Source organism: Echinicola sediminis (genome assembly GCF_054777495.1).
Window position 1 is genome coordinate 1 of sequence record NZ_BAAHAP010000036.1, and the last position, 57,671, is coordinate 57,671.

The following is a 57,671-nucleotide window of genomic DNA, read 5'->3' on the forward strand; positions in this document are numbered from 1 at the left end:
GGGCACTTTTATGGGGACCCAACTCCTCTTGCAAGGAGTCCAGCGCCCGATAGGCCAAGGCTCTGGCCGAACGTACTTTTATTCCCATGATCAGTGCAATATCCTTGTAGGGCAATCCTTCATAAAAGTACAATAAGATCACCTCTCTTTGATTTACCGGGAGTTTTTGAAGAGCCTGCTGTATAAGGGAAAGGTCAATTTCTTCATCATAGGGAGATAGGGACCGGCCTTCTTGTTCTACGTAAATAGAAAAACCCTCATTTTCATATTTTACCCTTTCCTCCTTTTTTATCCCTTTGAGTATTTTTCTTTTTAAGGATACGAAAAGATAGCCTTTGATCGATTCTACCTTGGACAGTTTCGAACGTCTTTCAATCAGTTCATAAAACAATTCCTGGATAGCATCTCTGATAAATTCCTGCCGAGGAGTAAACTGTCTACCATACCTAAACAAAGTATTGGCATAATTTCGATAAATATAAATCAAACAATCTTGATCTCCCTTGGTAAATCCTTCCCAAATGCTCTTTTCATTTTTTTTAGAAAGAGTAGTTAAACCGTCTTTTCCACCCTGATATTCCCCTAAGGAAAAACTAGCACTCTGGTTGTTCTTGTTTTTTGGTTCTTCTTTAACTACCATAATATCGAGGGCTATAAATCAAAAACATTTTGAAACATGAAATGTAACAAAAACAAAACAACAAATCAAAAAAAATAATCTTTTAAAAACTTTCTTTTAACTAACAAACCTATTACAATGATAGAAAAACGGTTAACTAAAAGAGGACAGTATAAAATAAAACTTGGATCTTTCTGGATTATTTTTTTTCAAATAAGGAGTATCCTTTTAGAACTCTTGGCGTCTACAGGATGTACTAAAAATGGAAGAAAGATGAACAATTGTAAATGTACCCATTGTGATTGCCAAAAATGCAACTGCGTTAATTGTGTGGAGAAGGATTGTCCCTGTGAACAATGCGATTGCCAAAAATGCAGCTGCTGTAACGCTTAACCGGTAAGGCCCATGGCCTTACCTTAAATTAGTTGATATGGAAATAACCTCCCAAACAATAGTGGAAAGGTATGGAGAGCAACTCTTTTTCTTTATCCTAAGGAAGGTAAAGGACAAGGATGTATCCAATGATATTTTCCAGGATACCCTTTTAAAAATCCATACGAATATTGATCAGGTCAATAATCCTGAGAAAATAAAGGCCTGGATTTTCCAAATCGCAAGGAATGAAACCATGGATCATTTCCGTAAGCGCACCCACCCTTCCGATGAGGATATCAGGATCTTATCAGCCACGCCCGCCACCGCCAATAAATTCTGCTGTTTTGACAGGTTCATTAAAGAACTTCCTGATACTTATAAAATCTGTATAGAAAAAGTGTATTTGGAAGGGATGAAACAGCAGGACGCGGCTGCCTTTTTAGGAATCTCCCTGGCCAACCTAAAAGCCAGGATCCGTAGATCGAAAAGCATCCTAAAACAGCGGTTCAGGGAATGCTGTAATTACCGATTGGACAAAAAAGGAATGCTGGTCGGTGAACCGGACTGCCCTTACTGTGCGGGTTAAATGATCGTACACTACAGGCTCCTTATTGCCTATGGTCATCAAAGATAAAAGGGCTGTCCCATAATAAGAAAATACGTACTCGATAGCCTGCCTGCGAAAGGCAGGCTTCTCCGCCCTTAGGGTCGGATCGCGATGAGGGTTTCCCATACGTCATAGCGAGAAGTCAACATTTTTCAAACATAAAGGAGTTGGATGACAGATATCAGTCCGCCTTCTTTCCCCCCTAACCCCTTATGCTTCGACAGGCTCAGCAACCAAAGGGAACTCCTCCACACGTTGAACACCCTGTCAATGGTAGGAGGTACGACGAAGCAATCTCATTTTAGAACAAGAGATTGCTTCACTTCGCTATAGCTCCGTTCGCAATGACGAGATTTTATGAGACAGCCTGCTTCTTTCTAAATTAATTTTCTTCTAAACCCTGATTCCAAGAATTGGAATTCAGGTTAAAGATGGAGTTTGAAGCCTCCATTGATCACAAAACCGTCCACGGGAGCATATATGTCCCTGAATTGGGGATCGTTAAGGTTTCCGGTATAAATGGTATCAAAACCTGTCTGGCGCGTATCCAACATATTTTCAAAATTCAGGAAGAGCGAAAAATGCTCCCCTAATTTTTTCTCAGACATGAGGCCCATGATCCAATAGGATTTTCCGGTACTTCCATCCGAAAGTTTTTGGGGGCTGAAATAGTAAGCTTCCAGTCCGATCCAGAAATTACCATGTTTTTCATACATCAAGACATTATTCAGCCGGTGCTTGGCAACCAAGGGGTACTCTGTGGTTTCATTGCCATAATGCTCATTGACATCTGCAAAGGTATACCCCACAAATAGTTTAAAATCATGGTAGCTCCATTTCATATTGGCTTCCACTCCCTGGGTATTGATATAGCCATTGGGCTGGGTAAATTCATACATCCCACCAGGGTTCCGCACCAATATCATGGGGTCATCGATCTGCGTATAAAACAGCAAGGCATTGGTGCTAAGACTAAGCTCTCCTGAAATGGGCCATTTATAATTAACATCCAGATTGATCCCGGTAGAACGTTCGGCCTTTGTCGCAGACACATCTATAGGCTGGACATTTCTGAAATGTAAACGCTCAGTATCTTCGGTAAATTGGGTGGGGGTTTTGTACCCCAATCCCCCACCTGTACGGAAGGTAATCCTGTCATTAGGCTCATACAACAATGAAAACCGGGGCAGTAGATAAGAACCATATTGGCTTTGATAGTCCCCCCGCAAGCCGGTTTCCAAGGTCCATTGAGTGGCCATGTTCCAGGTGTTTTGGACAAAAAGGCCCGTAGTGTAATTGGAAAAACCAAGATCCTGTTCGGGATCCCCCTGCTTTTGATCAAAATTTTCCGTCCATAAATTCGCTCCTACAATCCATTCCATCCGGTCACCGAAGGTAGCATAATTGAGTTCTGAAAAGGAAGAAACCTGCTTTCCCCCAAAGGTATAATCAGGAATGGCTATGGACCTGTCAAAAAAGCTGACACTGTTTTTCAACTGTAAGCGGGAATGATTGGAAAAGCGATGGGTAGCGTCAAACTGGGTGGATAATCGGTCCGTATTATTGGCCTCAAAATACCCCGTGTTGCTATCTCCTTCCACATAATCCATGCTGCCTCCCAACCTATCTTCGGTCACAAAATTGAACCCTAGGTTAATCTCCGTGCCCTCATCGAGGTAGAGAAAAAGACGAGGGTTAATGGTGTACCGTTCAAAATCAGGAATGGCCGTGAGCCCAATGTCAGCAGGGTCGTATGCGGTTCCCTTGTTATAAGAAGCAAATACCGTGGTCCCTATTTTGCCGTATTTTTCTGCATAAAAGCCACTGACATCCAGCCCCAAGGCCGAGGTACCATTGACCATAAAATTGAGTTCGCGGTCTTCCCCAGGGGTTCTGGAAACAAGGTTCACCAGTCCCGCAATGGCGCCGCCCCCATACAGGGTAGATGATGCCCCTTTGATCACTTCTACCTGCTTCAGGTCCAAAGGAGCGATCTGCATCAGGCTCAATCCTCCGGAATAGCCCGAATAAAGCGGAAGGCCATCCCTTAGCAACTGGGTATATTTGCCATCCAGCCCCTGGATCCGGATGCTGGAATTATAACTGGTTGCCGAAGTCTGTTGGGTCTGGATTCCTGTGCTTTCGTTCAGAAGCATGCGGATATCCCCGGGCTTCATGTTCCCTTTTTCTGCCAATTCTTCCCCTGCAATAAACTCTACCCGTGTAGGAATATCTTCTATGGTCCTGCTGCTTCTGGTGGAAGTGATGACGACCTCTTCCATCTCTTCATCTGCATGGGACATCAATAGGGTCAGTTCTTTTTCATCCGGGCCCATGGGAAAGGACTTTTCCAATTTTATCGATTGATAACCTAAATGCTGTACCATCAAGGTGTAGGTCCCATCCGGAATCCCCTCAATGTTTACTTTCCCCTGGATATCAGTGGCACCGCCTTTTTCCAATTGAGGAATGAAGACTGACACGCCCAATAAGGGTTCCTTGGATTCCCTGTCCTTGATCGTTGCTGTAAAGGTGTTCTGTGCCATCGCCTTACCAAACAGGCAAAGCAATAACACTCCTGTGATAATATGTTTCACGGTAATTTTTTATAGTTATTTGACTGTAAAATATAGAAGAGGCTGCCCCAAAATAAGAGAAATCGTCCCCGATATTTATCGGAATGGTAATGACGTGGATCTATGAGACAGCATCACAAAGTAAAAAAATCAGCCCTGTGGGGGTTTGAAAAGTGACTTGGCCAGGGAAAAAGGGGTAAATTCCTGCTTATCGCCCAAAACCGCTTTGCTTATTTCTTTAAAGGGCAAAGGCGAAAACACCAATGCTTGTAATATAAAGCCCGGGCAACTACCACAAGTATAAAAAGGAGAACATATTCCCATACTGGGCACAGTACCCTGTTCAGGTTCGTCTTCACAAGCATGCTCTGTTTCATCCGGACAAGTGTCGAAGGTTGGGCAACATGGCAATAAAGATAAAGTAAGAACAAGGGGCAACATAAGGACTAAGGCCAGCCTTATGATATAAATATTCCTGTTGTTCTTTCTTTCCATGGTTCAGTTGCCAAAAGACCGGCAATGATCTTTGGCCTTAATTATCTTCCATGGCAAATTTATATATTCTACCTCATTTTAAAAAACTGGCAACTATATGCACTAATCCTAGTATAATGTTAAGCATGATCTGTCGATACTTTTCGAAGTCCCCTTCTTGTTTAATCGGTTACCGGCATGCAGGACTGATTGATTTTACATAACTAAACATGATTTTTCAGTTTAGCAGTAAAACCCGCTCTACCCGATATCTCGAAGAAAAGGATTTGACATGCTCAGTACTATTGTTGACGATTAACTTAACACTAGCATACTCTTAATAGGTATAATTCCAAATGAAAAGAAGCTGTCTCATAAGTAATTTTTACGGCTCAATGACCAAATTTTATTCTGAGATTAGAATAATAGTGATTTGATAATCGAAGTTTGATCGATGATACCGGAGTATCGAGTCGAATCCCAAATTAACCAATCCCGAATAACTGCTGACTGCTCATTGGACACAACTATTATTCTGCTGGCTTTTGGTAAAATTCTATTACGATACAGCCTCTTCTTTTTCAAAACTTATGTGTATCCGCAAAGACACCAGTAGCTCTAAGTTAGCAAACCATCTCTCACAACTTGTCCGCCGAGGCGGAGAATGCACAGAAACCCACAGAAAAGGTTTATTGATTCCGTGGAATTCTGTGGAATCTGTGAGAAATAAATTTATTGGTGTAATTCCGGATAATCGTATAAAACTTAATGTTTCCTTATTTAAATATTACATAGGCAAAATTCTGGAGCGGGTTAAATCAATTGTTCTTGTAAGCATTATGGTTCGATGACATACCAGGTATAGGAATTTGCCGGAATGGTCACTTCCAGTGTAATGGAGTAGTCCCGTGCCAGCTTATAAGTCCTGCTTGTCCCTTCTTTTTCCCTCACTTGAGCGGTCTCACTTAAGCCGGTATAGTACAAGGGCAATTTGATTTCCCTGGTAATTTCCCCATCAGTTGGGTTAAAGAACATGGCCAAGCCTTTTTCCTCCAATTCAGGATTGGCATGCATAAAACCGTCCCAATCTTTTCCTGAAGGCCTTCTCAAGTGAATAAGATCACTGTTCAAGACCCTGCGGTACTTCTTGTACCAACCGATCACCTCTTCCACCAATGCTTTGGTTTCCGGAGCATCATAGAGCCGTGGTCCCCGGTAGCAGGCCTGGACTCCCGAGCCATAGTTTTGCATCATGTGGTTTTCATAGTCCTTCAGGTGGTCCTTTAGGGGTTCCAAGGTGGCCGCGGCGCCTCCCCCATGGTATTGGGTCAAAGGAACAAAAGTCCAGCACATGCTTGGAATCCTGTCCCAAAGTCCATCATAGATATTCAGACGGCCATGCATCAAATGCCTTTCCCTTGGAAGTGACCAGTTCACCTCCCTATAGCCAATGCCTGTCTTATTGGTTCCGGAATTCACATAAAAATCAGGCACGTTCATATAGATCCCTTCTTCACGCATCCATTGGTACAGCCCTTGGATCTGGGCATATTGCTTCCACTGGCTATCTCCCAAACCATTGTGATGGGCGTGCGTCGTGGAAGCGCAGACATTCCCGGGATAGGATCCGTCATTCTCAAACACCTGCATACCGGTTTTGTCGAAGAACTTTTTGATCTTTCTGAAATAATCATAACCCCATTCGCTGCTCAGACAGGGGGAAGAGCCGAAAATCATCCCGCCGCGCTTACCTGTTTCGGGATTGATGACATCCACTTCCTCGCTGATCCATCGGCTGGAAAGCAGCGAGTAACCGCCCAACTCTATCCCTTTGGAATTGGCATATTCCCGGAGTTCTCTGAATTTCCGGTAGTTCTCCTCTGATTCGTCTTCCATGTTCAGCCCACTGCCAAAACTAAGGATGATCATTTCATAGCCCACTGCCGCACATTGGTCCACTGCTGTTTTGACCACCTCAGGATCTGTAGAGGTCAAATGAAGAAAAATGGGGTTTTCTGTGGTCCAGGGAGAAATGGTGCGGTACATTTTACGGATAAACAGACCGCTTCTTTCTTCGTCCCTGCTGTCCATGGGCAATTCCCAGACCCTGAAAGTGCTCAGGGTGTCTCCTACAGGAATGGCCGTCTCCGGTCCTAAAGGAGGCCTTACTTCCAGCATACACTCCAGGTTCAATGGGTAATTCGTTTGGGTAGTGTATCGGGGATCTTTTTCCCAAAAAACGGTTTCCTGGGAGGTCTTTTGTTGCATTCCCCCAAAGGCATAATCAGTCTGTACATGGATGTTGGGTTTTACCCAGTGCTCCGGTGTATCCACAAGGTTCTCCCCTTCCACCATCGCCAGCTGTTCCAGTTTAAAGCTGTTAAGCTGTACGATCAACTCACTTTCGTTGATCACTTCTATCCATTTGGATAAGGTAGGGATGCCATCATACATGGCATAGTGCACTTTTACTTTCACCCCATCTTTGGCCAAAGTAAAGACCAGCTCTTTACCGGTGGGCATTTTTTCATTCATCGCCCAGCGAACACGTTTCCAGCCCATCCTATCGGAAATTTCCTTCACATCAAAGTCCTGAATTTGGAAAGAATTTCCGGTGGCACTCAGCTCATCCACCCACTTCATCAGGGTATAGGCATACTCTGGTTGACTGCTCAGGCCTCCAATCTCATTGGACTTCCCATCTATGGTCAATACCCCCTCGTTGGAAACGGCCCGAAGCATGCTCTCCCCCGTCATCTGGTTGACATAATCAATGGTGGCCAGATTGGGGTTTACCTTAAACACCCTTGCTATCAAGCCATTGCTGAGTACGATATCATTGTCATCGTTCCGGTAAACCTTGGCCCTGGCTTTGGAATTATCAATCAACCAATCAAAATCCGGGCGGTCCAGCGGCATGGCTATTTCAGGCAATCCGGCCATCTTTTTGGTCAAATGCTCCTTAACTTCGCTGGACTGCTCCACCTTCTGGCCGACAAAATCACCCGGCTTGATCACCGGTGCAATCTCAAAATACTCAATCCTAGGTTCGGCCCATACCGCATGGTCTCCGCTGCCACCATCTCCGGCATCTTCCACCACCAGCTCCAATACCCCCCTGCTGATTTCCATGTCGATCACCTTGGCCGGATCCCCCTGCCTCATCTTCCCGCTGTTATAGACCTCTTGCCCATCGTGGATCAGTTTAAAGATCACGCTTCCCCGGTCCACAGCGCCATCCTCCCCTTCAATCCCAACGAATTGCTTCTCGGATTCAGTGACATGATAAAAGATCCTCTTCCCGTCCGTCAAAGGGATGGATTTTATTTTGTCCGACTGATAATCAATATCCGAATCATTGACGCCCACCTTGGCAAGAAAACGCCGGCCGTTATTCATTTTGATTTTGATCGTGGAATTGGAGTGTACCCCTATTCCCTTGGAAAACCCCTCTCCCGATATGGACAAGGCTTCCCCGGTCACTGACTTGTTCTTTACCGGAGCGGCATAGGTCTGCTCACTTAAGGAAATATCCAAATCCTGTAATTCGGTATAGGTCTGGGCATTTCCATAATGCACTGTTGAAAAAAACATCAACAGTGCCATACTTGCTAAATACGCTAATCTGTAAGACATTTTATATTGAAATTACTTGGTCATCATGTTCCAATGGAAGGCAAAATCATTTTTCCCCTCAAGAGCCCTTATGCTTGTTTGTCCCTTTTCAAGGGAAAGTTTGGTCAGGCTATAGTCCCCATTTTCATAGTCAAAGCTTTTCCCATCATCATCATAGAGTTGGAAACTGCCGTCCTTTTGACCATACACCCTTACTTCTACAGGCAGATCCGAGGTCCACTCAGAAGTTTGACGGATTTTTGGAATCATGGGGATAATCCCCCCATCGCGGACAAAAAGGGGTATTTGCTCCAAGCCCGGTTCTACTTCGATTACTTCACCATCCCCCACAAAGTTTCCTGTGTAGAAGTCGTACCATTTGCCTTTTGGCAAGATCACCTTCCTGCTTTTCTCCCCTTCAAACATGGGAGCTACAAGGAGATTGTCCCCCATCATGTATTGGTCTTTGACCTCACTTTTTACCGCCTCAGCGTAAGGGTTATCGGTAGCGTCTAAGGCCCCTTTGACTTCTTCAGCCTCTACCAGATATCCTTCAACCAGCTCCATCGCCCGGAAGGGAGGTTTTCCTTCAAAATAATACTGGGCAAAGGTGGAGTAGATATACGGTAACATCTGCATCCGCAGAAAAGCCACTTCCTGACAAGCTTCATAAACATCGGGAAAAGACCATGGCTTGGTACCATCGGCCCAGGCATTGAGCATGGCCATGGGAGAAAAACATACGGACTGCATTCTGCGCACCCATTCCTCGGAAGAATCACTGGCCCGAACTTCAGGAGTCCATAGCAAGCCGGAAAAACTCGAATTGATCAAAGCAGTGATAAAATCCTTATGGCTGTAATAGTCATTGTATATCACATAGGGATAGGAAACCGATCCGGCATTGGCGGCACGGATAAGGCCATAGGTACGCTCATTCTTTTGGCGGTATATTTCATCGGTCAATGTCATCAACTGCGTACCATAAGTTTGGCGCATCTGCTCACCATCATGCCCGGAAGGGAAGGTGGCGATATCGGGCCACAACCAGCTATCATAGCCATCCACCTCGTCTATTTTGAAACCACTCACCCCAATATCCAATTGGTGCTTGACAAGATGGTCTTTGAATACCTTTCGGGCACCTTCCATGGTATAATCAGGCACCGTTCCACACCATACGGTATGGGAACCGGTATACGCTTTCATTGCCTTATCCAGTTTGGAATCAGGCCACAAAAAAGGATTGCACCAAAGATTGACCCTGGTTCCTCTGTTGGCCATCTGCAGAACAAATGCCTCAGGATTGGGGTACCGGCCTTCATCCCACTCAAAAGTACAGGGATAAGCTTTGCTGTGCCAGCCCGGCTCCAGGCCGATGACATCCAACGGAAAATTCTTTTGGGCAAAGTTTTCTGATTCCTCCGTCACATCCGCATCAGAGTACAGTGTGGGCGTTCGTTGCCAAAATCCCAAGCCCCATTTTGGGGGAATAAAGCCACCGCCACAGTACAGGTTGAACCGCTGAACCACTTCCATCATGTCCTTTCCGGTAAACAGGATCATCTCTACTCCTTCTTCAGGAATGACAAATTCCAAATTGTCCGAATAAGGATTGGCCGACCACTGCGCATCCGTATTGCGGTCTCTCACAGCTGCAGGATGGGCACTTTCTTTGCTCACTCCCGAACCTGCATAAACATCAATATAACGTGCAGCATTGATCAATACCCCATATCCCTTGTCCGATACAAAAAAAGGCACCGGAGCATGGGTCCGGCCATTGTCACGGCCACCATAGTGGTCCATATGAAGCCGCATGATGCGCCCCCGCTGACGAACAGTTTTAAAATTTAATCCAAAACCGTATAACTCCTCGCCTTCCTCCAATGGGAAGCGAATATAAGTACGCCCATTTTTGGTAGACGCCTTGACTTCTCCCAGGTCTATTGGGATGGGCTGATCCCCCAGTTTTGTAATGGCCTCTGCCCTGGGCGCTTTCTTGGATTCGGATAACAGGTTAAAGGAAGGAGGATTATTCACCTCGGCCTTCCAAACACCAGAATGGGTCTGGTCCCATTGGGGAGAAAAACTCCCTGCTGCCTCCTTGTTTTCAGTACCTACTGTTTTACAAGACAACAGTAGCACCGATAACAAAAAGCAGCATAAGCTAAACTTGAATTTCATTTTGACTTGGATTATGAATGAACTATTAAAGACAAACCATTATCACCACCGAATCTTTCACACGCACCACACGACACAATACATTAATTCAATAACCACTGAATTAGTAATACAGGATTCTACAATGCTTGAATTTAATAAAAGAGAAAAAATCCTTTGTCAACTTGGTTAATATCCGAAATAAATACGTCCTTTTAATTAAAAGCACCTTTCAAAAGGTTAAAAATTCTGATTATCCGGATTGTTACCTCGAATAAAATTGGCTCTATATGATTTAGTATGGCTAAACTTGCTAAAACTTTCAATTACAGTTCTCCTCTGTTTAATTGATTGGAGGTAGATTTTCGGCAAGGCTTTTCAAGGTGGCAAAAGGCATTAGCGGAAAATGGTTGACATTATGAATAGTTTTGGCGGCTAATGCTTAGAGCGACTGTTGGCAAGGCCCCGGGCTGCGCCTCCTTTGTCGTCTTGCCTGCCTGGGCAGACAGGCCCGGGGTTAACCATATAGCACCCCTTCAGGGTGCTCCTGTGATTGTTTTTTAAATAATGGCTATAGCCCTGTATGGGCAAAACATTAATAACCCTGGGTGCCAACCCAGGGCCAGAAGTGTCTACGTTGTCCGCTTTCTTACCAAAAATAGCAAACGGTCACTGAGCTTGTCGAAGTGAGCTGATTTTCCTGTTAATTGTGAAAAAATCTTTTCCTACCGATAGCCATCGGTAAAGGGCCTCTTTGAACATCAAGTCATTTAGATCTCCTTAATAATTTAAATTTGTCTACCCATAGCAATCCATATAGAACCTTATTTTATTACTATTGATTGTTTGACTAAGGTGTTGACTTCGAGCACTAATCCATCTGTCTTCAAGTTTTTCAGGTCAATGACAAGGTTACATTGGACAGTGTTAAAATGTTAATTGAAAGTAAAAAAAATCTTTACATATATGAATATTTCTGATGGCGATCAGTTATATTTATAAGCATAGAATTAAGGGTTTCCTGATGTTATTTTTTACTCATATTCTGTTTTGGTGCAATTATCCAAATTTTTACTATGGTTAAATATTTTTTTAATATGTAAAAATTTTCATAATGTTTGTGTTTTGTGTATTAAGTTTCGGTTAATTTCGTATTTTAGCTTTATGCTTTGCAGGATATCAGATAGATTTGCTCTAAACTAAACGCGAGATGGACCAAGCATTACTAAAACAAGTATTTGATGAAAACTATACCAAGCTGGTGCTTTTTGCCAACCAATACATCTACCAGGAAGCGGAAGCGGAGGATATTGTTCAGGAAGCCTTTGTCAAGTTGTGGCACAAACGGGAGGACTTGAAGAATGATAAAGTGGAATCCCTCAGGTCCTATTTATACCAGACAGTGAGGAACAAAGCCCTGAATTATCTGAAGCATCATCAAGTAAAAGAAGCTTATCAGCACCAATTGGATCCAGCTGCCGTGCAATATTCCCTGATGAACACCATTTTACAAACAGAAGTTTTGGTGGAAATTCACAAGGCCATAGAGGAATTACCTGTTGAATGTCAAAAAGTAGCCAAGGAATTATTTATCCAAGGGAAAAAGTATACAGAAGTGGCCGAGGAACTTTCCATCTCTATCAATACGGTCAAATCGCAGCGAAAGCGGGCGCTGACGCTATTGAGGCCCCGTTTATCCGACGTGGCATTTAGTTGGTTGCTTTAATGTTTTACCTACGTTAAGTTTTGATGAATAATATTAATAAGAAATTAAGTTTGGAAATATCAGGGGGTGGAGACACCCTTTTTTACTTTTTAACTGTCTTACCCATAAACAAACTGAAACGTTGATACAGGAGAAGATATATTGGGAATACCTGGTCTTGATCAAAAGGGAAGCCATCCATGGACTGGATGAGGCAGAACAAAAAGAGTTTGATCAACTGTATGCCTCTGTGCCAGCTTTTCGGGAATTAGCGGATAGTTTGAAAGAAAGGCAGGCTTGGCACAGCCACTGGAAGACCTTGGAAAGAGTGGATGTTGATAAGGCTTGGTCAAACATTGCGGGAGCTACAAAATCAGGAGTTGCTTCCAGATTTAGGCTGATATCCTGGTTGCCTTATGCGGCAGTTCTGGTCATTTGTATTTTGCTCTATGTGCTTTCAAATGGTTTGTTTTGGGAAGAGGGTAAAGAGGTGGAGCATACGGCGATCACCATTCCTCCGGGACGGGATCAGGCCCTTTTGGTGCTGGGAAACGGGCAGGAGATCGATTTGTCCAATGAGTCGTCTACTGAGCTAATACAATCCCGTTCTGGCATAGCAATAGGTAATGAGCGGGTAAGTTACGGGCAAAAGGGGCAAGGAGAGGAGAAAAGTGAGATCAATCAGTTGATCACCCCTGTCGGAGGTCGCTTTCAGCTGGAATTGGAGGATGGCACCATAGTATGGCTTAACTCCAGTTCAAAAATATCATTTCCCACGCATTTTATAGGAAAAACCCGTGAAGTGCATGTTTGGGGAGAGGCCTATTTTGATGTGGCAAAAGATAGCCAAAGGCCATTTATAGTCAGTATCCATAAAGAGGATGCTGTTATCCCCGAATCGAGGGTAAAAGTACTGGGAACCGAGTTTAATATTTCAGCCTATAAAGACCAACATCAAACCGTAACTACCTTGATCGAGGGGGAAGTTGAGGTGGATTCGGACGATGAAAAAGTGGTTTTAAGTCCTGGGTATCAAGCAATCAGTGGAGCGGAAAATGCTTCAATAGAAGTAGTAAAGGCCAATATTCCATCTGTGATTGGATGGAAAGACAAAATGTTTGTTTTTGAGGATGAACCTTTGGAACAGATCATGAACAAAATCGGTCGCTGGTATGGTGTGGATATTCATTACCGATCGGATGTCAAGCAAAAGAAGTTTAGTGGCCAAATTTCACAGGACCGTGAAATAAAAGGCGTATTGGACCTTTTGGAAACGACGGAAGAAGTACGGTTTATCCTTCAATCAGAAGACACTATTATAGTTAAATGACAAAAGTGATGATTACAGTAAGCAAATAACCGGCCTATGAAAGCAGTATAGTACAGTTTTTCCCTATTCCCCCAATTTCCGGGAGTGTACCAATGTATGCACATTGGTGGGCTTCTAAATTCTAAAAGAAAATCAAACATTATAATCACCAAATATGAATCATTCACTATCCATTTGGAGCAGTGCCAGAAGGGCTGTGTCCAAAAAAAAGTGGCGTTACTCCAGGTTCGCCATTGTCCTTGCATTGATCACCTGTTTGCAGGTAAATGCTGGAGTGTATTCGCAGCGGTTAACGATTAAAAAAGAAAATGCTTCCCTAGTGGAAGTTTTTAAGGAGATCAAAGAAAAGACAGGGGTGCTGTTTTTGTATTCCACGGCTGCCTTGAAGGAGGCCAAGCCTATCAATATCAAAATGAAGGACGCCTCGCTATCAGCCATACTGGAAGCGTGTTTTGAAGGGCAGCCTTTGCAGTACGAGTTAAAAGAAAATACCATCGTGGTCAAACGAAAGGAAATCCCCGCTACTGAAAAAGTGGTTGAGGAGGCGCAGACCATCAAGGGAAATGTTTCTGATGCAGCGGACCAAAGTCCCATCGTTGGTGCTTCTGTGATGCTCAGGGATATCGGCAAGGGAACGGTTACTGATTTAGATGGCAATTTTTCACTTACTGTCCCTGGGTTGCCGGCGACTTTGGTGGTAAGCTATTTAGGCTATTTGGATAAAGAGGTAGAGGTGACGGACAGTGGGCTTGTAGGGATCAGCCTGGTCCAAAGTGCCGCAGACCTGGAAGAATTTGTGGTAACGGGATATGGCACCACCAAAAAGGAAAACCTCAGCGGTGCGGTAGACATGGTGGGATCGGAAAAGATAGAGAACAGGCAGGTAGCCAACCTGGGAGATGGCCTGCAAGGTTTGGTCCCTAACCTCAACATTACCCGAAACAGTGGTAGAGCAGGAGACGGTCCTTCTTTTAATATCCGGGGTTTTACCTCTCTGAACGGAGGCTCTCCACTGATCTTGGTGGACAATGTCCCCGTGACGGAATCGGAATTGGCCAATGTCAATCCTGCAGATATTGAAAGTGTATCGGTGCTGAAAGATGCCTCTTCCGCGGCCATTTATGGTGCCAGGGCAGCATTTGGGGTGGTTTTGGTCACTACCAAGGCAGCTAAATCTTCCAAGATGAAGGTCAGCGGCAATATGATTTATGGGGTGAGGACTTTGGGAGATATTCCTGATGTGGTTACCGATCCATATAGGGCAATGAAGTACAAGCACGAAGCTGCTTGGCCTCTGTACAATCTCTATCCCGAGGAGAGCAGAGCCTATGCCCAAGAAAGGTCAGCTGATCCAAGCCTTCCAGCGGTTATCCTCAATCCAAACAACCCGGATTTTTACCAGTACATTGGTCAGACCAATTGGATGGATGAAGTGTATAAGAACTCCAGTTCCAGTTATTCGGCCAACTTTTCTGTTTCAAAAAAGGAAAAGGACCTCAATTATTATTTCTCAGGAGGCTATTACCGCCAGGATGGTATGCTCAAGTATGGAAACGATACGTATGAGCGGTTTAACCTTCGGGCCAAAACAGATATGAAAATTACAGAATGGTTGACCTTGGGAAACAATACGGCTTATGCGAATAGCGAGTATGACCGGCCCTATTACAATGAGTGGCTGTTCTTTCATAATGTAAACCGTACCAACTCTCTGGATGTTCCAAGGAATCCTGATGGAAGCTGGACCTCTGCCGGCGCCGAAATATTGGGCAGGCTGCAGGAGGGGGGAAGGAATGTTTCTGCTTCCAATGACCTGATGACCAAATTTGACCTCAAAGCCAACCTTATCGGAGAGGTGCTACAGTTGAAGGCAGATGCGACTTTCAGAAGGATCAATACAGCAGGCTCCTCCTTTGATGTTTCGGTGCCCTACAAAAACGGACCGGATCAGCCCATACAATATCGCGGAGCCAATCCGAACTTTGCGCAGTCCAGTTCTTCTGAGGTCAAGCACAATATTTATAATGCCTACCTTGACTTTAACAAAACCTTCGGCGGGCGGCATGCCTTAAAAGGACTTTTGGGATATAACCAGGAAAGTAGGATTTTTAGTGATTTCTGGGTAAGCCGTAAGGAATTGGTGACCACCGGCCTCCCCACAGTTTCGTTGGCCACTGGGGATTGGAACGGAAACGAAGGCTATTCGGATTGGGCCGTAAGAGGAGCCTTTTACCGGTTGAATTATGTCTTCGATAACCGATATATTCTGGAGTTCAACGGTAGGTATGACGGCTCTTCCAGGTTCCCGAAAGAAGACCGGTTTGGCTTCTTCCCTTCAGCTTCCGCCGCTTGGGTGCTTTCTGAGGAAGCCTTTATGCAATCTTTTAACGAATCCCTCCATTTGGATTTCTTTAAAATCAGGGCCTCTTACGGTACCTTAGGAAACCAATCGGTGGCAGATTATGGATACATACCGGCCATGGGCTCCGGACAAATTGGGCAAATTTTGGGCGGTCAGCGACCACAGACGGTATCCCCTCCGGGCTTGGTGGCCAGTTCCCTGACCTGGGAAACGGTGCGCAGCAAGAACTTGGGAATTGACCTAAGCTTCTGGGAAGGAAAGTTCGGTGCCAGTGTGGACGTGTATTCCAGGACCACCAAGGACATGTTGGTCAAGGGTAAAACACTCCCCGCCGTGTTGGGGGCAAGTGAGCCTAAAATCAATGCCGGAGATTTGGTGACCCGTGGTTTTGAGTTGAGACTGGATTGGAGGGATGAAGTGCTTTTGGCGGGTGCTCCTTTGAATTATAGCATTGGACTGAACCTTAGCGATTATAAGTCGGAAATCCTTAAGTATGATAATCCTACCGGCTACATGGGAGACTATTATGTGGGCCAGCAAATTGGAGAAATTTGGGGATTGACCAACGATGGCTTTTTCCAGTCAGAGGATGAACTGGAGCAACTGGATCAGACGGCTGTAGGATCGGATGATCAGGGATATGTTTTCTATGTTGGTGATCTCAGGTTTGAGGACATCAATGGGGATGGAAAAATAGACCGAGGCGACTGGACCTTGGAAAATCACGGGGATTTCAAGAAAATCGGCAACACCACCCCTCGTTATTCTTACGGGCTGGACCTGTCGGGTAACTGGAAGGGCTTCGACCTCCGGGTCTTTGTCCAAGGGGTAGGTAAAAAAGACTGGTATCCTGAAGCTTCCAACCATTATTTCTGGGGTGTCTATGCTCAGCCTTGGACCAATGTACAGGCGCACAACCTGGACCATTGGACCCCTGACAACCCGGACGGTTATTTCCCACGAGTGAAATCATATATTGCTGAGGACCGCTCAGAGTTAGGGATTCCTCAAACCCGCTATTTGCAAAATGGAGCCTATATGCGCCTTAAAAACCTAACGCTTGGCTATTCGCTTCCTCAATCCCTGCTGAACAGGGCGAAGATCAACCACCTAAGGGTTTATTTCACGGCAGAAAACCTGTTGGAAATCTCCCACCTGAAGGCCAGGCTTGATCCAGAGGTCATTGGTTCCGGTGGAAGTAGCAATACGACTACTTATCCCTTCCAAAGAACATTCTCTCTTGGCGTGAATTTCACCTTATAAGCATTTCAACCTGACATTTTATGAAAAATAATATAATAAAATTGGTAGTTATGGGGGCCTTGGGTGCCTCCATAAGTTCCTGTAACGATGAGTTCCTACAGCGAGAGCCCCATGTTGACATTACTGCCGAGCAGTTTTTCAATACTCCCACCGACTTGGAAACCTATACCAATGGCCTTTATGGACAAATGAGGTATTCCTATGAGGACTTGGGTACGGATAATATTTCCCTCTATACCGGAAGTACTGAGACCGATCAATTGCTCATTGGCAGCCTTAACCCCGGTAATGTCGGCGGCTGGTCAGATTGGGCAGATTTGAGAAAAATCAATTACATGCTTTCCCGTACGGATAAAGTACAGGGCGATCCGGTGGAGATCAACCATTATATAGGAATAGCCCGGTTTTTCAGGGCCTGGTATTACTTCGAAAAAGTAAAACGCTATTCTGATGTGCCCTGGTATGACAGCGATTTAACAGATGCCGATGAAGCGCTCCTTTATAAGCCGCAGGATCCCAGGGAATTTGTGATGGACCAAGTGCTCGCGGACTTAAACTTTGCCGTGGAGCACATCAAATCCGGAGGTGACCGCACCAGGGTGACCCAGGAAGCGGCCTTATCACTGCTGAGCCGGGTGGCCCTGTATGAAGGCACCTTCAGAAAGTATCATCCAGAGGTCAATCTTCAGGGAAGTGAAAATGAATGGCTTACCATGGCCAAGGATGCAGCGGAACGCCTGATTGATAGCGGCAGTTTTGAAATTTATAGCACCGGGAATACCCAGGCAGATTATGCCAGTATTTTCAAAAGCGGGAATCTGTCCAATAATCCGGAAATGATCTGGTGGGCCGATATGGATCAGAAATTAGGAGTGGGGAATAATTCCCACGTAGTATTTAACTGGCAATGGTCCCTGAGTAAGGGCCTGGCGGATACTTATCTGATGAAAGATGGAACAGCCTTCAGCAGTACCCCTGATTGGAATGAGAAAGGCTTTGTGGAAATGTTCGAAAACAGGGACCCAAGGATGATGGCAACGATAGCCTATCCAGGGTTCAAGACCACTGCAGATGGTGATCCTGTGAGGACCAGCCCCAATTTTGGTGGCTACCTACAGGTGAAGTTTTATCCTGAAGAGGACTTGAGACTAGGTTGGAACAGGAATTATACCGACTTGCCTGTTTTCAGGTACGCCGAAGTCTTACTTAATTATGCTGAAGCAAAGGCCGAGTTAGGGGAGCTGACCCAAGCAGATTTAGACAGGAGTGTAAACATCCTCAGAGAGAGGGTAGGAATGCCGGCCATGCAAATCGGGTCGATAGCAATAGATCCGGTATTGGCTGCCCGTTATCCTCAAGTCGCCAGTAATGCAGCGCTGTTGGAGATCCGAAGGGAACGCAGGGTAGAATTGGCCTGTGAAGGATTAAGGTATCCGGATATTTTAAGATGGGCCGCAGGAGAGGTGTACAATGGAGGCCAACAGGGGATGTATGTTCCCCAGCTAGGGGCCATGGACGTGACAGGTGACGGGGTGGAAGATATCGCCATTCTTGAAGCACCAGGAAAAGAGGGACCTTTGCAGGGGCTACCTTCTGAAGTTAGAGAGGGGCTATCAATGTATTATCTGGTGGATGAAAATGGTTCTGCCCAGAGTTTTTATTTGACAGAGGGCGACCATGGTTTCATCTCTTTTACAAAGAATAAAAATAACGTACCAAGCTTTATGGGACCAAAGTATTATTACCGGCCTGTCCCACTACAGCAAATGGTCCTCAATCCCAATTTGATACAGAATGAATTCTGGAAATAAGTAAGCAAATGAACAGAAGGAAATTCTTAAGAAACAGTACAACTGCAGGGGCAACTTTGATTGCTCCTGCTGTTTCGTTTGCGGCCGAGGCAAGGAAGCCCCTATTGACCGTGGCACACATTACAGATGTTCATATCACTCCCGATAATGGGGTGCCCGAAAGGGCCATGGCATGTCTGCAGGAGGTGGTGAAGCACAGCCCGGACTTTTTCCTTAATGGAGGGGATTCCATCATGGATGCTTCATACGATGGGACCAGCAGGGAAAGGGTCTTGGCCCAATGGGAAACCTGGGACAAGTTTCGAAACAGCGTATCGGAATATGAGATGCATAGCTGTATCGGCAACCATGATCCTTGGTGGGATGTTGATGGCAAAGAGCAGGACAAGATGTTTGGTTTAGACTATGTTGCCAAACGCTTGGATATGCCCAACCGTTATTACAGCTTTTCGAAAAAAGGCTGGCACTTTATCATCCTGGATGGAAACCACAAGGGGGTGACCTTAGATGATGAGCAGTTTGCATGGTTGGAAAAGGAACTGGCTGATTTGGCCCCCAATACCCCTGTATTGCTGATGTCCCATTTTCCCATTTTGACCGTTACCGGCACCTGGGAAGGAGGACAGCACGGGGATCATGTGAAACTGCGGGATTTATTTTATCAGCATAAGGATAAAATCAAGGTGTGCTTAAGTGGCCACCAACATCTGCTCGATAGGGCCTGGTATAATGATGTCCAATATTATTGTAACGGCTCCATGAGCGGTTATTGGTGGGGAGAGGGAGATGAAAGGTCTGCATTGGCCTATTATTATCAGGAAACCCCTCCGGGCTATGCCATAATCAAGCTTTATGATGATGGAAGTTTGGAAAACACCTATCATTCGCTTTTGGATAAATAAAAGAAAATTATGAACAGAAAAGAATTTATGAAGGCGAGCGGGCTGGGACTCGCCTCCCTTTATTTTGCTCCAGCAGCCTTCTCCGCTGAAAACAAAGATGCCATATCGTTTGGGGTCATTACCGATCTGCACCATGACATCATGCATGACAGTATGGAACGGCTGGATGCCTTTGTCCGTGAGATGAACAGGGAAAGTCCTGATTTTATTATTCAATTGGGGGATTTCTGTGTCCCAAAGAAGGACAATAAATCCCTACTCGATACGTGGAACAAATTCGGGGGCAAGAAATTCCATGTCATTGGAAACCATGATACGGATGGGGGCTACAGCCGCGATCAGGTAGTGGAGTTTTGGGAGGCCCAGGGGAAGTACTATTCCTTTGACCAAAATGGCTTTCATTTTGTCGTATTGGACGGTAACGAACACAACGAAAGTCCAGACCGCCCAGCAGGATATGCGAGGTATATCTCTAAGGAACAACTGGATTGGTTGGCAAAAGACCTGGATGCCACAGAGCTGCCTACGGTGGTCTTCTGTCATCAGGGCCTGGACAATGACCTGGGCGGACTTGAAAATGGTACGACCACAAGGTATACCTTGGAACAGGCCAATGAAAGCGCCGGGTTCCAAAAGGTGGTTTTGGTATTGAGCGGCCACCACCATCAGGATTATTATAACCATATCAACGGGATCCATTATGTGCAGATCAACAGTGCTTCCTACCAATGGCTAGGGGACAATTATAAAACCATCCGTTATTCGGAAAAGGTAGATGAGTCCCACCCTTGGATCAAATATACTGTTCCGTACAAGGAACCGATCTGGGCATCGGTGAGACTCTCCACCAAGGGTAAAATTGAGATCAAGGGTAAATCCACCAAATTTGTGGGGCCCTCACCAAAGGAGCTAGGGGTGAATATGGCCGCTTATGCTTATCCTATTGTTCCCTATATTTCAGACCGTCAGCTTAAGTTTTAATGAAGAAAAATTACCTTATTTTATTAGTGGTAGGCTATCTGGCCTCAGTACAAGTTTCATCTGCCCAGATCAAAGGGAGCATATTTCTGGATGAAAATGAAAATGGCGTATTGGACCCTGGTGAGTCCGGAATTTCAGGTGCCGTAGTCAGTGAAGGTTTTCATGTCGTAAAGACCAATCAAGAGGGTAGCTTTGATCTGCCCGGCTGGGAAAAACAACGGTTTGTTACAGTCTATCCTGGCCCGGATCAAAAAGTCAATCAAAGGTACCAGAAAATAGAGGCTGGCAAAAAAGCGTATAATTTTCCGGTAATGGCCAAAGAGGCAAAGGCCAGCACCACTTTTTTGCAGATCTCCGATACGGAAACCTATGAATATGGCGATTGGGTGGATAACCTGAAAAAATATATTCGTGTACACCAGCCCGATTTTGTGGTCCATACCGGAGATATCTGTTATCAATCAGGGATCAAGTGGCATTCGGAACACTTGACGGAAAAAGAACTGGGAATCCCTGTGTACTACTGTCTTGGAAACCATGACCTGATCAAGGGGGATTATGGCGAACAGTATTTCGAAGAAAAGCTAGGTCCTGCCTGGTATGCATTTGAATCTGGAAATGGGCTGTATGTCATCACTCCGATGATGGGCGGGGACTATCCCCCAAGCTTTGATGCAGAGGATATCGGGGGCTGGTTGAAGAACCTGATGGCGGTATATGGAAAAGAAAAACCAAAGTTGTTTTTCAACCATGATCTGTTGAGCAATGACGACAGCTTCCGGTTCAAGATCAATGAAAATGAGCACATTGACCTGGAGGATTACGGTTTGAAAGCCTGGTTATACGGGCACTGGCATGTCAACATGGTGAAGACCCATGGGGAAAGCGGGGTGGTGTCCTACGGTACGGCCACCTTGGCGAAAGGAGGAATCGACCATTCTCCTTCCTGCTTCAGGGAGATTACCGTAGATGCCAAAGGCAATACCAAGAGCAGGCTCCGCTGGACACACCTGGAGCGGGAAATACAGATCGTATCCCCTTCTGGTGACGAAGTGTACAAAGATGCCGAGGGAAGTGTCAGGTTTTCGGTGAACGTTTATGACAGCGGTTCGGAAGTGGACAGCGTAAAAATAAGGGTATTCGGTGAGGAAGGTTTCAACTGGGTCTCCTCCCTGGACGATTCCAAATGGCAACACATGACAAAGGCTTCTGATTGGAACTGGGTAGGTGCTGTCCAAGACGATCTGGAAGAGAATATGGAAGTGGTGGTGGATGCCTACCTGAGAAGTGGAGAAGTGCTGCACAGGAAGAAGAAATTCCAGGTCAAGGGATACAAAAACGATCAAGTGACTGGCCTGGACTGGAACAACCTTGGAGGCAACAAGGAACATCACAGTGTAACGGATAAAGCACATTCTGGCGCTTATGCTCTCAAGTGGCTTGCCAACGTCGGATCGAATGTTTATATGAGTTCTCCGGTCCTGTTTGACAGTTATGCCTTGTCTGCTGGCTTTGATGATGGGAATGAAGAAAACAATTTCATTGTCTGCTGGGATGCCAATACGGGCAAAGAAAAGTGGAAAGTGACTACCGAAAACGGAGTAAAAAACCAAATGGTGGTGGCCAAAGGGAAGGTCATTGCTACCGACATGTTGGGTTTTACTTATGCCATAGACATAGCCACAGGCAAACAGCTGTGGAAAAGAGACCTGAAGTACCACCGTTTACCGGGATTTGTTACGGGAATCGTCACCGATGGCGATATCGTCTATACAGGTTTTGCGGAAAGGCTGACGGCATTGGATGTGGAAGATGGGAAAATTATTTGGCAAAATACCAAGCAGGGCGGTGGAGAAGGTAGTACTCCGACGATGACCATTGCAGGAGATGTATTGGTAACTGCCCGGCACTGGACTGCCATCGATGCTTACGATAGGCACACCGGGAAACTGCTTTGGTCAAAGAGCGATCATGGTTTGAGATTCAGGGATGGGGTTTTGTCTTTTAGTGAAGGGAGTCTTTGGGTGGCAGAGAGGGAGTCCTTTGATAAAGGGAAGCTGTTTGAATTGTCGCCAAAGACCGGAGAGGTACTGAGCAGTTTTTACACAGAGATGCAAAATACCGGGACTTCAGCCCCAATAGTGCTGAAGGATAAGATAATCGTGGCCGGTTCACATCCGGGAGTGGCGGCCTTTGACCGGAAAACCAACCAAAAGATATGGGAATTTGAAGTGGACGAGGCGTTGTTTTATACCCCATCCTATTTTGCCGACCAACAACAGAGTTTGGAGAGCACGCCCGTTTTGGTAGGGGATAAGCTGATCTTCGGTGCCATGGACGGAAAGGTCTACGTGCTGGATATTAATACCGGCAGGCTTCTTTGGAAGAAAAGCCTGGGAGCACCGGTCATCACTTCGGCAGCCATTTCCGATAACGGTTTTTATATCGCCGATTTTGCGGGAAATATCTATTGTTTTCAATCCATTAAATAAGAGTCAACATTAAATAAAGAGAAAGTGAAAAGAGTTGGAACCTTAGTAATACTGCTGTTGCTGTTGGCAGTCGATTTACATGCGCAGGTAAAAAAAGTAAAGCACGTGATCTTGGTCGGCTGTGACGGTCTGGGAGCTTATGCCATTCCCCAATCCGATATGCCGAACCTCAAAATGATAATGGAAAACGGAAGCTATACCCTAAAGGCCAGAACGGTATTGCCCTCTTCCAGTGCGGTCAACTGGGCCTCGATGCTGATGGGTTCAGGTCCTACCGCCCATGGATACACAGAATGGGGAAGTAAAACACCTGAAATCCCTTCCGCCCAGGTGAGTAAATATAACAACTATCCTTCCATATTCGGTTTGATCAGGGAGCAAAAACCTAAGTCAAAAACAGCGGCCATTTACAGCTGGGGCGGGATAGGCCCATTATTGGAAAAAAGTGCCATTGATCATATCATAGACGCTGAGGGGAATGATGAGTTTTGTGCCGAAAAAGCAGCTCAAATTATCAGAGAGGAAAAGCCGAATTTTCTTTTTGTCCACCTCAATGAGCCGGATGGAGTGGGGCATAATATCGGGCATGACACCCCGGAGTATTATGAAGAGTTGAAAAAAGTCGACCAAAGGATAGGCAAAATCCATCAGGCCATTAAAGAGGCCGGGATAGAGGAGGAAACTGTTTTTATGCTCTCCTCGGATCATGGGGGAATTGGAAAAGGGCACGGGGGCAAAAGCACCGAAGAGGTTTATATCCCATGGATAATACAGGGCAAAGGGATTAAAAAGAACCAGGAGATCAAAGACCTGGTAATGACCTATGATACCGCCGCGACCATTGCTTGGATTTTCGGTTTGGAAATGCCCCAGGTTTGGAGAGGAAAGCCTGCTTATAACAGTTTTCGATAAGTAGGCTTTTGGGCGGGTAGTCCCTCAAGCAGCAAGCAAGTAAAAAAATAGTGATGAGAAGCTGAGTAGGTTCAACCTTCATCCAATGCAAGGAGGGAGGAAGGTTGAACCAGGGCTTGGGCTTATTTTCATTGGAATTATTGTGGTAAACTCCAGTCAGCTCACGATCGGACTGGAGTTTACCTATGGTTCTTTTCTGGACTATGACCGGCAATAGTACCTGTAGCCGTCGGGTTCAGGGACAGTGCGAATGGTGCCCCTGTGGACCATTTGGTAAATAGATGATCAGTAGACAGCCTCCTTGCATCTAGAAGAAATGTTTGTAAGGAGTAAAGAAAGTACAGGGAAGTACAAGAAGTATGGATGTTATATAGCGCTGAGCCTATTGGTATTCTTTTTTTTCCCTTTAACCACAATTGGCCAAGGGGCGGAAGAACCGACTACCAGAAAGGAAATTTGGGCAGAGCTTTATCTGTTCAAGGAAATCTCTCCGAAATTCTCCGCTTTTGCGCTGTTTAATTCCCTGTTTCAGAATGGGGTAGGCTCTTATGATAATTTTGTGGAATTGGGTGTGAAAAGCACTTTTTCTCCCCATTTTTATCTGGAGGGCTATTACAGGCATGAAAGATACCGGGAAGAGGGGAAATGGTTGGTGGAGAACAGGCCCCAACTTCGGTTTGGAACTAAGTTTAAAATTGGAAACTGGTCGCTTAGAAACCGGCTACGCTTTGAATACCGGATGTTGCCGGCGGCAGTCCAAAAAATCCGCTACCGCACGGATTTTCGGTTCATTCCCCCGGAGCCAATCCGTATTTTGGGTTTCAGGCCCTTTTATACCACAGAAGTCTTTGTTTCCAAAGGCAAATTGGGAAGGACCAGAAACTACCTGGGTTTTTTCCGGGAGGGCCAAAGCCGGACAGAGCCCTGGATTTATGTCAGCCATCAAGGGGACCTGGAGGACGGAGGCTGGAAATCCACTCTTGTAGTAGGAGGTATGTTGTTGATCAATTTATAAGAACTGCTCCAAATGCCATTAGAGGGCCTTCAGTCATGTATTTCGTTGCTTTAGTATTAGGTATAAAATTCCCTTTAGTCAGAAAAATTCAATTAATATGTATCAAGAAGTTTATTACAATAAGTTAAAGCGTTCTTTTTTTTCGGTATTGTTCATTTGGTTATGCTTGTTGGGGGGCCATGACAAGGCCGCAGCACAAATAGCCGATATCAGAATAGATTTTGAAAAGGAATCCGCTTATTATCCAACGAAGCAAAGTAGTGTAAAGCCCGGCTCCCTATTGGATGCCCAGGTGAGCAGGTATGCAGAGGGCTTGGAGGGAAAGGCCCTGGACTTGACTTCGGATGCAGCCTTGCGGATGCCGGTGAAATTGTATGATTCCCTTGCCATGCCTTATGGTGCTTCGCAGTCTTTTGGGGCATCGCTATGGGTGAAAACCAAACCAGGAACCTTACAGGGGACTATATTAGCAGGAAACAAAAAGCAGGTGGGAAAAGAGGGGAAAGGATGGATGATCGAGGCCACCGAATATGGAGGCTGGGCTTTTCATATCAGTGATGGAAAACAGGAATACAGCTACCAGCCCACCTTAGCAAAGCAAAAAATCAATGACGGGAACTGGCATCAGATCGGCTTTTCGCTGGATAGGTCAGAGGGCAATCTGTATTTTTATTTCGATGGGCAGCAGAGAGGCATATATAATATAGACGGATTGGGCGGTTTGGATTCCGACTTGGCGACCAGCTTTGGAGGCTCGGCCGGTAATTGGGATTACTTGGGACAGTGGGAGGCCTTTAATGGATACCTGGATAATATTACTTTGGTAGCCAAGCATCTGGGCCAAGAGGAAATTGCTGCCGAGTACGGAAAGTATTATCCGCAGAAAAGGGAAAAGCCCTATTGGTCGGGTTCCGTCAAGCTTCTTTCCTGGAATATATGGCATGGCGGACACCGTTTTGGCAAGCAGGTGGGACTTGAACGCATCATCAATACCATCCAAGCCCACCAACCGGATGTGGTGACCTTGATTGAGACCTATGGATCTGTGGAGGAAATTGCCGATGCCTTGGGTTATCACTTTTACCTGGTCAGCTCCAATCTTTCCATCTTAAGTAGATTTCCTGTCAAGGAAACGATCAAAGCGTTCAGGCCTTTCAATTTTGGAGGCGTAGTGCTCCAGCTTCCCAATGAGGAGGAAATGGTGGTTTTCGATACATGGTTACACTATCTGCCCGACTACCAGAAAAGTTTGGTGAAGGAAAAACTCAGCCCTGAGGAATTGGTCAGGGCAGAAGGGGAGACCAGGCACAAAGAGATCAAGGAAATCCTCCGAGAAATCAAACCCGTTTTGGATCAAGCCGATAATATTCCTATTGTCATGGCCGGGGATTTTAATATTGAATCCCATCTGGATTGGACCAGTAAGACCAAAGATATTCACCATGGTTATACCGTTCCTTGGCCTGTTACGATGGAAATGGAAAAGGCCGGCTTTACCGACAGCTTCAGAGAGGCCTACCCCAACCCCTTGGAATCACCGGGCTTTACTTACTGGCCCTTTTACCGGGGGGATGGCAGTGATTATATCCGGCCAAGGATAGATTATATCTTTTATCAGGGAGAAAAGCTAAAGCTCGTGGACTCAAAAGTGATTGACCGGCATCCTATCATGTTTCCGTCAGATCATGCCGCCGTGATTTCCGAATTTGTGTTCAACTAGTTTTTAAAAAGCAAAATGAAAAAGTACTGGATCGTGGGCCTGGTGGGCATGCTTGCTTTGACCGCGGCAATTATTGCTGTTAAACCGAAATGGTTTAACCCGAAAGGCTCTATTCCTTTGCGGTATCAATTTCCCCAAGGGGTGGCTTCAGCCGATCCCCAACCAGGGGCCATTATGCTTTGGACACGGATAGTTCCTTCAGCGGATTCAGAAAAGGAGGTGGTGGAAGCCAACGTCCAAGTTTCCCTGAGCCGGTCCTTCGAGAAGCTGATTCATGAAGGAAGGGCCACAACGGGAAGGGATGCTGATTTTACCCTTCGGTATTTTGCAACAGGTCTCCCCAAGGGAAAAAAGGTTTTCTATCGGTTTATAGCGGGATCGGATACCTCCAGAACAGGAAGGACCTTTACCGCTCCTGCTGCAGAGAATCCGGCCAGCTTAAATTATGCTACCATTGCTTGCTCGAGTTACGAGCAGGGATTTTTTGGAACCCTTAAGACCATGATTGAAGAGGATAAAAGCCGGCCTGAAAAGGAACAGCTGCACATGGTCTTTCACTTGGGAGACTTTATCTATGAGGTGGTAGGGGATGATCCCCGTCAGGATAACCATCACCCCAATTGGTTGGTAGACCGCCAAGGTAAGGAGCGAAGTATTCCGCCTTTTCCAGACGGAAAGCAATGGCCGGATTCCGATCATTGGAAGTCCGGATCCTGGAGTCCGGTAACTTTAGCGGACTACCGGCATCTGTACAAAACCTATCTGTCTGATCCCATTATGCAGGAAGCAAGGGCCAGGTGGCCCTTTGTCTATACCTGGGATGACCATGAGTTTGCCGATGGTGGCCATCAGTCCAAGTCTTATATCGCCGATATGATAGGACTGCCAGGCATGCAGAAGGTAAAGGTCGCCGCCAACCAAGCTTGGTTTGAATACCTTCCTGCTGCCTTGAGTGATGCACAGAATCTGGAGGGAGTAAAAAATGAAGCCCATGATTTTATTCCCACAGCAGTGGAAAACCGCCCAATTCCGGATAAAACGGAGCAAGGGATCTATTCTGAACCCAATAATATAAAGGCCATTAATTCCATGGGAATGTACCGGGCATTTCAGTGGGGAAAAGATGTGCTGATTATCGTTACGGATAATAAAAGTTATCAACTGCCGGGAGTTTCGGTATTGGGGGTGAAGCAAAAGAAGTGGTTCAAAACCGTCCTTAAAAGCAGCAAGGCCAACTGGAAATTATGGGCCAATAGTGAGCCCTTTCAGGAAGTGTTGATGGATTTTGATAATGTACCTGAACTCCATATGGAAAGAAAACTCCTCTATAATGATTCATGGAAGGATTGTTCGGATGAAAGAGCAGAACTACTGTCCTTTATACAATCTGAAGCAATTTCTGGCCTGGTGAGTCTTTCCGCTGATTACCATATCCATATGGCCGGGCTGGTCGAGGGACTGTCCGGTAAGCCGGTAATGGCCGACCTCGCTGTAGGTGCATTGAGCTCCTTCCCTGATTTTTTCTGGCTGGCCAGGAGAGGGCAGGGGGCAGACAGCCCCCTGCTCGAAAAACTTTATGTTTATGCAGAGCATGGGAATGAAATCCCCAATATCAACAACACGGTTCTCTATGGGAGTCAATATGCCTTGGGGCTGGCTTCGGGCATGGAAGGTTCAGCCTTGGATCCGGACAGGACCATCAATCCCCATTTAATGTATTTTGATTGCCAATACAACGGTTATATGTTGGGGCAGGCGGCTTCCGAAGGAATTCGGTTGGATTTTGTGAATACGAGCTCTGCCAGGGTGGACCCCGGAGAAAAGGGAGCAGAACCCCTTTATCGGAAAAGAATGTACCTGAGATCTTGGGGAAAAAACGAGTTTCCAAAGATAGAATTACAATAGTGAAAGGTGGTGTTTTCGAAATATTGTGTTTTATTAATTAATTTTTACGTAAAGTTGTATGTCATGAACTGGGATTTACCAAGTTTATTTACAAACAAAACGGTAGTATACTAACTATAAAATGATGATAAGAATTGCCTTAAATACCCTTATGGCCTTGCTTTTAGTCAGTAAGAGCTTTGCCATGACCGAGCCCCAAGTGACCTTTGAGTATGTAGACCCTTTGGTCAAAGTATTCCCCGAAAGTTCTTATTTCAAGCCTACTGCTGCCCATGCAGATGTAGCCAGAGGGGAGCATGCCACTTTTCAGTTTGTAGTACGGGCCAATAGTTCGATGGAAGATGTCCAGGTACGCGTAGAGGCGCCTGCCATGGGAGCTTCGCTGCTTGGAGAAGCTAAAGTAGGTTTTGTGGATTTTGTGAAAGTCGGGCGGACCAATCCCGAACCAAGTAAAGACCTATTGTCCGCACCCTCTGGGTATTTCCCTGATCCTATTATCAGGGAAACGAGAAGGGATGTGCCCTTTGGAACCACCCAGCCGATATGGATTACCCTTCCCATACCAAAAGATGCACTTCCAGGCCAGTATAGCGGCCAGGTCAGCATAACAGGAAAAATTGAGGGGGAAATATTTGAGAAGAAGCATTCGATCTTTTTGGAGGTATTTGCTCCGGTAATTGATAAAACCTCTTTGATGGTGACCAATTGGTACTTTTTGGACCGTTTACACTATTTAAGTGAATCCGAGGAAATAGAGAAATACTCGCAGGAATACTGGGAGCTGACCCGTGTGATGGCCAGGACGCTGGCCGATTACCGTCAAAATGTGGCTTTGATATCCCCTTTGGACCATACTACGTTTAGCTATTCTGGAGGAAAGTGGGCGTTTGATTTCAGCAATTTCAACAAAATGGTACGCCTCTTTGAAGAGGAGGAGGTATTGGGAAGGATAGAAGGAGGGCACCTGGGTTCACGGATCAACGGCGACTGGGACGGTGAATTTGGCCTCAGGGTACCTGTATTGAAAGAAGGAGAATATAGTTTGGAGCTAAAGGATTTGGAAGAAGGGACGACCAAAGAATTCTACCAACAATTTTTGTCCGCTTTGTGGAAGAACATAGAAGATAATGGTTGGAAAGAACAGTACGTGCAACATATAGCGGACGAACCCATTGATGCGAATGCAGATTCTTATATTGCCATCGCCAGATTTGTCAAAGGGATCATTCCTGAGGTCTGTATCATTGAAGCATGCCATACTTCCAAACTGGCAGGATTCATAGATATATGGGTTCCACAGATGAATTTTCTTAATGAGGATCTGAGCTTTTATAAGGAAAGGCAGGAGTTGGGAGAGGAGGCCTGGTACTACACCTGTCTGTCTCCGAAAGGAGAGTATGCGAATAGGTTTATAGAGCAGCCCCTGATCAAAACCCGTCTCTTGCATTGGGTGAACCACAAATATGGGATTCCGGGCTATTTGCATTGGGGCTTTAACTTCTGGGGATCCAAGGAAGGGATCGTCACTGCTGATAACCCTTTTGACGATGCATCGGGAATGATTGTTTCTTCGGGGAATGTACTCCCGGGGGGAGATTGCTGGATTAGCTATCCAGGAAAGGGAGAAATTCTGCCCAGTATTCGACTGGAGGCCATGCGGGATGGGATAGTGGATTACGAGCTGTTGAAAATGTATGCCGAACATTTTCCTGATGAATCGAAGGAACTGGTAGGAACCACGGTTTATGGCTTTGAACACTATGATACGAATGTTTTGGAGTTTAGAAGGAAGAGGAAGCAGGTATTGGAGCAATTAAGCCAAGTCACTGAATAACCAAGTTTATGTTAGTCAGCCTACTAATCAAAGGAGGCTGCTTGTAAAAGGTCAGGTATCATTTGCCTGGCCTTTATTTTTTTTACCGGGCGTAGGCTTTTAAAATAGAATTATTGTTTGCCAAAGATTTAGGCAATTCCTGTTTATTTGGATGATTCATGGATTAGGAGCTGAAAGCAAAATTACCTGTTTATATTCTGAAATTATTTTCGTATTGCTTTGTATTTTAATTTTTTGTCAGTACATTTCATTTGTTAATCGATTAACTAAGTTAACATCTAATCCCAAATGCTATGAAAGAATTTTACAGCTCATATTTTCCTTGATTCCTTTAATCACCAATGATACCCGTTTTACTTTGGTTAAATCAATAAAAAATATATCCGCAAGACGGAATTATTTTTAATTAAATAGTTAAACGATTAACTAATTTAGATAAAACGAGGCATTTACTGATTAATTACAGGATTCGTAATCAGACTTAAAAAAAGGTATATGAAAAAGAATTTTATTACTAATTACATGGCGAAAACCAGTATGGGCCTCTTGGTGGCCTTTATGGTGGGATACCCATGTGAAACTTATGCCGGTGCAGAGGATACAGGCGTAACCAAAGAAACATTCCGTAAAGAAGTAAAAGGGGTCGTAAGTGGGCCTGATGGTATGGGGATTCCCGGTGCCCTGGTAAAAATCAAAGGAACCGGGGTGGGAACATCCGCCAATGTAGAAGGAGAGTTCAGTATTAATGTAGAAAAAGGGCAGGTGCTTGTTGTCTCCTCTTTGGGGTATATTACCAAAGAAATAGAGGTAGGCAATGAGTCGGTACTAAGCATTGTTTTGGAAGTGGATACCAAAACCTTGGAAGAAGTGGTGGTCATTGGTTACGGTACCAAGTCTAAGGAAACCTTGGCCGGAGCAGTGGAAGTGGTCGGAAGTGAATTGATCGAATCAAGACCGGCTCCAAACGTACTTTCTGCCCTTCAGGGGGCCATCCCAGGGGTGACCATTACCAGAGGTGGTGGACAGCCCGGAGGAGAAGGCTTCAATATCAATATTCGGGGCATTTCTTCGGTCAATGGAGGAAACTCCCCGCTTATATTGATCGATGGCAACCCTTCCTCGGACTTGAACCTTATCAACCCCCATGACATTGAAACGGTCACGGTGCTGAAAGATGCCTCTGCCGCCATCTATGGATCAAGGGCAGCCGGTGGGGTGATCCTGGTGACGACCAAGTCTGGAGGAAAAGGCAAGCCAACGCTGAGGTTTACCAGCAATGTGGCTTTTTCCCAGCCTTTGAACAAAGTACTTTATCCTAATTTGTACCAATACGCCCAGATGAGCAGGGAGGCTGATATCGCCAATGGTACCGCACCGTTTTGGGACGATGTGCGGATGCAGAAAATATTGGACGGGGCAGCACCTGAGCGTTTTCCCAATGCCAATGAGTTTCAGTTTTACCAAACCACCGATTGGTTTGACCAATTGTTCTCCCGAGGCATTCAGCAGGATTATAACCTTAGTTTGAATGGCGGAGGAGATCGCTCTACCTACTATTTTTCATTGGGATATAACCAGAACAATGGTATGGTGGCCAATGCTCCCGATAAGGCAGAGCGCCTGAACTTAAGGATGAACTATTCCTTTGACATCTTGGACAACCTGAAGCTATCCACCAGGGTAGGTTTTGATAGAATGGCAGTAAATGAAGTGTACAATTTAGGAAGGGCGATTGGAGCTGTTTCCCAGCAGCCTATCTTCTTTCCTGTAAAAACACCTGAAGGAAGATGGTTCAGCCAGTGGGGCTATGCCAACCCGGTGACGATTGCACAGGAAAGTGAGCCGTTGGAAAAGTGGACGACCCGGATATTGCCCAATTTCAAGTTGGACTGGGAGATCATCAAGGGACTGGTGGCCACCGGTCAGGCCAGCATGACCTTCGAAAATTATGATTCCAGACTGATCAGAAAGTCCATCCCTTATTATTTCTGGGACGAAAAGTTCGCCTATTATGAATACCAAACTTCGCCCAACAATGCCAACTATTCCTTTTCTAAAACCAATCAGCGTAACTATTCAGTAAGGTTACAATATGATAAAACCCTTGGTGAAGACCATAATATCAGTATCATGGGCGGTGGTGTTCATGAGGAGTACGATTATGATTATTTCAGTGCTTATCGTGACAATTTTGTTTCTGACGAGCTGTTTGCACTCAACCTGGGAGGAACGGACAATATGCAGAACTCAGGAGGAGGAAACCATTGGGCCTTGCAGTCCCTGATTTCAAGATTGGGCTATACCTATAAGGACAAGTACATCTTTGAAGCAAACATGAGGTATGATGGATCTTCCAGGTTTGCCGAAGAACAAAGGTGGAAACTCTTCAAAGGAGGAATGGTCGCCTGGAGACTTTCTGAAGAAGATTTTATCAAGGATTTCTCTTTTATAAACAACCTTAAACTAAGGGCTTCCTATGGCGAGATAGGTAACCAGTCCGGTATCGGCTTATATGATTACGTGCAGAATATCAATATCGGAGGACAGTATCCATTTGGAGATGTGCAGCGGGCACAGTCTGCCTCACTGGCCGGTATGGTATCCAATACACGTACCTGGGAAACCCTGATTTCCAAAAACGTGGGACTTGATGTAGGGGTGCTTAGCGGCAGGTTGAACGTATCCTATGACTATTATTTGAAAACCAATAAAAACATGTTGCTGGGGGTTACTGTACCGGCAGTATTGGGAGCAGCACCGCCAAAAAGCAATAATGGAGAATTGGATTCTTGGGGCTGGGAATTGAGCACGGCCTGGAATGATGAGGTCAATGAATTCAAATACGGTGTCAGACTGGTCCTAAGCAATGGCAAGAACAAAATCACCAATTTGGGCGGATTTGATAACTATGGCGTAGGATTTAACGGCTACAGAGAGGGATATCGTTCCAATTTGTATTACGGATATGATTTTGCCGGTATCATCCAGGATGAAGAAACGCTCAATGAGTACAAGCAATTAGGAGGTGTACCGTCCAATATAGGAATAGGAGATGCCATGTACACGGATTTGGACGGAAACGGCCGTATAGATGCCTACAGTGATGAAAGGGAAAACGGGGACCTGCTTGTGTTGGGAACCACCGATCCTCAATACAACTTCGGTGTGAACCTCAATGCTGAATGGAAAGGTTTTGATTTCAGCGCCTTCTTCCAGGGAGTGGCCAAAAGGACGGTGTTTAGAGAAGGTATTGCCCGTATTCCTTTCTTCTGGCCATGGTACCATCCGCCATTGTTGTACCATAACAACACCTGGGCACCTGATAGAACGGATGCTCAATACCCGAGACTTTCCCATAGTGATATCAGGTGGTGGAATTACCAACATTCCAACAATAACAAAGAAAACGGAGCTTATGTAAGATTGAAAAACGTGCAATTAGGCTATACCATGAAGTTCCCAAATGCTTTGATGAATATCAAGGCCATACAGAAGGCAAGGATTTACTTCAGTGGAAACGATCTTTGGGATTACCACAAAATGCGTGGAGGTTATGATCCCGAGGACAACTCCGGAGGAACAAACTATCCTTTCCCAAAAACTATTTCATTTGGACTTGATGTGACATTCTAAATTTTGAAATCATGAATAATAAGTTGAATATATATATGATTATGGGCTTCCTGCTTTTACTGGGAGCCTGTAATAAGGACCTTGATCTTTATCCCAAAGATCAGGTTTCCGATGGGTCTTTTTGGAAATCACCCAGGGACTTTGAAATGGCTGCCAATGCCTTTTATGGGGCATTGCCGGACCATTATGTACATGATGACAGCAGGGCCGAAACTACGTTTGGATCCGGGCCCAATTCGACCAGTAACGGTACTTACCTGGCCCCGGATGAATCCGGACTTTGGAACAATACCTATGGCGCGGTTAGGGGAATTAACTATCTCTTGGAGAAAGGCGCGGAGTATCCCAATCCTGCTGAAATTGACCGGTGGGTAGGTGAGGCTTATTTCTTTAGAGCATGGCAATATTTCGGTTTATTAAGGGAATTCGGCGGGGTACCCATCGTCACCAAGGTATTGGATATCGACAGTGAAGAACTGACGGCGCCACGTGATTCCCGTGCAGCAGTGGCTGATCTGATCATTGCTGATTTACAGAATGCCATTCAGAGATTGCCTTTGAAGAGTGACTTGTCTTCCGATCAGCTCGGAAAAGTCACCAAGGGAGCAGCCCAGGCTTTTTTGAGCAGGGTGGCACTTTATGAAGGCACTTGGGAAAAATATCATGGCCAAGGGGATGGAAGTGCACGCCTGACCGTTGCCGTAAAGGCCGCGGAGGATTTGATGGCGAGCGGAGAATATTCCCTGTTTGAACAGTATGGCCCTGAGCAAAGCTACCGTAAGTTGTTTACCGAGGCAGGAGAGGACGCCAATGAAGTCATTCTTTCCAGGCGATATGTAAGAGAGATCAATGGCACGCATAATTTCACCAGGTGGCTGGACCAAAACATCATCAACCCCACCAGGAAATTGGTGGATAGTTATTTGTGTCAGGACGGCCTTCCCATAGAGAAGTCGCCTTTGTTTGAGGGGTATGACCAAATGGATTCCGAATTCCATAACCGTGACCCACGATTGGCGCAGACTGTTTTTATGCCGGGTACAGAGTATGCCTGGTTTGATGGAACCAAGGTGTTTGAAAAACCTTCCTTGACCAGCCCAATTACCAGAACAGGGTATAGTCTCTATAAATATTTAGGGGAAACCCTAGAATCCTGGGAGGGAAGAAGTGAATACGACAATATTGTCATCCGCTATGGAGAGGTGCTGTTGAATTACGCGGAAGCGAAATTTGAACTGCAGGGAAGCATCACTGATGGTGAACTGGATAAGTCCATTAATCTTCTTCGTCAACGCGTAAACATGCCCGCCCTAAGCAACGCTTTTGTCTTGGTTAATGGATTGGATATGAAAACGGAATTGAGAAGAGAAAGAGGTGTGGAGCTAGCTTCTGAAGGATTTAGGTTTGATGATCTGATGCGGTGGAAAGCCGCTGAAAATGAAATGCCCATGGCCGTTAGAGGGATTAAGTTTGTAGGCACCGAGTATGAGACTGCTTTTCCGGACCTTAATCCTGGGGTACATTTCTTTGTGGACAATGAAGGTTATATCGTGGCAGAAAATGCTGCCAGCAGGAACTTTGATCCATCGAGACATTACCTAAGGCCTCTCCCCAAAAAGCAAATCAATTTGAATCCTAATTTGGACCAAAATCCAAATTGGCAATAAATTCCACAAGGATAGCATAGGGTTTATTTTTATATATAATTTAGTTTACGATTATCCGTAATTAGACCATTAAATTTATTTCTCACGGATTCCACAGATCTACCTGGCGTCAGACAGGATTACACGGAATTAAAAATCTTTTCTGCGGGTTTCTGTGTATTCTGTGAGAGATGGTTTGCTAATTTAGAGCTACTGGTGTCTTTGCGGATATACATAATTTAGTTTAAGGTTAAACGGGTCGGTTTTCAGAAATCGACCCGTTTTTTAATGCTTGAATTTGTATTGACGAATTTCAGTTTGTTGTTTTCTGAACAGTTTATCCGCTATTTTACCAGTTCCAAAATTTTATAATAATGGATAGCATTAATGGTTTTAAAAATTGACGTTCATGACATGGGGCAGGAATGACATGGGGCAGGAGAAGCCTGAAAGGCATGAACAAAAGTAAGCCCAAGTAGAGCCTGTCATTACTGGACAGGCTCTACCTGGGGGAAAACAGCACTACTCTCCCTGCAAGCCTGGAGGGGGTGAACGGCTAGGACGAATAAAAAAAGGATGCTCGTCGAATACGGCGTTCTCTTCACAGGAGGTGACATTATCATTTACATATTATGAAAAAAGAGGCTGTCTCATAAGTCATGATCGGAATCTGGTTACTTAATATTCTATGGGTATAGGATTTCTAACCGCTTGCGATGATGTAATCATAGACATTATCTTGGGTAGATTCCTTAATTGAAATCTACGGGTTTTGGCGGAAAGTTGTATGCTCTATTGCTATTAATCCGGCCAAAACCTGACCCTTATGTGGTACTTTTGCCTGGGGTTACCACCCCAGGCTATTATAAGTTCGCCCCTTTGGGGCGGGCCCTTTCTCCACTGACTGACAGTCTACAACAAAATATTATTTGTGTGAGAATCAGGGGAATCTACTTATGAGACAGGCCCTTGGTTTATAGGTTGGTTGATAGTTAAGCAATGATTACCTGGTTAGATCAATTCAATATTATCATTTTTGATTTAGTTGAGCTGTAACAACTCTTTTTTACTGGATTTTTCGATAAATTCTCCCAGCCTGAGATAGTCTTTATATTTATTAGCCAGCCGTTCGACGTTTTCGGGATGAGGTTGGTACACTTTAGCCATGCTGCTGCCCATTTTGTGGACGGCCGTGGCGAAATCAGGGTGAATCCCGGCCGCTGCCGCGGCACAGATGGCGGCGCCGAGTGCGGGAGCCTGGTCTTCTTCGGCCACCTGTATGGCCATGTCCAACGCATCGGCCAGGGTCTGCATGATCAGGGGTGATTTTTGGGCCACCCCGCCCAGTGCGATGACACTGTTGATGTGAAGCCCTTCCTCCTGAAAGCGGTCCACGATCTTCTTGGAGCCAAAGCAGATGGCTTCCACCAGTGAAAGGAACAGGCGGTAGGCATCGGTGCCCATGGTAAGGCCTTCGATCGCCCCCTTCAGGGACTGGTCGGCATCCGGGGTCCTCCTTCCGTTGATCCAGTCCAGGGCCAGCGGAGCGGTGTCTTCAGGGGCCAGCTGGGCGGCTTTCTCGGAAAGCAGCTTCAGCAAGTTGTCTTCCAGTTCTAAGAGGAACGCTTCCTTCTTTTCTGCGGTGAATTCATTGCTGTTCCGGATGATCTCCAGGGAGGGAGCCAGGAGCAGTTTTTTGAACCAGGCCAGCACATCGCCAAAGGCGGACTGTCCTGCTTCGAGTCCTATGGATCCGGGAATAATGGAGCCGTCCACCTGTCCGCAGATGCCCTTGATCTGTCTCTGGCCGATATCTTTGGATGGGGATACCAGCATGTCACAGGTGGATGTTCCCATTACCCTCACCAGGGTGTTTTCCTTGATCCCCACGCCAATAGCGCCGGCGTGGGCGTCGAGGGTGCCTACGGCCACCACGGTTTCAGTGCTGAGCCCCAGCCTTTGTGCCCATTCCTGACTCAGGCTGCCTGCTGGCTGGTCGGAGGTAAAGGTCTCAGCAGGAAGTCTTTTTCTCATTTCCCCCAAATAAGGGGAAAGCATATCTAGGAAGTCGGCAGGCGGAAAACCGCCCCAGCTTTCATGCCACATGGCCTTGTGGCCCGCGGCACACCGGCTTCTCTTGGCCGAAAGGGGATCCTCTGTCCCGCAAAGCCGGGCGGTGATGAAGTCACAGTGCTCCATCCAGGTATAGGCCGCCCCTGCCACCTTATCGTCCTGTCTTGAGATATGGAGGATCTTGGCCCAGAACCATTCGGAGGAATAGATGCCCCCGGAGTATTTGGTAAAGTCCTCGCCGCCCCAGTTTTTGGCCAGCCGGTTGATTTCCTCGGCCTCGCCGATGGCGGTATGGTCTTTCCAAAGGACCATCATGGCATCGGGGTTCTCGGCAAATTCCGGCAGCAGGGCCAGGGGGATGCCCTGCCGGTTGACCGGAAGCGGAGAGGAGCCGGTGGTATCCACACAGATGGCTTTTATTTGTCCAGGGAGGACGCCAGATTGACTGGTGACCTGATTTATGGTTTCTTCAAGCCCTTCGAGATGGTCTAGAGGGTGTTGACGGAATTGGTTTTTTGCGGGGTCACAGTATTGGCCTTCCTTCCATCGGGGGTATTCGAATACACTGGAGGCCAATGTGGTTCCGTCTTCTGTATTTACCAATATGGCCCTGACGGAATCGGATCCGTAATCAAGGCCGATTACATATTGCTTATTCATAGTTCAGCGATTTGTTCTTGGAGGTGTTGAAAAGGGAAAAGACAGCCACGACGATAAAGCAGACCAAAGGAACCGCAAAGGACAGCTTGATGTCACCGGTCAGGTCGGAAATCTGTCCCTGCAGACTGGTGATGACCGCCCCTCCCAAAATGGCCATGATGAGTCCTGCCTCACCGATTTTGGTGTCGCCGCCCAGGTCCTTGAGGCCGATGCCGTAAATGGTGGGGAACATCAGCGACATGAAAGCGGAAATGCCCACCAAAGCAAAGACGGCAGTGCTGCCCTCCATCAGGATGACGGCCAGCGTACAGGCCATGGCACCAAGGGCTGCCAGGAACAGGAGCCTGGCAGCCTGAACGTACTTCATAAGGTAGGTGAACACAAAGCGGAAAAAGGAAAACAGGATCAGTGCGGCCAGGTAATAGTTGCTGGCCAGGTCCTCGTTGACGTTGATTTCGGCCATGACCAGGCGGATGGTATAGGACCATACCCCGATCTGGGCACCGACATAGAGAAACTGGGCGATGACCGACCAGTAGTAGTGGGGCTTGGCCATAAGTCTTCGGATGCTGGAACCAAAGTCCAGCTGCTGTGAATTATCCCTTCCTTCAGGCATGGCGGTCATTTTAATGGCCAGCCAGAGTACCAAAAGGAAGATGGCCACGCCGACATAGGGCCCCATGACGGCAGTGAGTTCCTGGGACTGGATCTCGGCAAGTTCTTCCGGGGCAATGCCGGCCCTTTCCTCAGCGCTGAGCTGGTTGAGGTTGGAAAGGATGAACATCTTGCTGAGAAATACCCCGGTGATGGAGCCGATAGGGTTAAAGGCCTGGGCCATGTTCAGCCTTCTGGTGGCGGTTTCCGGAGATCCCATCGACATGATGTAGGGGTTGCAGGCGGTCTCGAGAATGGATAGTCCGCCGGCGAGCACAAAGAGGGCGGTAAGGAAGTGGCCATAGGCCATGGTAATGCTGGCAGGGTAAAAAAGAAGTGCCCCGAGGATAAACAGTCCGAGTCCGAGCAGTACGCCGGATTTATAGGTGTATTTTTTGATAATGATGGCGGCCGGTATGGCCAACAAAAAATAGGAGCCGTAAAAGGCAAGCTGAATCCAGGAAGTCTGGAAGTCGCTCATGCTCATGATACGCTTAAAGGCGGCCAGCAGGGTGTCGGTCATATTATTGGCCAGCCCCCACAGGAAAAAGAGGCTGGTAATCATGATGAAGGGCCCCAGTGTTTCTGGCCTAATAAGTTTTTTTTGGGATTTTGTCAGTACAGAAGGCATATTGTCAGCTTTGAATGTCCCCCACACCCAAAGGGGGCAGGGGACGGGTTGTTTTGGATGTGTGGTTGGTTATCTTAACTATTTATATAAAGGGCCGTAGGTCCTACAGGCCTGGTAATCTGACTGCTCCTTGTCCATGCCGAAGGAGTTCCATGCAGAGGGCCGGAATATCCTTTCCTGTTCCACATTGTGCATGCAGACGGGTATTCTAAGTATGGAGGCCAGGGTGATGAGTTCATCCCCTATATGGCCATAGGAAATGGCACCGTGGTTGGAGCCCCAGTTGAGCATGACCGAATAGACATCTTTGAAGGGGGCGTCCTCGGTGAGCTTGGGAACGAACCAGGTGGTCGGCCAGGAAGGATCTGTACGCTCGTTGAGGGTTTGGTGGACCTCTTCTGGAATGTCTATGGTCCATCCTTCTGCAATCTGCAGTACGGGCCCGAGTCCTTTGACCAGGTTGATCCTGCTCATGGTCACTTCCATGCCGCCTTCGGAAAGGAAGCAGGAAGAGAATCCCCCGCCCCTGAAGTAGCCCACATTGGCAGGGTGCCATTTGGTGGCCTCCAGCGAACTGTCCACCTCTTCCTGGGTGATTTCCCAGAAGGGCTTCAGGGCGGGCTTTCCGTCCTTACGCTGTTTTCCCGTGCCGTCTAGGGTACAGGAGCCTGAATTGATCAAATGGATAAAGCCGTTTTCGGCAAGTCCGCTGGGCTTCCAGCCTGATACCCTTTCGGTGGCCTCGGGGCTCCAGTAAGTACGGACATCGGCAAATATCTGGGCGGTATTGGTCAGGAGCTGTCCCATCAGCATGGACACTCCGTTGAGGGAGTCGTTTTCAGTGGCAACGGTATAGGGCTTTCTGATGCCGTTCCAGTCGAAGGAGGAGTTGAGGATGGCCTCGGGAAAATCCCCGTTGGGCAGGAAGTCGGTCCATTGGCGCTGCCCCTGGAAACCGGCCAGCAGGGCATAGTGTCCGTGGGCTTCTTCACCGTGGCCCAGCTCTTTGAGTTTATCGTTGCCCTCCATCAGGTCACGGATGATCAGGGTCATCTTAACCACAAATTCCCAGTCCTTTTCCTTTTGTTCGGCCGAGCGCTGTTTTTCTTCGGGGTTGTAGTCCTTGCCTTCCTTGCAGTTGGACTTTGTCCATTCCAGTGCTTTGCGGTATTCTTCCTGGTCAAAGATGTTCTTTTCTATGCGCCGCATGATCTCTGTGGAGTCGACGTTTTCCACGCGCATGCCCAGGAAGTTCTGGAAGAAATCGGCATCGACCATGGAACCGGCAATGCCCATGGACACCGAGCCGATGGACAGGTAGGTCTTTTCCCTCATGATGGCCGCCGCCATACCGGCCTTGGCAAACTTCAGGAGCTTTTCGCTGATGTCCTTGGGTATGGAGGTGTCGCCGATATCCTGTACATCCCTGCCATAGATGCCAAATGCGGGAAGCCCTTTTTGGTTGTGGCCTGCAAGTGCCGCAGCCAGGTAGACCGCGCCGGGCCTTTCGGTGCCGTTGAAGCCCCAGATGGCCTTGGGCAGGAAGGGGTTGGTGTCGATGGTCTCGGTACCATAGCACCAGCAGGGGGTGACCGATAGGGACACCCCTACATTTTCGGCCTCGAATTTTTTGCCGCATTCGATGGCTTCCCTGACCCCGCCGATGCAGGAATCAGCGATGACGCACTCAAAAGGGCTGCCGTCGGGATATTTTAGGGTAGACGAGAGCAGTGAGGCCACTGTCCTGGCCAGTTCCATGGTGGTCTCTTCCAGGGATTCGCGTACCCCGCCTAGTCTTCCGTCAATGATGGGCCGTATGCCGACCTTTGGATATGTCATAAATCTATTGTTTTGTTTATCGTTTAACTGTTCTGGTAAAGTTGTTTTCCATTTGTTAGGTAGCGGCTTAAAATACCTGGTTGATTTCTTCAATGGAAATCCCCAACAATTGCCGGGTGATGGCTTCCAGGGAAGCGGTGTCACCCGTGAAGTGGTATACATTATGGAAATGCTCCATGCCTTGGCCGGGAGAAAGAAAAGCCGCTGGGGAGACACTCTCCAGCTCGTAAAAAGGTCCCATCTGGCTTCCGTCCTCCAATGGTCCGTCATTATAGGCGTTGACGGCATCCCCTTTGAACGGATCTGTATCGGTATTCCACTCCTGGTTGAGGTAGGGCAGTTCCGGGGATAGGTTAAATGTGGTAATGGTCAGCACCTTGTGGGCAGGATCATAGCTGGCGGCCATAGGAAGGGCCCTTTCAGGGGATACGCCGACCTTACCCCTGCTCAGGCCGTCGGCTTGTAGGAAAAGGTATTGGTCGTTGATGGAAATTCTTTCCGAGGGAATTTCCCCGAAGTAGTCGGTGGTCAGTCCTTCTTTGGAACCGGTAGGTTTCAGCGGTAGGATAATGGTGGTTTCAGGACTGGGCCTGAACATATCCAAAACCCAGATGCAGGGAGCACCGGTTTCCGGCGTCCAGGGAAAGTCCCCGGTATTCTGAATGGAATTGACGGTTTCGTAGCCGATCATGTTGAGGGCGGAAATATCGGCTGTCAGGCGGGTTTTCTCCAGAATCTCTTCCTGCTCCAAAAGGATAACTTTCCGCTGTAATTTCAGTTGGAATTCGGTATCCTGATAGTTTTTGATGCTTGTGGATTTGGACATGGAAACTTCCCTGGCACTGGACTGTATCAATTCCCAGGGCTCATGGTCAATGGCCGCAGGGGTGTGCCAGTTTTCAAATTCCATTTGCTTTCCGGCCTGGAAATAGAGTGAGTAGGAATTCCCTTCCGGTCCTAGCCACATACGGCTTTCCCCTCCATAAGCATTCATATGAGGGTCTAACGGCCCGTCAAATGCTTTATAGTTGATCCATCCGAAGCTTTTTCCCTGCTCTCCTTCAGCCGTTGAGGTAAAGACTTTTCCCTGGTATTTGGGGGATACCAGCAACTGGGCCTTTCTGTCCGCTGTGCTCAGTACGACCAGATTTGGATCGTGTTTTTCCAGGAAGGTTTTGTCCTGTAAAAAATTATGGGGCTGCTCCCCGGAATCCTGGCTTTGCTGCTGTTTGTCGGAACAGGCATTGTTAAAGATTAAATTTGTGGTCATGGCTATAATGGCGAGGTGTTTTTTCATTTTGGGCTTATCCTTAATGCATTTAAATCACAATAATAAAGTTAAACGTTTAACATAGCAAATAAAAGGATTTTAAATTTATAATTCATTTGTTTTTTTAATTCGCTAGATAGATTCCTTTTGGTTTGAAATTCCTTGCACAGGAGTTGATGTAATGATGCTATCCATTCCCGAACTCTTTCTTTTGTGGCCTCTATTTGCAGGAGGATTTTATCACCAGATCAGCTTCAAGGGAAATTTGGGTAAGCCCCTTATTGTTTTCCATTTTTTCCAATAAGACGTTGACCGCACTTTTCCCCATTTGTTGTAAGGGCTGCTTGATATGGGTCATCGGGCAATAATAAAAATCAAAGGCATCGCCTTGGTCAAAACTGATTACTGCGACATCATCCGGGACCCTTAACCCGATTTTATCGATGTATTTTAGGCTTTGTATGGCCAGGGTATTGGTGGCAAAAAACAAGGCATCGACTTCTTTTGACTTTACCAGCAGCTTATCTATGGCCGCTGCGATTTCCTTGTCCATATTATTATAGTTGATCTCGTTGATCCAGGCCTTCTTCGGGTGTATCCCATTGTCTTTAAGGGCTTGCTTGTAACCATTGGCCCGTTCTTTCATATGGTTGAGCTTTTGGCTATAGGATATAATGCCCACCCGCTGATGCCCTGTGGAAACTAAGCGGCTGACGGCCTCATAGGCTGCTTTATTGTTGTCGATGATTACATGGTTGGTCGGAAGTTTTGGGAAAGACCTGTCAATAAGCACCAAAGGGACGTTATTGTCCAGTAGCTTCTCGATCTGTTCTTCTGTTTCCTCTACCGGCGCGATGATAAAGCCGTCTACCTGTCTGTTCAGCAGAAAATTGATCAGGTCATCTGATTTTTCTTTATTTTCATCCGAACTTCCGAAAATTACGGTATAGTTGTGTTTCTTGGCTTCGTCTTCAATGATCCGCGCTATATGTGAAAAGAATGGATTGGAAATATCTGCCACGATCAAGCCGATACTCATGGACTTACCCATTTTTAAGCTCTTGGCCAGAATATTGGGGCGATAGTTCAATGACTTGGCGGTTTCCTTGATTTTCTTCGCCATCTCTGGGCTTACTCTATTTTCTTCTCCCTTGCTTAGCACATAAGAAACCGCTGCTACTGAGACGCCCACCGCTTTAGCAATGTCCTTTAATCCAACCTTTTTATTCATTCTCCTATTTTTTTGATTCGAAATATAACTGAAATATGTGAAACGGTTAAGGCCAATCGTATAGATCGTCCAAGCTTATCGGTATTTTCATTTTTTACCTATGTATACTTTGTGGAATTAATAGATAAAAAGAAACTAAATGAAGTTTTTAATTAATGGTTATCCTTAAATATACAAAAAGTTTTTGGAATGTTAAACGTTTAACATATATTTACATCCAGATGTTTGCATCAATTCATACATGATTGTACGCAATTATGCCAGTAGCTTTAAAAATCACAAAGTGTTTGCTGCAGAGCTCGCTGATCAACGCAGGTTCTTTGTGATGGATTTTGCAGCACTTCAGGGTACCTCTACAATAGTAGTCGAGTGATATAAAAGCATTTGGTCAAAAATTCATAATACAATATGTTACTGTTGAATAAAAAGATAAGTTTAGTAGTTGCTTTCCTTATTGGTCTTTGCACCCTCGGTAAGGGACAACACCACTATACCGGTATGCCTGTTGGCGGATTAGCTGCTGGCCAGGTGTACCTGGGAGAGGACGGGCAGCTATGGTATTGGGACATTTTTAATGTAGCAAGAATCCATCCGGGAGGACCGGGAGACCGTTACTTCCTGAATCCCCTTAAGCCCGACCAATTTTTCGATAATGGATTTGGTATCAAGATCAAAAGTATGGGCAGGGAGTATGTCAGAAACATCAATGCTACAGGATTCAACGAGATCGAATTTACGGGTGAATATCCCGTAGGCAAAGTAAGCTATAAAGATGAAATACTACCTGTGGATATCGCTTTAACGAGCTACAGTCCATTTATTCCCACAAATTTTGACGATTCCGGACTGCCACTGATAGTCATGGAATATGAGGTCAAGAATACTTCAGACCACGAGGTGGAGATTGGCATGTACGGTTGGCTGGAAAATATGGTGGGCAAAGTGAATACCGGCGATAGCAAAGGGGAATTGGTGAATTATTCCAGGAAAAATGAATCGCTTGTAAGTGTATTCCTTTCGGGGGATTATGGGGAGGATTTGCCAGATGGGGGCAATATGAACCTTGCCGTTTTGGGAGATGGTGTTGCCATCCCGAATGCGAAAATGATCAAAGGTTTTCCGGTATATTCAGAGGGAAAGGCAGAGGAAAGTGCCCAGGTTTCCAACACGGAGAAATTGGTAGGTGCCGTGAAGCAGGAATTTACACTTCAAGCCCAAGAGTCAAGGAAGGTGAAATTCCTCCTTTCTTGGTATTTCCCCAATGTCCATTTGTGGGACTGGAGACATCATTGGATGGATATAGAAAATTTGAGGCATTATTACAGCAAACAATTTGATGATGCCCATGAGGTTGCCCAATACCTGGTGGAAAACCCCAGGTTGGAAGATCAGACCAGACAATGGAACGAAACCTGGTACGATGCTTCATTGCCCAAATGGTTTTTGGACAGAACCTTTGCCAATGTTAGTACCCTTGCCACTACCGCAACGGTTAGGTTTACCGACCTTTCCGATTCCAAGCTTCAAGATGGAAGGCTATATACCTATGAAGGGGTTTATCTGGGAGAAGGAACCTGTACGCATGTGTTCCATTATGAGCAGGCTTTGGGGAGGGTTTTCCCGAACATGGCCCGGCAGTTGAGGGAGCAGACGGACTTAGGTATTTCTTTCAATGAAAAGGATGGGGTGATCGGTTACCGGGGAGAGTTCAGTAAATCTGGTCACCATGAAGGGCGCGGATTCGCTGTAGATGGACAGGCAGGCACCATTCTAAGGATGTACAGGGAGCATCTTAGCCATAATAGCACTGACTTTGTTACCCATAACTGGACCAAGATCAAAAAATCAATCGAGGCCCTTATGGAAAAGGACATGGATTCCAAAGGCAGGTTTGATGGGGTTTTGGAAGGTTCACAGTACAATACCCTTGATCGGATCTGGTACGGTAAAATTCCCTGGATGAGCGGTTTATATCTGGCCACCCTGAGAGCAGGTGAGGAGATGGCCTTGGTAGCTGGGGATAAGAGATTTGCCAGAAAATGCAAAGAGGTGTACAAAAAGGGCTACACTACTATGCCGAAGGAATTATTCAACGGAGAATATTATATCCAAGAATTGGATGCCAATCACCTGGATGCGCCCAATAGTAATGTCGGCTCACATATTGATCAGCTCTTGGGACAATACTGGGCCTCACAGTTGGGATTAGGGGAGATTGTTCCTGAAAACACCATAGAAGCATCCCTGAAGTCCATCATGAAATACAATTTCGTGGAAGATTACGGTAACTACCTGGATACGGCATCCATCCCTGTGCAACGCTATTACGGTGACCGGGATGATAAAGGCTTGGTGATGGTGGCTTTCCCAAAAGGAGGAAGTGAAATTGCCCCCGGAAAAATAAACAATGACTGGGAAAAATTAGTGGTGGGATATTTCAGTGAATTCTGGACCGGGCAGGAACACCAACTGGCAGCTACCTTGATCCATTTTGGAATGGTGGAAGAGGGGATGAAGGTGCTTAAAGCCATAGAAGATCGCTACAGTGCGGAAAAAAGGAATCCCTATAATGAAGTGGAGTATGGCAACCACTATACCCGGGCCATGAGCGGCTATGCCCCCTTTGTGGCAGCCACCGGTTTTTATTATAACGGCCCCCAAAAGGAAATAAAATTCGACCCCAAAATCAATGCAAATGATTTCTCTGCTGCTTTCATTACCGGCGGTTCCTGGGGAACGTTCCGCCAGCACCTTTCAAACGGAGCAGACAAATTTAGTTTGGAAGTAAAATATGGACAGTTAAGCTTGGATCATATTTCCGTAGGTTCCAAAGCAGGAGGAACAGCAAAAGTGATGCTGAACGGCGAGGAAATCACCGGAGTACGTAATTCCACCTCTTCGGATGGCCTGAGTCTTTCTTTCTCAGAGACCATTACCTTATCCGAGAATGATACGTTGGAAATCAAGCTTTAGTTGCTGAGTTAACACTTACCTAAAATAATGTTAAAATACCAGAATATGATTAAACGTTTAATTTTTGCCTTACTGGTTTTAAGTTCCTGCAAAAATAATGATGCCCCTTTGGAGCCGGTGGGACCAGTACCCTCTGAGCGACAAATGGCATGGCAGCAAATGGAAACCTATGCTTTTGTCCATTTCGGGCTCAATACCTTTACGGACATAGAGTGGGGATACGGAGATACCCCTGCCTCGGTGTTTGATCCCAGTGATCTGGATGTGGAACAATGGTGCCGGGTATTCAAGGATGCCGGGCTGCAGGGAGTGATCATTACGGCCAAGCACCATGATGGCTTTTGTTTATGGCCCTCAGCATATACCGATTATTCGGTCAAGAATTCCCCATGGAAAGATGGCCAGGGAGATCTGATAAGGGAGCTGTCTGAGGCCTGCAAGAAGTATGATCTTAAGTTTGGGGTATATCTTTCTCCATGGGACAGAAACCATGCAGCTTATGGTTCTCCCGAGTACATAACCTATTTCCGTGACCAGTTAAGGGAACTCTTGACCAATTACGGGGAAGTTTTTGAAGTCTGGTTTGATGGGGCAAACGGAGGGTCTGGTTATTATGGAGGAGCCAATGAAAACCGGAATGTAGACCGAAAGACCTATTATGATTGGCCGAATACCTATAAGATCGTGAGAGAACTGCAGCCCAATGCGGTTTTGTTCAGTGATGCCGGGCCTGATGTAAGATGGTGCGGCACCGAAGAAGGCTGGGTAGGTGAAACCAACTGGAGTACCTTAAGAAGGGATGAAGTATGGCCAGGGTGGCCGCATTATGAACAATTAAGGTATGGTCATGAAGATGGTGATTATTGGGTCCCTGCGGAAGTGGATGTTTCGGTAAGGCCGGGTTGGTTCTATCACAGTTCAGAGGATCATAAGGTAAAATCCGTTCCAGAGCTGTTGGATATCTATTATCAATCGGTTGGCCGAAATGCGACTTTACTGTTGAATTTTGCCGTGGACAAAACGGGACAGGTGCATGAAATCGACGAACAGAACGTGCTGGAAATGGCCGAAGTGATCAAAAAGGATTTTGAAACGGATTTGGCCTTGGATGCAGAGGTATCTGCAAGCAGCGAAAGGGGTGATTATCCCATTGATAATCTGTTGACCGGAAACAGGGAAGTGTTTTGGGTAGCGGCAGATGAAGATGACACTCCTTCATTTACCTTGAGCTTTGACCGCCCTACCACCATCAACCGCTTTCTGATTCAGGAATATATAGAACTAGGTCAGAGGGTCGAGGCCTTTGAATTGCTGGTTGAGGATGAAAACGGGGAGTGGAAAAAGGTAGCAGAGGAAACCACCATCGGTTACAAAAGGATCTTGCGATTTCCGAGTCTAAGCACCCAAAAGGTGAAGGTAAACTTTGTGAAGAGCGAGTCCAGCCCAGTGATATCAAAAGTAGGCTTGTACAATGCGCCCAAAGTGATGGGCAAACCAAAGGTTAGCAGAAACCAGGAGGGCTTGGTGACGATAGAAAGTGTGGACAATGAACTTAGTATCTATTATACACTGGACGGCACCGAGCCGAATGAAGGGAGTCTTAAATATACAGGGACTTTCGTTCACGATGAAAAAGTGGAGATCCGGGCAATTGCCGTAGATTCCGAGTCGGGCAAAAAAAGTCCCGTTGCCATAGAGAAGTTTGACGTTTCCAAAAAAGAATGGCGAGTGCTGGATGCAAAGGAAGAGGATTACCGGAAAATTTTGGATGGGGACAGCCATAGTGTTTGGCATCCTGAGGTGGAAAAGCTTCCGTTTGAATTGAAAATTGATTTGGGCAAGGTCCAGGAAATTGCAGGGTTCAAGTATTTGCCGGACCAGAACCGTTGGTCTTCCGGAATAATTTTCAATTATGAGTTATTGGTTTCAGTCGATGGTGATCGATGGAAAAAGGTGCAGGAGGGGGAGTTTTCCAATATCAAGAACAGTCCGATATGGCAGGAAAAAGTTTTCACTACGGCCGAGAAAGGCAGGTACATTTTATTCAGGGCCTTGGATAATGTAAACCAGGACCAGGCGGTAGGGATAGCAGAATTTGACGTGATTACAAAATAGGTTTATTGTTTCATAGGGTTTATAACGGTAAAGGCAGGAGGAATTTCCTTCTGCTTTTTTTTAGTTTGGAAAGTGCTAAAATAATGTTTTATGTGTATCCGCAATGTTACACGTAACCAAATTTTATAAGGGTTTTATTGTTTTTCTGTTCTTTTCCATTGATGAAAAGAACCAAAAATCTAGGCCACGGAGCCTTCTTCAAATTGAGTGAATTCGTTTTCGATTACAAACAGTTTGCCTCAATTTGATTTTGTGCCATTTGCTGTAGGCTAAAAATGAGTGGATCTCGCTCGTCCACTTCGCGAGCTAACTCATTTTCTTAACGCCTCCATCAACTGTCCCAAAACCGAATGCTCCAAAGGCCGATAAAGGGAATTTGGAAGAATATTTTATTTTTTTAAGGATGCAGCCAAAATTATGAATTATGTAAAAAATAATGTTTTAATAAATAATAACTCTAGCAACCATGAAAGTAAAACAACGGATGATGAATCCAATGCTCAAAGCACTGAGCATGGCCTTCCTGCTGGTGGGTTGTATCAACCCATTGCTGTTGGCACAAGACTATAATTCCATTCTTTGGTACAATTACCCCGCAGGGGACTGGAAAACACAGGCCCTCCATTTGGGAAACGGTTATATGGGGGCTTCCTTTTACGGTGGAGTCCAGGAGGAGAGGCTGGACATAACGGAAGAAACCATGTGGTTTGGCGGCCCGGGGCAAAACCCGGACTATAATTTTGGTATTATTCCGGAAGCCGGAAAATCCTTGAAAGAAATACGAACTGCGATCGTCGATGGAAATGTTCCAAAAGCAGATAGCCTGGTGTCCAAATATTTTGTCGGGGATTATGCAGATTTTGGTTCGCTTTCTTCCATCGGCCAATTGTATCTTAGGTTTGCCCACGATCAGGGGGAAGTCTCCGACTATAAGCGGTCTTTGGATGTCTCCCGTTCTTTGGGAGCAGTAAGTTACCGGATAGGCGGAGATAAATATCAAAGGGAATATTTTGCCAGTTATCCGGATAGGTTGATGGCATTCCATTTTGAAGCAGCGGGAGAAGGACAATTAAGCTTTGAGATCGACCATGCCTTTACCCAGGAGAAAAACCAGATCAGCATCCTAGGTGATGAAATCCACGTAAACGGGGCCATTGATGGCAATCACCAGGAATACCATGTCATCATCAAGGTGCTCCATGAGGGAGGAAAGCTGGTATCCAAAGGTGATTTTTTTGAAGTGGTGGGAGCAAAGAAGGCTACCGTTTTATACACCGCGGCTACTTCCTATGTGCCCGAAATGCCTTTTTCCGGAGCTGATCCTAAGGCGATTACCAAGTCGGTCATGAAGAAGGCCTCAAAAAAGGGCTATGAAAGGTTAAAGCAAGATCATATCCGGGATTATACCCAATTGTATAATCGGGTGAGCTTGGAAATGGAGGGGGATGTGTTGCTGGAGCAACTGCCCACGAACGAGCGTTACGAAATGCTTAAAACCGGGATGACGGATGATGCCGGGCTGAAAGTGTTGTTGTTTAATTTGGGCAGGTATTTGCTCATCAGTGCTTCCCGCTCTACTACCTTGCCATCAGGACTTCAAGGACTGTGGGTTCCCGGCAGGACGGCAGCATGGAATGGTAATTTCCAGAGCAATATCAATCTTCAGGAAATGTACTGGACGGCAGGTCCCTTGAATTTGCCTGAAATTCATGCGTCCTATATCAATTGGATAAAAACCCTGGTAGAACCAGGAAGGAAAGTGGCCAAAGCCTATTATGGCACGGAAGGGTGGGTGAGCCATACGACCGGAAATATATGGGGCTATACCTCACCGGGTTCGGATATGCTATGGGGAATGTATCCCAGCGGCGCCGCTTGGCACTGTGAGCACCTCTGGTCCCAATACGAGTTTACCCAGGATAAAAAATACCTCGAAGAAGAGGCTTATCCCATCATGAAAGAGGCCGCCCAATTTTATATGGCCAATTTGGTCCCTTACGAGGGGAAATATATCATTGCCCCTACGGTATCTGCTGAGCATGGGGTGGATATCAGGGACGGTAAGCCGGTCAAATACGCCCTCACCAACGGGGAAGCCCGTGCAGGTAAGTGGTTTAATCTACCTGGGGCTTATCAGGATATACAAATGGTTTATGATTTGTTTTCCAATGTCATGGCTGTCGGAAAGGTATTGGGGGTAGATGCTGCCTTCATCCAGGAAATAGCCTCCAAGCGGGACCAATTGCTGCCGCTCCGCATAGGGAAATACGGACAGGTTCAGGAATGGGCCTGGGACATGGATAACCCGAGGGACCATCACCGTCATATCGCCCATATGTATGCCTTGATGCCCGGCAGGCAAATAGATCGCTTTAAGACCCCGGAACTGGCCAAAGCGGCTGAGGTGTCTTTGAATATGAGAGGACATACCCTATATGGTCCTAAATGGCCCCATATGGGAGGCAACTGGAACAAAACCTTGCGGATCTGGTGCTTTGCGCGATTGGGTGATGGGGAAAAGGCTGCCAGGATCTTTAACGATATGGTCACTGATGTGGGATTTGAAAACCTGATGGCGCATGAAAGTGGTAATATGCAGGTGGATGGTTCCATGTCCACCCCCGGTTTTATGGCCGAAATGTTGCTCCAGTCCCATCAAGGAGAAATCCACCTTTTACCGGCCCTTCCAGTGGAGTGGCCGGAAGGGAAAGTAAGCGGTTTGATCGCCAGGGGTGGCTTTCAAGTGGATATCGCTTGGGAATACGGTAAACTTAAGCAGTGTAACATACGGTCCTTGTCCGGAAACAGCCTTCCTCCCATGAGGCTGTCCGGGGAGTTGATTGATCCTGCAGGGGATTCCAGGATCAGCGTATTGCCTTAAGGAAAATCAGTAGAACAAGCTTAAATAGCTTAAAAACAACATTAGAGGTGAAGCCGGTCAGTATTCCATAGGCTTCACCTTTTTTGTTTACTGCTGATTATCTTAAGGTAACCCAAAATCCGGTAATGGCACTAATAGTTTATGTTATCCTGTTTTTACCTTATTTATCCTTGTTTATAAAGGTATAGAGCTTTCGTTGTGCTTTGATAAAACAGGTCTTTTGTTTGGAAAGTTAAACGTTTAACTTTATATTTGATTGTATAAAATCAACTACTACTAATCGTATTTGCTATGAGTTTTGCAAGAAGTTTTTTGGTGATGAGTTTGCTGGCCCTCAGCTTTGGGTGCATGGAAGCTAGGAAAGAAAAAAAACAAACTGAAAGTCCAAAAGTTCAGGTTCCCAAAATAACCAGTGAATGGAAACATGTCTTTGATCCCAACCTGACCCGGACGGAGCCGGATTCCAGCTGGTATACCAACGACCATTGTTTTGTGAAAGGTGCCGATGGCAAATGGCATGCTTATGGAATCATAGGGCATGCTCCCATCAATCCCTGGACAGGAGAGGATAAATTGTTCCATATTTCCTCCAGCGAAATTTTTACGGAAGGCTGGGAAGACCATGGCTATGCATTAGAGGCCAAAGAAGGTGTGGAAAGGGTCTTGTGGGCCCCCCATGTGTATGAAGAAAACGGTGAATACACCATGTTCTACAATGCGGGCAATTTACAGCGCAATGCGCCGAATTATGCCTCATGGGGTACCCTGCACAAGGCTACTTCCAAAGACATGCACCACTGGGAAAGACATGAATTGAATCCTTTGTTCAGTGATCCTGGCCATGCCCGTGATTCCTATGTGATGAAGCATGAGGGGGAATATTACTTCTACTACACCCGTACTTTCAGTGAGGTGGATTTACGCTCGGTGGTTGCCGTAAGGAAAGGCCCTGATACGGACCATTGGAGTGGGCCGAAAATAGCCCATGTTCAGCCTTATGAGGTGGACTGGGGTGGCGATGCCGAGAGCCCTACGGTCATTTATAAGGACGGCTTGTTTTATTTGTTTGTCTGTCTTGCCATGACGGAATATAACCTGACACATGTTTATTGGTCTGAAGATCCCACGGATTTCCCCAAAGAAAACTTGGTGACCACCTTGGAGTCCCATGCTGCAGAGGTGATAGATGCTGGAGAGGAAGGCTGGTTCATATCCAATACGGGTTGGGATAAGAAAGGACTTTACCTCGCTAAACTGGAATGGGAATAAAACGATGATGATGAATAAGATTAAATCGACCGCATTAGTCTTTTGCCTTTTGATACTTTCAGGAAGTATCCAGGCCCAAAAAAAGTCCCTTCTGGAAAGGGCTGAAATCCCCTATATCAAGGGAGAAAGCAAAAAAGCCTTTGATGCCAAACCTTCAGAGGACTTTGACGAGTACAAATGGTTTACCAATGACCATTGTTTTGTAACCGACCATAATGGAAAGCTGCACTGGATAGGCATCAACAATCCCTATCCGCCAGAAGGCAAGGAGCTCTACCGTTATCATCCGTATTTGGGCCACCTCAGCACCGACAACCCTTTGGGGAAGTGGAAGCGTGAGGATTTTGCCCTGAGCGAAATCGGAAAAACGGAATATCTGGGAGCGCCCTATGTGGTATGGCATGAAGAATCCGAAAGGTGGGTAATGGTACTGGAAACCATACTGGACAATACCAGGAGATTGGAAGTGGCCTGGTCGGATGACCTCTATGAATGGGAAAGGACCTACGAAGCCATTTTGCCGGATGATTTATGGATATCCTCCAGGGATCCCCATATCATGAAAGGGGAGGATGGAAAGTACTGGATCCATATCGTAGCCACAGGAAATGAAGGGGTGAATCAATCCCAGGTGCTGAGAATTAGGACCAAGGATTTCGAGAACTTTGAATCTCCTGAAACCATCTTGGGCATCAATGATAATACCTTTGCCACCCTGATGGAATCGCCCTATTTGGTGGAAAGAAACGGATTGTACTACCTGTTTTTTACCTATGCCCACCGCAGGTATGCCGAGACTTTGGTCATCGTGTCCGATGATCCCGATCATTTTGATTATGAAAACAATGTCCTTACCACCCTGTTTGGACATGCCGCAGAGGTATTCGAGTATCAGGGCAAGGAATATATCAGTTCCTGCGGTCCTGAAGATCAACACTATCTGAACCACCAGTCCACGAGTATTGCAGGATTGGGCTGGGCAAAGAACCGTAAATAAGACAAGCCGAATTTAAAAAAGAAATGAGCCAATTAGCAGTCAAATCAACACACAAAATAACCAACTTCTTTTTTGTTTATTTTATTTCCATCGCCATAGGGTATTCCCAGCAGCAAAAGGTGGAAGAGCCCAGCAGGCAAGTCCATTTGGACTTCCATACGACCGAAGAGCTGGACAATATCGGAAGGGATTTTGATAAAAAGGAATGGCAGCAAAGGTTAATAGAGGGCAAAGTAAACGGGATCAATATTTTTGCCAAGGGGCACCATGGCTGGTCTTATTATAACACCGAAGTGGGGACACGCCATCCCAATCTGGACGATGACCTTTTTGGGAAGCAGTTGGAAGCCTGTCATGAGATAGGGGTAAAAGCCCAGGCTTATGTAACGGTGGGCTGGAATGTACTGGATGCCAAAGAAAACCCCGGATGGGTTTCTACCGGGAAAGACGGAGTGGATCAATTTCGGAAACTTGAGGGGGAATCCGAGCCTGGGGAGCCTTTTGGCTGGGGCTGGCCAACACTATCGCCGGAAGGGCCTTATCTGGACCATTTGCTGAAGCAAACAGAAGAGATTGCCAAGAACTATGAAGTGGACGGCTTCTGGTTTGATATCATTCCCGTAGGTTCCATCAATTACAATGACTGGAGCTTAAAGGATATGGCGGCCCATGGCGTAGATTGGCGCGATGAGGAGGAAGCCTGGAAGCACCATTGTAAAAAGATGCATGCATATTTCCAAAAGACCAATGCCATCATCAAGCAATACCGTCCGCATGCAAGCATTTATTATAACTGGACCACTCCGATCAACAATAAAAAAGTGATGGATGAGGAGTACCACCAGTACAATACCAAGCAGGATTTGGAGGATCTTCCCACCACCTGGGCGGGATACGATGTATTTCCTGTCAGGGCAAAGTACTATGCCAATACCGGTAAGCCGATAGTGGCGATGAGCGGAAAGTTTCATTCTGCCTGGGGTGAATTTGGCGGGTTCAAACACAAGGATGCCATTTGGTACGAGGCGGCCAATATGATGGCCTTTGGGGCAATGTCCAATTTTGGGGACCAGCTCCATCCTACAGGCAAGCTGGAAAAAGCCACTTATGATAATATTGGCTTTGCCTATGATTATATAGAAAAGATTGAAGATTATTCCTTGAATGCCATTCATAAGGCCAGAACAGGCGTTTGGTTAAACTTTGGGGGGCAGGATAATGCCTTGACCCAGATACTGCTTGAAAAGCAAATCAATTTTGTGGTGGTCAATAACCTCAAAGATTGGAGGGACCTGGAAGTAATTGTGTTGCACAGCGGGGTGAGGCTTTCAGAAGCAGAGCAACAGCGGGTGCAGCATTTCTTAGACCAAGGGGGCAAGCTGATGGTATTAGGAAAAGGAGCTTTTGACAAGGGCAAATGGGCCTTTGATATCGGGGCCGAGTACTTGGGCGAAAGTGAATACGATGTAGATTATACCTTGGTTGCTGATGATCTTTCCCATGATCTTGTCCAATCTCCATTTTTGAACAGGTCATCTGCTGTAAAAGTGAAGGTCAATGAGGGCACCGAAGTATTGGCGGAAATTTATGAGCCGTATTTCAGTAGGACGGTAGAACATTGGACCTCGCATGACAATACCCCGTACCAAACCAAAGCTGCGAGCTATCCGGCAGTGATCAGGAAGGGCAATGTCGTTTGGTTTGCCCATGACTTGGAGAATATGTATGCCCGCGAGGGATCAAGGGTGCATAAACAGCTTTTTTATAATGCCTATGATTTGTTGGTGAAGGATCCACTGGTACAGGTGGAAATGCCAAGCAGTGGAAGGATAAACCTCTTGCACCAACCTGATCAAAAGCGGTATGTTGTTCATTTGACCTACGGCACTCCCCACCAAAGGGGCCGGGCCAAGGTAATCGAGGATTTGGTGCCTTTGCACAATGTGCCTGTAAGTGTCCATTTTCCGGAAAAAGTCAAAAAAGTGTATTCGGTTCCTGAGCATAACGAATTGCCCTTTAAGGAATCCAATGGAAGATTGGAAGTGACCGTTTCCGAGTTCAAGTGTCATACGGCTATAGTGTTTGAATATTAAAACAGACTTAAGATAGAAAGAAATGAAATCTCAATTCCTTGTCCTTGTTTTTATCGCCCTTTTCTCAGCTGCCTGTAATCAGGAGAAAAAGCCGGTCAATACCGCGTCCTTATTATCTGAAATGGTGGATAAAGATGCGCTGACACGTTTTCCTGATCCCTACTACAGTACCAAACAATTCAGCAGTTATGATAGAAGGAGCAGTTTGGAGACCAAGGACAGTTATTTATGGTTTGCCAATGCCGACCATACCCAATTTTTACGCAGCGATACCACGGATGGAAGGGTAGAGCATGTCCTGTTTGATGCTGAAGGCCCAGGGGCTGTGGTAAGGATATGGATGACAGGCGGGGGATACAAGAGAGGGGAGGGAATATTGAGGTTTTATTTTGACCATGATAGCATTCCCGAAATCGAGGGCCCGGCATTTAAGGTCATCAGTGATGGGACGCTTGCGGGATATCCCCTGAGTGCCTCCGTATCAGAAGACACCGGCTATGGTACCCGTGGCCATAACCTGTACCTGCCCCTACCATATAGCCGTCATTGTAAAATTACCTATGAAAGTGAGGGCATCCATCATCCCGACCAAGATAAGTCAGAGTTGTTTTATTATAACATTAATTACCGGACTTATGAGGAGAATACCTTGGTAGAAACGTTTCAACTGAATGCACTGGATTCTCTTAAAGGATTCGTGGAAAAAGTGAATAAGCAGCTTTTAAATGGTAATGCCGTTCAGGGGGCCGAGCAAAAGTTTCCCAATCAGCACGTCCCACCGGGAGAAACCGTGGATTTTGAAATCCAGGAAAGAGGTAAAGCAATTCAGCAGCTTGAAATCCAGATGGAAGCGGATGATTTTCATCAGGCACTGAGGTCTGTGGTGGTAAAGATAGAATTTGATGGCAAGGAGACTGTTTGGGTACCTGTGGGTGAATTTTTTGGAACCTCATACAGTATCCATCCCAATGCAACCTGGAATACGGAGGTAGCCGAATCCGGAAAAATGAAAAGTTCCTGGGTGATGCCCTTTAGGGAGAGC

At 46.1% G+C, this 57,671-nt stretch carries 32 protein-coding genes (1 of these 32 running past the window's edge); 22 read left to right on the forward strand and 10 right to left on the reverse strand.

All coding sequences use genetic code 11. From position 1 onward, the window contains the following. The coding region (locus tag ACYVAA_RS11055; protein ID WP_460541552.1) for an RNA polymerase sigma factor at window positions 1–640 on the reverse strand (640 nt) is incomplete at its 3' end. Between the two features lie 409 nt (window positions 641–1,049). On the opposite strand from ACYVAA_RS11055, the gene ACYVAA_RS11060 reads away from it, so the two are divergent. After that, a complete protein-coding gene (locus ACYVAA_RS11060; protein WP_460541554.1) occupies window positions 1,050–1,580 on the forward strand; it encodes a sigma-70 family RNA polymerase sigma factor in 531 nt (176 codons plus the stop codon). Window positions 1,581–2,026: 446 nt separating this feature from the next. Here ACYVAA_RS11060 and ACYVAA_RS11065 read toward each other — a convergent pair whose 3' ends face one another. The 4 genes from ACYVAA_RS11065 to ACYVAA_RS11080 form a co-directional block, all read right to left on the reverse strand. Then, the gene (locus ACYVAA_RS11065) at window positions 2,027–4,198 is read right to left on the reverse strand and encodes a TonB-dependent receptor (RefSeq protein WP_460541556.1); all 2,172 of its coding nucleotides are present in this window, start codon (window positions 4,196–4,198) and stop codon (window positions 2,027–2,029) included. 129 nt (window positions 4,199–4,327) lie between these two features. After that, window positions 4,328–4,672 (reverse strand): hypothetical protein, encoded by a 345-nt coding sequence (locus ACYVAA_RS11070; protein ID WP_460541558.1) that lies wholly within the window; start codon window positions 4,670–4,672, stop codon window positions 4,328–4,330. 816 nt (window positions 4,673–5,488) lie between these two features. Continuing rightward, on the reverse strand, window positions 5,489–8,287 hold the full coding sequence (locus ACYVAA_RS11075) for an NPCBM/NEW2 domain-containing protein (protein WP_460541560.1): 2,799 nt from the start codon (window positions 8,285–8,287) through the stop codon (window positions 5,489–5,491). Window positions 8,288–8,299: 12 nt separating this feature from the next. Beyond that, on the reverse strand, window positions 8,300–10,453 hold the full coding sequence (locus ACYVAA_RS11080) for a TIM-barrel domain-containing protein (RefSeq protein ID WP_460541562.1): 2,154 nt from the start codon (window positions 10,451–10,453) through the stop codon (window positions 8,300–8,302). Window positions 10,454–11,642: 1,189 nt separating this feature from the next. Between ACYVAA_RS11080 and ACYVAA_RS11085 the strand changes: the two genes are divergently transcribed. The 14 genes from ACYVAA_RS11085 to ACYVAA_RS11150 all read left to right on the forward strand — a co-directional run bounded on the left by ACYVAA_RS11085 (window position 11,643) and on the right by ACYVAA_RS11150 (window position 35,964). Continuing rightward, the gene (locus ACYVAA_RS11085; RefSeq protein WP_460541564.1) at window positions 11,643–12,158 is read left to right on the forward strand and encodes an RNA polymerase sigma-70 factor; all 516 of its coding nucleotides are present in this window, start codon (window positions 11,643–11,645) and stop codon (window positions 12,156–12,158) included. 121 nt (window positions 12,159–12,279) lie between these two features. Beyond that, the gene (locus ACYVAA_RS11090; protein ID WP_460541566.1) at window positions 12,280–13,467 is read left to right on the forward strand and encodes a FecR family protein; all 1,188 of its coding nucleotides are present in this window, start codon (window positions 12,280–12,282) and stop codon (window positions 13,465–13,467) included. 154 nt (window positions 13,468–13,621) lie between these two features. Beyond that, on the forward strand, window positions 13,622–17,092 hold the full coding sequence (locus ACYVAA_RS11095; protein WP_460541568.1) for a TonB-dependent receptor: 3,471 nt from the start codon (window positions 13,622–13,624) through the stop codon (window positions 17,090–17,092). 20 nt (window positions 17,093–17,112) lie between these two features. Then, on the forward strand, window positions 17,113–18,903 hold the full coding sequence (locus tag ACYVAA_RS11100; RefSeq protein ID WP_460541570.1) for a RagB/SusD family nutrient uptake outer membrane protein: 1,791 nt from the start codon (window positions 17,113–17,115) through the stop codon (window positions 18,901–18,903). 8 nt (window positions 18,904–18,911) lie between these two features. Then, the gene (locus ACYVAA_RS11105; RefSeq protein ID WP_460541572.1) at window positions 18,912–19,805 is read left to right on the forward strand and encodes a metallophosphoesterase family protein; all 894 of its coding nucleotides are present in this window, start codon (window positions 18,912–18,914) and stop codon (window positions 19,803–19,805) included. 9 nt (window positions 19,806–19,814) lie between these two features. After that, window positions 19,815–20,786: a metallophosphoesterase family protein gene (locus ACYVAA_RS11110; RefSeq protein WP_460541574.1), complete on the forward strand. Its 972-nt coding sequence runs from the start codon at window positions 19,815–19,817 to the stop codon at window positions 20,784–20,786. Beyond that, a complete protein-coding gene (locus ACYVAA_RS11115) occupies window positions 20,786–23,278 on the forward strand; it encodes an outer membrane protein assembly factor BamB family protein (protein WP_460541576.1) in 2,493 nt (830 codons plus the stop codon). The genes ACYVAA_RS11110 and ACYVAA_RS11115 overlap by 1 nt, the downstream gene beginning before the upstream one ends. A 24-nt stretch (window positions 23,279–23,302) precedes the next feature. Further along, on the forward strand, window positions 23,303–24,190 hold the full coding sequence (locus ACYVAA_RS11120) for an alkaline phosphatase (protein ID WP_460541578.1): 888 nt from the start codon (window positions 23,303–23,305) through the stop codon (window positions 24,188–24,190). Between the two features lie 316 nt (window positions 24,191–24,506). Further along, entirely contained in the window at window positions 24,507–25,205 is a 699-nt protein-coding gene (locus ACYVAA_RS11125) for a DUF2490 domain-containing protein (protein WP_460541580.1), read from the forward strand. 97 nt (window positions 25,206–25,302) lie between these two features. Further along, on the forward strand, window positions 25,303–26,925 hold the full coding sequence (locus ACYVAA_RS11130; protein WP_460541582.1) for an endonuclease/exonuclease/phosphatase family protein: 1,623 nt from the start codon (window positions 25,303–25,305) through the stop codon (window positions 26,923–26,925). Window positions 26,926–26,940: 15 nt separating this feature from the next. Next, the gene (locus ACYVAA_RS11135; RefSeq protein ID WP_460541584.1) at window positions 26,941–28,830 is read left to right on the forward strand and encodes an alkaline phosphatase D family protein; all 1,890 of its coding nucleotides are present in this window, start codon (window positions 26,941–26,943) and stop codon (window positions 28,828–28,830) included. A 121-nt stretch (window positions 28,831–28,951) separates the two neighbouring features. Further along, a complete protein-coding gene (locus ACYVAA_RS11140; RefSeq protein ID WP_460541586.1) occupies window positions 28,952–30,664 on the forward strand; it encodes a DUF4091 domain-containing protein in 1,713 nt (570 codons plus the stop codon). 495 nt (window positions 30,665–31,159) lie between these two features. Further along, entirely contained in the window at window positions 31,160–34,297 is a 3,138-nt protein-coding gene (locus ACYVAA_RS11145) for a SusC/RagA family TonB-linked outer membrane protein (RefSeq protein ID WP_460541588.1), read from the forward strand. Window positions 34,298–34,308: 11 nt separating this feature from the next. After that, window positions 34,309–35,964: a RagB/SusD family nutrient uptake outer membrane protein gene (locus tag ACYVAA_RS11150; protein ID WP_460541590.1), complete on the forward strand. Its 1,656-nt coding sequence runs from the start codon at window positions 34,309–34,311 to the stop codon at window positions 35,962–35,964. Between the two features lie 1,020 nt (window positions 35,965–36,984). Here the strand turns inward: ACYVAA_RS11150 and ACYVAA_RS11155 are convergent. The 5 genes from ACYVAA_RS11155 to ACYVAA_RS11175 form a co-directional block, all read right to left on the reverse strand. Beyond that, the gene (locus ACYVAA_RS11155; protein ID WP_460541592.1) at window positions 36,985–38,676 is read right to left on the reverse strand and encodes a ribulokinase; all 1,692 of its coding nucleotides are present in this window, start codon (window positions 38,674–38,676) and stop codon (window positions 36,985–36,987) included. Continuing rightward, window positions 38,669–39,895: an L-fucose:H+ symporter permease gene (gene fucP, locus ACYVAA_RS11160; RefSeq protein WP_460541594.1), complete on the reverse strand. Its 1,227-nt coding sequence runs from the start codon at window positions 39,893–39,895 to the stop codon at window positions 38,669–38,671. The genes ACYVAA_RS11155 and fucP overlap by 8 nt, the downstream gene beginning before the upstream one ends. A 144-nt stretch (window positions 39,896–40,039) precedes the next feature. Next, complete coding sequence (locus ACYVAA_RS11165; RefSeq protein ID WP_460541596.1) at window positions 40,040–41,800, reverse strand: L-fucose isomerase; 1,761 nt, start codon at window positions 41,798–41,800, stop codon at window positions 40,040–40,042. Window positions 41,801–41,867: 67 nt separating this feature from the next. Further along, window positions 41,868–43,097 carry a DUF6786 family protein gene (locus ACYVAA_RS11170; RefSeq protein ID WP_460541598.1) on the reverse strand — a complete coding sequence of 410 codons (1,230 nt, stop codon included), beginning with the start codon at window positions 43,095–43,097 and terminating at the stop codon, window positions 41,868–41,870. A 193-nt stretch (window positions 43,098–43,290) separates the two neighbouring features. Further along, the gene (locus ACYVAA_RS11175) at window positions 43,291–44,301 is read right to left on the reverse strand and encodes a LacI family DNA-binding transcriptional regulator (RefSeq protein ID WP_460541600.1); all 1,011 of its coding nucleotides are present in this window, start codon (window positions 44,299–44,301) and stop codon (window positions 43,291–43,293) included. 408 nt (window positions 44,302–44,709) lie between these two features. On the opposite strand from ACYVAA_RS11175, the gene ACYVAA_RS11180 reads away from it, so the two are divergent. The 7 genes from ACYVAA_RS11180 to ACYVAA_RS11210 form a co-directional block, all read left to right on the forward strand. Next, on the forward strand, window positions 44,710–47,274 hold the full coding sequence (locus tag ACYVAA_RS11180; RefSeq protein ID WP_460541602.1) for a GH116 family glycosyl-hydrolase: 2,565 nt from the start codon (window positions 44,710–44,712) through the stop codon (window positions 47,272–47,274). A gap of 45 nt (window positions 47,275–47,319) precedes the next feature. Then, window positions 47,320–49,389: an alpha-L-fucosidase gene (locus ACYVAA_RS11185; RefSeq protein ID WP_460541604.1), complete on the forward strand. Its 2,070-nt coding sequence runs from the start codon at window positions 47,320–47,322 to the stop codon at window positions 49,387–49,389. A gap of 466 nt (window positions 49,390–49,855) precedes the next feature. Continuing rightward, a complete protein-coding gene (locus ACYVAA_RS11190; RefSeq protein ID WP_460541606.1) occupies window positions 49,856–52,270 on the forward strand; it encodes a glycoside hydrolase family 95 protein in 2,415 nt (804 codons plus the stop codon). A gap of 291 nt (window positions 52,271–52,561) precedes the next feature. Then, a complete protein-coding gene (locus tag ACYVAA_RS11195) occupies window positions 52,562–53,539 on the forward strand; it encodes a glycoside hydrolase family protein (RefSeq protein ID WP_460541608.1) in 978 nt (325 codons plus the stop codon). 4 nt (window positions 53,540–53,543) lie between these two features. After that, window positions 53,544–54,536: a hypothetical protein gene (locus tag ACYVAA_RS11200; RefSeq protein WP_460541610.1), complete on the forward strand. Its 993-nt coding sequence runs from the start codon at window positions 53,544–53,546 to the stop codon at window positions 54,534–54,536. A gap of 23 nt (window positions 54,537–54,559) precedes the next feature. Then, entirely contained in the window at window positions 54,560–56,629 is a 2,070-nt protein-coding gene (locus ACYVAA_RS11205; RefSeq protein ID WP_460541612.1) for a hypothetical protein, read from the forward strand. A 22-nt stretch (window positions 56,630–56,651) separates the two neighbouring features. Beyond that, window positions 56,652–57,671 carry part of the coding region annotated (locus ACYVAA_RS11210) for a glycoside hydrolase family 172 protein (RefSeq protein WP_460541614.1) on the forward strand (this coding region is incomplete at its 3' end). 960 nt of the annotated region lie beyond the right edge of the window, so 1,020 of the 1,980 annotated nt are shown.

Excerpts from the sequence above, each read along its gene's own strand:
- ACYVAA_RS11060 (WP_460541554.1), top strand. The coding sequence starts at position 1,050 with ATGGAAATAACCTCCCAAACAATAGTGGAAAGGTATGGAGAGCAACTC.
- ACYVAA_RS11070 (WP_460541558.1), bottom strand. The coding sequence starts at position 4,672 with ATGGAAAGAAAGAACAACAGGAATATTTATATCATAAGGCTGGCCTTA.
- ACYVAA_RS11075 (WP_460541560.1), bottom strand. The coding sequence starts at position 8,287 with ATGTCTTACAGATTAGCGTATTTAGCAAGTATGGCACTGTTGATGTTT.
- ACYVAA_RS11080 (WP_460541562.1), bottom strand. The coding sequence starts at position 10,453 with ATGAAATTCAAGTTTAGCTTATGCTGCTTTTTGTTATCGGTGCTACTG.
- ACYVAA_RS11085 (WP_460541564.1), top strand. The coding sequence starts at position 11,643 with ATGGACCAAGCATTACTAAAACAAGTATTTGATGAAAACTATACCAAG.
- ACYVAA_RS11095 (WP_460541568.1), top strand. The coding sequence starts at position 13,622 with ATGAATCATTCACTATCCATTTGGAGCAGTGCCAGAAGGGCTGTGTCC.
- ACYVAA_RS11100 (WP_460541570.1), top strand. The coding sequence starts at position 17,113 with ATGAAAAATAATATAATAAAATTGGTAGTTATGGGGGCCTTGGGTGCC.
- ACYVAA_RS11105 (WP_460541572.1), top strand. The coding sequence starts at position 18,912 with ATGAACAGAAGGAAATTCTTAAGAAACAGTACAACTGCAGGGGCAACT.
- ACYVAA_RS11110 (WP_460541574.1), top strand. The coding sequence starts at position 19,815 with ATGAACAGAAAAGAATTTATGAAGGCGAGCGGGCTGGGACTCGCCTCC.
- ACYVAA_RS11115 (WP_460541576.1), top strand. The coding sequence starts at position 20,786 with ATGAAGAAAAATTACCTTATTTTATTAGTGGTAGGCTATCTGGCCTCA.
- ACYVAA_RS11125 (WP_460541580.1), top strand. The coding sequence starts at position 24,507 with ATGTTTGTAAGGAGTAAAGAAAGTACAGGGAAGTACAAGAAGTATGGA.
- ACYVAA_RS11130 (WP_460541582.1), top strand. The coding sequence starts at position 25,303 with ATGTATCAAGAAGTTTATTACAATAAGTTAAAGCGTTCTTTTTTTTCG.
- ACYVAA_RS11135 (WP_460541584.1), top strand. The coding sequence starts at position 26,941 with ATGAAAAAGTACTGGATCGTGGGCCTGGTGGGCATGCTTGCTTTGACC.
- ACYVAA_RS11140 (WP_460541586.1), top strand. The coding sequence starts at position 28,952 with ATGATGATAAGAATTGCCTTAAATACCCTTATGGCCTTGCTTTTAGTC.
- ACYVAA_RS11145 (WP_460541588.1), top strand. The coding sequence starts at position 31,160 with ATGAAAAAGAATTTTATTACTAATTACATGGCGAAAACCAGTATGGGC.
- ACYVAA_RS11150 (WP_460541590.1), top strand. The coding sequence starts at position 34,309 with ATGAATAATAAGTTGAATATATATATGATTATGGGCTTCCTGCTTTTA.
- ACYVAA_RS11155 (WP_460541592.1), bottom strand. The coding sequence starts at position 38,676 with ATGAATAAGCAATATGTAATCGGCCTTGATTACGGATCCGATTCCGTC.
- fucP (WP_460541594.1), bottom strand. The coding sequence starts at position 39,895 with ATGATTACCAGCCTCTTTTTCCTGTGGGGGCTGGCCAATAATATGACC.
- ACYVAA_RS11165 (WP_460541596.1), bottom strand. The coding sequence starts at position 41,800 with ATGACATATCCAAAGGTCGGCATACGGCCCATCATTGACGGAAGACTA.
- ACYVAA_RS11170 (WP_460541598.1), bottom strand. The coding sequence starts at position 43,097 with ATGAAAAAACACCTCGCCATTATAGCCATGACCACAAATTTAATCTTT.
- ACYVAA_RS11175 (WP_460541600.1), bottom strand. The coding sequence starts at position 44,301 with ATGAATAAAAAGGTTGGATTAAAGGACATTGCTAAAGCGGTGGGCGTC.
- ACYVAA_RS11180 (WP_460541602.1), top strand. The coding sequence starts at position 44,710 with ATGTTACTGTTGAATAAAAAGATAAGTTTAGTAGTTGCTTTCCTTATT.
- ACYVAA_RS11185 (WP_460541604.1), top strand. The coding sequence starts at position 47,320 with ATGATTAAACGTTTAATTTTTGCCTTACTGGTTTTAAGTTCCTGCAAA.
- ACYVAA_RS11190 (WP_460541606.1), top strand. The coding sequence starts at position 49,856 with ATGAAAGTAAAACAACGGATGATGAATCCAATGCTCAAAGCACTGAGC.
- ACYVAA_RS11195 (WP_460541608.1), top strand. The coding sequence starts at position 52,562 with ATGAGTTTTGCAAGAAGTTTTTTGGTGATGAGTTTGCTGGCCCTCAGC.
- ACYVAA_RS11200 (WP_460541610.1), top strand. The coding sequence starts at position 53,544 with ATGATGATGAATAAGATTAAATCGACCGCATTAGTCTTTTGCCTTTTG.
- ACYVAA_RS11205 (WP_460541612.1), top strand. The coding sequence starts at position 54,560 with ATGAGCCAATTAGCAGTCAAATCAACACACAAAATAACCAACTTCTTT.